General features: G+C 66.2%; 59 protein-coding genes (1 of these 59 only partly in view). 31 read left to right on the forward strand and 28 right to left on the reverse strand.

The annotated features are described in order from the left end of the window. The 7 genes from NRB20_RS34785 to NRB20_RS34815 form a co-directional block, all read left to right on the forward strand. Positions 1-1,129, forward strand: a 1,129-nt coding sequence (locus NRB20_RS34785) for an RHS repeat domain-containing protein (protein ID WP_194290116.1), incomplete at its 5' end; no start/stop codon positions are given. Positions 1,130-1,679: 550 nt separating this feature from the next. Then, positions 1,680-1,943, forward strand: coding sequence for a barstar family protein (locus NRB20_RS39710; protein ID WP_406603918.1), 264 nt, complete (start codon positions 1,680-1,682; stop codon positions 1,941-1,943). A 62-nt stretch (positions 1,944-2,005) separates the two neighbouring features. Further along, positions 2,006-2,332, forward strand: coding sequence for a DUF3558 family protein (locus NRB20_RS39715; protein ID WP_194290117.1), 327 nt, complete (start codon positions 2,006-2,008; stop codon positions 2,330-2,332). 289 nt (positions 2,333-2,621) lie between these two features. Next, positions 2,622-3,149, forward strand: coding sequence for a DUF3558 domain-containing protein (locus NRB20_RS34800; protein WP_153415679.1), 528 nt, complete (start codon positions 2,622-2,624; stop codon positions 3,147-3,149). Between the two features lie 31 nt (positions 3,150-3,180). Next, positions 3,181-3,585, forward strand: coding sequence for a hypothetical protein (locus NRB20_RS34805; protein ID WP_153415680.1), 405 nt, complete (start codon positions 3,181-3,183; stop codon positions 3,583-3,585). Positions 3,586-3,603: 18 nt separating this feature from the next. Beyond that, the gene (locus tag NRB20_RS34810; RefSeq protein WP_153415681.1) at positions 3,604-4,914 is read left to right on the forward strand and encodes a PPE domain-containing protein; all 1,311 of its coding nucleotides are present in this window, start codon (positions 3,604-3,606) and stop codon (positions 4,912-4,914) included. Then, positions 4,907-5,674 carry an ESX secretion-associated protein EspG gene (locus NRB20_RS34815; protein ID WP_153415682.1) on the forward strand — a complete coding sequence of 256 codons (768 nt, stop codon included), beginning with the start codon at positions 4,907-4,909 and terminating at the stop codon, positions 5,672-5,674. Before NRB20_RS34810 ends, NRB20_RS34815 begins: the two co-directional genes overlap by 8 nt. A gap of 95 nt (positions 5,675-5,769) precedes the next feature. Here NRB20_RS34815 and NRB20_RS34820 read toward each other — a convergent pair whose 3' ends face one another. Beyond that, positions 5,770-6,261 carry a hypothetical protein gene (locus NRB20_RS34820; protein WP_319945787.1) on the reverse strand — a complete coding sequence of 164 codons (492 nt, stop codon included), beginning with the start codon at positions 6,259-6,261 and terminating at the stop codon, positions 5,770-5,772. A 129-nt stretch (positions 6,262-6,390) separates the two neighbouring features. Between NRB20_RS34820 and NRB20_RS34825 the strand changes: the two genes are divergently transcribed. Beyond that, on the forward strand, positions 6,391-6,702 hold the full coding sequence (locus tag NRB20_RS34825) for a cupin domain-containing protein (RefSeq protein WP_153415683.1): 312 nt from the start codon (positions 6,391-6,393) through the stop codon (positions 6,700-6,702). Positions 6,703-7,299: 597 nt separating this feature from the next. Here NRB20_RS34825 and NRB20_RS34830 read toward each other — a convergent pair. Continuing rightward, positions 7,300-8,220 (reverse strand): TIGR03620 family F420-dependent LLM class oxidoreductase, encoded by a 921-nt coding sequence (locus tag NRB20_RS34830; RefSeq protein ID WP_153415684.1) that lies wholly within the window; start codon positions 8,218-8,220, stop codon positions 7,300-7,302. Between the two features lie 168 nt (positions 8,221-8,388). On the opposite strand from NRB20_RS34830, the gene NRB20_RS34835 reads away from it, so the two are divergent. After that, positions 8,389-9,300, forward strand: coding sequence for a LysR family transcriptional regulator (locus NRB20_RS34835; RefSeq protein ID WP_153415685.1), 912 nt, complete (start codon positions 8,389-8,391; stop codon positions 9,298-9,300). 53 nt (positions 9,301-9,353) lie between these two features. Here the strand turns inward: NRB20_RS34835 and NRB20_RS34840 are convergent, their stop codons facing one another. The 3 genes from NRB20_RS34840 to NRB20_RS34850 form a co-directional block, all read right to left on the reverse strand. Further along, a complete protein-coding gene (locus NRB20_RS34840; RefSeq protein ID WP_153415686.1) occupies positions 9,354-9,890 on the reverse strand; it encodes a PIN domain-containing protein in 537 nt (178 codons plus the stop codon). 6 nt (positions 9,891-9,896) lie between these two features. Continuing rightward, a complete protein-coding gene (locus tag NRB20_RS39455; protein ID WP_153415687.1) occupies positions 9,897-10,352 on the reverse strand; it encodes a helix-turn-helix domain-containing protein in 456 nt (151 codons plus the stop codon). A gap of 199 nt (positions 10,353-10,551) precedes the next feature. Continuing rightward, the gene (locus tag NRB20_RS34850; RefSeq protein ID WP_153415688.1) at positions 10,552-11,346 is read right to left on the reverse strand and encodes an LLM class F420-dependent oxidoreductase; all 795 of its coding nucleotides are present in this window, start codon (positions 11,344-11,346) and stop codon (positions 10,552-10,554) included. A gap of 206 nt (positions 11,347-11,552) precedes the next feature. Between NRB20_RS34850 and NRB20_RS34855 the strand changes: the two genes are divergently transcribed. After that, on the forward strand, positions 11,553-12,638 hold the full coding sequence (locus NRB20_RS34855) for an ABC transporter ATP-binding protein (RefSeq protein ID WP_153415689.1): 1,086 nt from the start codon (positions 11,553-11,555) through the stop codon (positions 12,636-12,638). A 33-nt stretch (positions 12,639-12,671) separates the two neighbouring features. Here NRB20_RS34855 and NRB20_RS34860 read toward each other — a convergent pair whose 3' ends face one another. After that, complete coding sequence (locus NRB20_RS34860; protein WP_153415690.1) at positions 12,672-13,169, reverse strand: winged helix-turn-helix transcriptional regulator; 498 nt, start codon at positions 13,167-13,169, stop codon at positions 12,672-12,674. Positions 13,170-13,292: 123 nt separating this feature from the next. Between NRB20_RS34860 and NRB20_RS34865 the strand changes: the two genes are divergently transcribed. After that, a complete protein-coding gene (locus NRB20_RS34865) occupies positions 13,293-14,462 on the forward strand; it encodes a thiolase family protein (protein ID WP_153415691.1) in 1,170 nt (389 codons plus the stop codon). A gap of 43 nt (positions 14,463-14,505) precedes the next feature. Here NRB20_RS34865 and NRB20_RS34870 read toward each other — a convergent pair whose 3' ends face one another. Then, positions 14,506-14,655: a hypothetical protein gene (locus NRB20_RS34870; RefSeq protein ID WP_153415692.1), complete on the reverse strand. Its 150-nt coding sequence runs from the start codon at positions 14,653-14,655 to the stop codon at positions 14,506-14,508. A gap of 2 nt (positions 14,656-14,657) precedes the next feature. After that, positions 14,658-14,819 (reverse strand): type II toxin-antitoxin system VapB family antitoxin, encoded by a 162-nt coding sequence (locus tag NRB20_RS39720; RefSeq protein ID WP_227834172.1) that lies wholly within the window; start codon positions 14,817-14,819, stop codon positions 14,658-14,660. Positions 14,820-14,891: 72 nt separating this feature from the next. Between NRB20_RS39720 and NRB20_RS34880 the strand changes: the two genes are divergently transcribed. Further along, the gene (locus NRB20_RS34880; protein ID WP_319945788.1) at positions 14,892-15,872 is read left to right on the forward strand and encodes an o-succinylbenzoate synthase; all 981 of its coding nucleotides are present in this window, start codon (positions 14,892-14,894) and stop codon (positions 15,870-15,872) included. 58 nt (positions 15,873-15,930) lie between these two features. On the opposite strand, the gene NRB20_RS34885 is transcribed toward NRB20_RS34880, so the two are convergent. The 3 genes from NRB20_RS34885 to NRB20_RS34895 all read right to left on the reverse strand — a co-directional run bounded on the left by NRB20_RS34885 (position 15,931) and on the right by NRB20_RS34895 (position 18,087). Next, a complete protein-coding gene (locus tag NRB20_RS34885) occupies positions 15,931-16,248 on the reverse strand; it encodes a hypothetical protein (RefSeq protein ID WP_153415693.1) in 318 nt (105 codons plus the stop codon). Positions 16,249-16,470: 222 nt separating this feature from the next. After that, on the reverse strand, positions 16,471-16,983 hold the full coding sequence (locus NRB20_RS34890; protein ID WP_319945789.1) for a TIGR04338 family metallohydrolase: 513 nt from the start codon (positions 16,981-16,983) through the stop codon (positions 16,471-16,473). Positions 16,984-17,256: 273 nt separating this feature from the next. Further along, complete coding sequence (locus tag NRB20_RS34895; RefSeq protein WP_153415695.1) at positions 17,257-18,087, reverse strand: DUF2786 domain-containing protein; 831 nt, start codon at positions 18,085-18,087, stop codon at positions 17,257-17,259. Positions 18,088-18,252: 165 nt separating this feature from the next. On the opposite strand from NRB20_RS34895, the gene NRB20_RS34900 reads away from it, so the two are divergent. The 6 genes from NRB20_RS34900 (at position 18,253) to NRB20_RS34925 (ending at position 25,426) form a co-directional block, all read left to right on the forward strand. Further along, positions 18,253-19,554: an ABC transporter substrate-binding protein gene (locus tag NRB20_RS34900; protein ID WP_153415696.1), complete on the forward strand. Its 1,302-nt coding sequence runs from the start codon at positions 18,253-18,255 to the stop codon at positions 19,552-19,554. A gap of 197 nt (positions 19,555-19,751) precedes the next feature. After that, the gene (locus NRB20_RS34905; protein ID WP_319945804.1) at positions 19,752-20,699 is read left to right on the forward strand and encodes a carbohydrate ABC transporter permease; all 948 of its coding nucleotides are present in this window, start codon (positions 19,752-19,754) and stop codon (positions 20,697-20,699) included. Between the two features lie 65 nt (positions 20,700-20,764). Further along, entirely contained in the window at positions 20,765-21,604 is an 840-nt protein-coding gene (locus NRB20_RS34910) for a carbohydrate ABC transporter permease (RefSeq protein WP_194290120.1), read from the forward strand. 294 nt (positions 21,605-21,898) lie between these two features. Continuing rightward, positions 21,899-24,151, forward strand: coding sequence for a transglycosylase domain-containing protein (locus NRB20_RS34915; RefSeq protein WP_406603917.1), 2,253 nt, complete (start codon positions 21,899-21,901; stop codon positions 24,149-24,151). 378 nt (positions 24,152-24,529) lie between these two features. Continuing rightward, entirely contained in the window at positions 24,530-24,991 is a 462-nt protein-coding gene (locus NRB20_RS34920; RefSeq protein ID WP_319945790.1) for a GyrI-like domain-containing protein, read from the forward strand. Between the two features lie 9 nt (positions 24,992-25,000). Further along, a complete protein-coding gene (locus tag NRB20_RS34925; RefSeq protein WP_153415698.1) occupies positions 25,001-25,426 on the forward strand; it encodes a GyrI-like domain-containing protein in 426 nt (141 codons plus the stop codon). 147 nt (positions 25,427-25,573) lie between these two features. Here the strand turns inward: NRB20_RS34925 and NRB20_RS34930 are convergent, their stop codons facing one another. The 6 genes from NRB20_RS34930 to NRB20_RS34955 all read right to left on the reverse strand — a co-directional run bounded on the left by NRB20_RS34930 (position 25,574) and on the right by NRB20_RS34955 (position 31,827). Continuing rightward, entirely contained in the window at positions 25,574-26,242 is a 669-nt protein-coding gene (locus tag NRB20_RS34930) for a Crp/Fnr family transcriptional regulator (protein ID WP_153415699.1), read from the reverse strand. Continuing rightward, the gene (locus NRB20_RS39465; protein WP_153415700.1) at positions 26,239-27,873 is read right to left on the reverse strand and encodes an adenylate/guanylate cyclase domain-containing protein; all 1,635 of its coding nucleotides are present in this window, start codon (positions 27,871-27,873) and stop codon (positions 26,239-26,241) included. Before NRB20_RS39465 ends, NRB20_RS34930 begins: the two co-directional genes overlap by 4 nt. Before the next feature lie 55 nt (positions 27,874-27,928). Continuing rightward, complete coding sequence (locus NRB20_RS34940; RefSeq protein WP_153415701.1) at positions 27,929-29,458, reverse strand: serine/threonine-protein kinase; 1,530 nt, start codon at positions 29,456-29,458, stop codon at positions 27,929-27,931. A 194-nt stretch (positions 29,459-29,652) separates the two neighbouring features. After that, entirely contained in the window at positions 29,653-29,949 is a 297-nt protein-coding gene (locus NRB20_RS34945) for a hypothetical protein (RefSeq protein WP_153415702.1), read from the reverse strand. A 196-nt stretch (positions 29,950-30,145) separates the two neighbouring features. Next, a complete protein-coding gene (locus tag NRB20_RS34950; protein ID WP_153415703.1) occupies positions 30,146-31,261 on the reverse strand; it encodes an inositol-3-phosphate synthase in 1,116 nt (371 codons plus the stop codon). Beyond that, positions 31,258-31,827 carry a PadR family transcriptional regulator gene (locus NRB20_RS34955; RefSeq protein WP_153415704.1) on the reverse strand — a complete coding sequence of 190 codons (570 nt, stop codon included), beginning with the start codon at positions 31,825-31,827 and terminating at the stop codon, positions 31,258-31,260. The genes NRB20_RS34950 and NRB20_RS34955 overlap by 4 nt, the downstream gene beginning before the upstream one ends. 173 nt (positions 31,828-32,000) lie before the next feature. Between NRB20_RS34955 and NRB20_RS34960 the strand changes: the two genes are divergently transcribed. From NRB20_RS34960 to NRB20_RS34970, 3 genes are all read left to right on the forward strand, one after another. After that, positions 32,001-32,411 (forward strand): DUF5318 domain-containing protein, encoded by a 411-nt coding sequence (locus NRB20_RS34960; protein WP_319945791.1) that lies wholly within the window; start codon positions 32,001-32,003, stop codon positions 32,409-32,411. Positions 32,412-32,898: 487 nt separating this feature from the next. Then, complete coding sequence (locus NRB20_RS34965; protein ID WP_153415752.1) at positions 32,899-35,256, forward strand: transglycosylase domain-containing protein; 2,358 nt, start codon at positions 32,899-32,901, stop codon at positions 35,254-35,256. A 93-nt stretch (positions 35,257-35,349) separates the two neighbouring features. Then, complete coding sequence (locus tag NRB20_RS34970) at positions 35,350-37,005, forward strand: glycosyltransferase family 87 protein (RefSeq protein WP_153415705.1); 1,656 nt, start codon at positions 35,350-35,352, stop codon at positions 37,003-37,005. A gap of 15 nt (positions 37,006-37,020) precedes the next feature. Here NRB20_RS34970 and NRB20_RS34975 read toward each other — a convergent pair whose 3' ends face one another. After that, positions 37,021-38,481, reverse strand: coding sequence for a glycosyltransferase family 87 protein (locus NRB20_RS34975; protein WP_153415706.1), 1,461 nt, complete (start codon positions 38,479-38,481; stop codon positions 37,021-37,023). 171 nt (positions 38,482-38,652) lie between these two features. On the opposite strand from NRB20_RS34975, the gene rpsF reads away from it, so the two are divergent. The 5 genes from rpsF to NRB20_RS35000 all read left to right on the forward strand — a co-directional run bounded on the left by rpsF (position 38,653) and on the right by NRB20_RS35000 (position 44,279). After that, complete coding sequence (gene rpsF, locus NRB20_RS34980; protein ID WP_319945792.1) at positions 38,653-38,943, forward strand: 30S ribosomal protein S6; 291 nt, start codon at positions 38,653-38,655, stop codon at positions 38,941-38,943. A gap of 117 nt (positions 38,944-39,060) precedes the next feature. Continuing rightward, positions 39,061-39,621: a single-stranded DNA-binding protein gene (locus NRB20_RS34985; protein WP_153415707.1), complete on the forward strand. Its 561-nt coding sequence runs from the start codon at positions 39,061-39,063 to the stop codon at positions 39,619-39,621. Between the two features lie 58 nt (positions 39,622-39,679). Beyond that, positions 39,680-39,949 carry a 30S ribosomal protein S18 gene (gene rpsR / locus NRB20_RS34990; RefSeq protein WP_153415708.1) on the forward strand — a complete coding sequence of 90 codons (270 nt, stop codon included), beginning with the start codon at positions 39,680-39,682 and terminating at the stop codon, positions 39,947-39,949. Positions 39,950-39,968: 19 nt separating this feature from the next. Next, the gene (gene rplI, locus NRB20_RS34995; RefSeq protein ID WP_153415709.1) at positions 39,969-40,424 is read left to right on the forward strand and encodes a 50S ribosomal protein L9; all 456 of its coding nucleotides are present in this window, start codon (positions 39,969-39,971) and stop codon (positions 40,422-40,424) included. Positions 40,425-41,186: 762 nt separating this feature from the next. Then, entirely contained in the window at positions 41,187-44,279 is a 3,093-nt protein-coding gene (locus NRB20_RS35000; protein WP_319945793.1) for a replicative DNA helicase, read from the forward strand. Here the strand turns inward: NRB20_RS35000 and NRB20_RS35005 are convergent. Beyond that, positions 44,224-44,850 (reverse strand): TetR/AcrR family transcriptional regulator, encoded by a 627-nt coding sequence (locus tag NRB20_RS35005; protein ID WP_153415710.1) that lies wholly within the window; start codon positions 44,848-44,850, stop codon positions 44,224-44,226. The two genes, NRB20_RS35000 and NRB20_RS35005, sit on opposite strands and share 56 nt — an antisense overlap. A 99-nt stretch (positions 44,851-44,949) precedes the next feature. Here NRB20_RS35005 and NRB20_RS35010 point away from each other — a divergent pair, with 99 nt between their 5' ends. Further along, positions 44,950-45,915, forward strand: coding sequence for an NADP-dependent oxidoreductase (locus NRB20_RS35010; RefSeq protein WP_227834173.1), 966 nt, complete (start codon positions 44,950-44,952; stop codon positions 45,913-45,915). Positions 45,916-45,927: 12 nt separating this feature from the next. On the opposite strand, the gene NRB20_RS35015 is transcribed toward NRB20_RS35010, so the two are convergent. Beyond that, on the reverse strand, positions 45,928-46,530 hold the full coding sequence (locus tag NRB20_RS35015; RefSeq protein ID WP_153415711.1) for a TetR/AcrR family transcriptional regulator: 603 nt from the start codon (positions 46,528-46,530) through the stop codon (positions 45,928-45,930). Between the two features lie 52 nt (positions 46,531-46,582). Here NRB20_RS35015 and NRB20_RS35020 point away from each other — a divergent pair, with 52 nt between their 5' ends. Then, positions 46,583-47,476, forward strand: coding sequence for an SDR family oxidoreductase (locus NRB20_RS35020; protein ID WP_319945794.1), 894 nt, complete (start codon positions 46,583-46,585; stop codon positions 47,474-47,476). A gap of 49 nt (positions 47,477-47,525) precedes the next feature. Here the strand turns inward: NRB20_RS35020 and NRB20_RS35025 are convergent, their stop codons facing one another. The 5 genes from NRB20_RS35025 to NRB20_RS35045 all read right to left on the reverse strand — a co-directional run bounded on the left by NRB20_RS35025 (position 47,526) and on the right by NRB20_RS35045 (position 50,272). Next, on the reverse strand, positions 47,526-48,110 hold the full coding sequence (locus tag NRB20_RS35025) for a helix-turn-helix domain-containing protein (RefSeq protein ID WP_153415713.1): 585 nt from the start codon (positions 48,108-48,110) through the stop codon (positions 47,526-47,528). Beyond that, positions 48,107-48,739, reverse strand: coding sequence for a citrate/2-methylcitrate synthase (locus NRB20_RS35030; RefSeq protein WP_153415714.1), 633 nt, complete (start codon positions 48,737-48,739; stop codon positions 48,107-48,109). The genes NRB20_RS35025 and NRB20_RS35030 overlap by 4 nt, the downstream gene beginning before the upstream one ends. A 168-nt stretch (positions 48,740-48,907) precedes the next feature. Further along, positions 48,908-49,207, reverse strand: a complete 300-nt coding sequence (locus NRB20_RS35035; protein ID WP_319945795.1) for a DUF1330 domain-containing protein — start codon at positions 49,205-49,207, stop codon at positions 48,908-48,910. Positions 49,208-49,332: 125 nt separating this feature from the next. Then, complete coding sequence (locus NRB20_RS35040; RefSeq protein WP_153415715.1) at positions 49,333-49,887, reverse strand: NUDIX domain-containing protein; 555 nt, start codon at positions 49,885-49,887, stop codon at positions 49,333-49,335. A 97-nt stretch (positions 49,888-49,984) separates the two neighbouring features. Further along, the gene (locus NRB20_RS35045; protein WP_153415716.1) at positions 49,985-50,272 is read right to left on the reverse strand and encodes an ANTAR domain-containing protein; all 288 of its coding nucleotides are present in this window, start codon (positions 50,270-50,272) and stop codon (positions 49,985-49,987) included. A 424-nt stretch (positions 50,273-50,696) separates the two neighbouring features. Here NRB20_RS35045 and NRB20_RS35050 point away from each other — a divergent pair, with 424 nt between their 5' ends. Both NRB20_RS35050 and NRB20_RS35055 read left to right on the forward strand, forming a co-directional pair. Further along, entirely contained in the window at positions 50,697-51,353 is a 657-nt protein-coding gene (locus NRB20_RS35050; protein ID WP_319945796.1) for a class I SAM-dependent methyltransferase, read from the forward strand. A 186-nt stretch (positions 51,354-51,539) separates the two neighbouring features. Then, on the forward strand, positions 51,540-53,075 hold the full coding sequence (locus NRB20_RS35055; RefSeq protein WP_153415717.1) for a phytoene desaturase family protein: 1,536 nt from the start codon (positions 51,540-51,542) through the stop codon (positions 53,073-53,075). Between the two features lie 142 nt (positions 53,076-53,217). Here the strand turns inward: NRB20_RS35055 and NRB20_RS35060 are convergent, their stop codons facing one another. From NRB20_RS35060 to NRB20_RS35070, 3 genes are all read right to left on the reverse strand, one after another. Next, positions 53,218-53,994 carry a class I SAM-dependent methyltransferase gene (locus NRB20_RS35060; RefSeq protein ID WP_153415718.1) on the reverse strand — a complete coding sequence of 259 codons (777 nt, stop codon included), beginning with the start codon at positions 53,992-53,994 and terminating at the stop codon, positions 53,218-53,220. A gap of 45 nt (positions 53,995-54,039) precedes the next feature. Continuing rightward, positions 54,040-54,564, reverse strand: coding sequence for a hypothetical protein (locus NRB20_RS35065; RefSeq protein ID WP_153415719.1), 525 nt, complete (start codon positions 54,562-54,564; stop codon positions 54,040-54,042). Between the two features lie 381 nt (positions 54,565-54,945). Further along, positions 54,946-55,572, reverse strand: a complete 627-nt coding sequence (locus NRB20_RS35070) for a GDSL-type esterase/lipase family protein (RefSeq protein WP_319945797.1) — start codon at positions 55,570-55,572, stop codon at positions 54,946-54,948. Between the two features lie 135 nt (positions 55,573-55,707). Here NRB20_RS35070 and NRB20_RS35075 point away from each other — a divergent pair, with 135 nt between their 5' ends. Continuing rightward, positions 55,708-56,433 carry the 5' portion of a 2OG-Fe(II) oxygenase gene (locus NRB20_RS35075; protein WP_153415721.1) on the forward strand. It continues 51 nt past the right edge of the window, so only the first 726 of its 777 coding nucleotides appear in the window; its start codon is at positions 55,708-55,710; its stop codon lies off the right edge, out of view.

Consider the following 56,433-nt stretch of genomic DNA (forward strand, 5'->3'; position numbering starts at 1 on the left):
CCCCACCCCCACAACCCCCCTCAACACCGACCGAGCCCCCGACTCCACCACCCCCATCACCGACCCCACCCACCTCCCCGAAGGCCGCCGCGAATACCACAACAACCTCCTAACCCGAAACGGCCGCACCCGCTACCACTACGACCAAGCCGGCCGCCTAATCCGCAAAGAAATCACCCGCCTCTCCCGAAAACCCGACATCTGGCACTACCGATACAACGCCTTCGACCAACTAACCGACATCCAAACCCCCGACCACCAATGGTGGCACTACACCTACGACGCCCTGGGCCGCCGCACCACCAAACAACACCTCACCCCAGACGGCCACGTCATCGAACGCATCGACTTCACCTGGGATGAGAACCATCTCGTCGAACAAACCGCAAGTACGGCGAATACTCGTTGGGCGTACCACCCCGGTACCTACACTCCCCTAACTCAAACCACCTATCAACTAGACCATCGAGAATTTCTCGCGATCATCAGCGATCTCGTCGGCACTCCAACAGAGCTCTTCGAACCTGAATCCGGGCGGTCGATAGCGGCCACGAAACGCAGCCTGTGGGGTAAGTCAAATTGGAATGGCGCGGCCAGCACCCCACTCCAATTTCCCGGCCAGATCTACGACACCGAATCGGGTCTTCACTACAACCACCAACGGTACTACGACCCCGGTTCCGCACGATTTTTAACCCAAGACCCACTTGGGCTTGAACCATCACCTAATCAAATAGCATATCCACACAATCCGATAAATTGGATTGACCCTTTAGGATTAGCCTGTAAGCAATTCAATACCAACGGCAAAAATCTCTCGGATCCAAACCCGGTCCCTAAAGCGATAAAAGAGCAATACGAGAAAATAAGATCCGGGCAGGGTACGCCGCGAGTGGAGCCCGGAACCGGTCATCAGAAAGTATTTCAGGGGCGGGAGCTACCCAACGGAAAGCGTGCACAGTGGCAGGGCTCCTTGGAGTGGGACGTACCCGGAACCGATCACAGAATCCTCGAGCGCCCCGATGGACACTTAGGGTACGTGATAAATCACGATTACAGCTCGCCATTCTTGTTTCCGGGGCCATGGTACCCTGAAGGCGGGAAAATACCGAAACGCCTCGGCGGGTAATCACCAGGTCATACTTATCGAGAGGGGAATCGTGGGATTGAGCAATGCCCATTTCGCGGTCTACATGGAGAATACCGAGACCCTTGCTTGTTACGCCGAGCACTGCACCGGATTCTTTACACAGAAGTATCTACCGGATGGCAGATTTCATTTTACACTCATACGCACATATCCTCAAAGCAGCGAGTCTTGGCAATTAATTTCCAAGCAGAGCGGATCATCGACCATCGGCAACTGCGATCTATGGATCCTGGACAGCAATCAAAATAAGATTGGCAGCTACTTCATAGCCGATCTGCAAACCGGATCTAAGAAGGTCGATTCAGCGGGTGACATGGAACTGACTCTGTCCGGCTGGATGTGGAGTCCGCCCAACCCTGCTGCGGAGTCGGTATGGAGAAGCCGATACGAAGGTCCTCCGAAAGACCTCGGCGAATGGAAAGACCTATCCGAACTTTTGAAAGAAGCGTGGCTGGAAGTAGCAAGGATCCAGAATTCTCCCCAGGTAAACGTAGAAACGAAACAAGATGCGTCGCCGCATACACAATACATGATCGATGCAAATTCGATCGGCTCCAGCGTGGACTTCTTTTGCGCGTTAGGCGAATCTATAAACGGCCCCGGCGGATACTTCGGCGACAACCTGGATTCACTTTCAGACTGTTTATGCGGCGGTTTCGGTGCCAGCGTACCATTCACAATCAATGTTCGGCACGGAAAGAAGCTCACCGACCGGCTACCACCGCAGTTCTTATCCGATCTGATCGAAGTTATGTCCCACGCGAAAGTAACACTGAACCTCGAATACAAATAGAAAATCCAGGCGCATACTCTAGCCGCGATCAGCGGCCCAGCAGTAAGGACACGAATCCCGCAGTGGTCCAGTGGACTGGATGGCGTGGATGTTCCTGGCGAACCGATAACTACTTCACCGGAGTGCTCAGCTCGTCACACACGATGAACGAGGTTCGAAGTAATTCCTACCTGACGAACTTTCAGGATGCAGACATCCCAGGCCGTCAGGCGATCACCGATGTGGAGAAGAGAAGCGGCACCACAGACAACTGTGGAGTATCCTTCGCCACCTCGAAGGGCACTATCGAGATAATCGTGCGACAGGCAATCGGTGCACAGTCGGCTGGCAACTACTGCACCGTCGCAGTACAGGCTGCGACATCGCTGAACGATTCGATACCCGCGTAAGTCGGGTTCGTATTCGAGCCTCCCGATCGTGAACACCGAAACCGCAACCAGGACAATGGTATTCGAAGCAGATGCCGATGTGAGACGCTACCGAGCTCCACGAGGCGATCTGGATGCGGAACCCCACAGCGCCGGGCACCATGCGCAACGACCGACGGTCAACGGCCACTTTGGGCACGTTCCATCCGGTTCGGTCCGGTCTGGACAGATTCTGTCCGGTTCCCCCCACTCTGGAACACTCCACGGTTGATACAGTGAGCGCAACTCATCTCGATGAACGGGGGTCCGCATGCGTTCGCTGGCATTGGCAGTCGGCGTTGGTGTGTGTGCATTGCAGCTGGCAGTGACCGGATGCGGCACGACACAGACCGATGCAACATCAGCCAGCCCGACCAAGCTGAGCGATGCTCAGCTATGGGACCCGTGCACCGTATCGGACGATGCCATCTCAGCTATCGGGCTGCGGCCAGGCAGCAAGGACACGAATCCTGCCGTCGTCCAATGGAGCGGCTGGCGTGGATGTGGCTGGCGAACCGATAACTACTTCCTCACGATATTGAATTCGAATCACACAATGACCGAGGTCCGAAAGAATAGCTATCTCACCAATTTTCAGGATGTAAGCATTCCTGGACGGCAAGCGATCACCGATGCAGAGAAGAGCAGCACCTCAGATAACTGCATTGTAACTTTACCCACCTCGAAGGGGACCGTCGAAATAATAATTCGACAGGCAGTCGGCGCACCGTCTGCCGGGAATTATTGCAGCATAGCGATATCGGCCACGAAGTCGTTGAACAGCTTGATTCCGCAGTAGGCAATACTAGTCGATGGACGGAGGTGCCGAAGTGAGCGACACCACTGACATGAAAAGCACATTTGCAACCTTGGCCTCGGGAGCAGAGCAGGGGAAACTCCTAATCGAAGATGGCGTAGCAAAGAAGTGCGCTGCCCGATGCAACGCTTATATCGAAGATCTTCAGGAACTTATCCTGAAGACCCGCAACACAGTGCACGTGAATTCGTTTGGCGATCTTGATTCCGCTCAAAAATTCGCCAATAAGATCAATTCCTTGGGGCAAGACACCACAGGAGGGGCTGGCTCATACGCCGCCGCCCTCACCGAACACATCGCCGCCTTGCAAAGCATGGCAGACATGTTCACAAAGGCAGGTCAAGCCTTCACCAATTCGGACGAGGCAACCAAGGACAAGATCCGCCAAGCTATGAACAGTATCGACAGTAGTAAGTAGCGAGACCAAGGGGGAACTATGGGCTTCAGTTTCAGCGACTTCATGAGCGACCTGACGAGTCAGTTCAGCACCAGCGTCGGCCCGACGCAGAGCGCGAAGAATGCTGGGACCGCAGGCAAGAATGCCAGGGATGCGGCGAGCACGAAGAACACAACTTTGTCGCAGAATTTCCATGGTGACTACACGCCGGAAGTCGTGTCGACCGCGATGGAGAACTTCGAAGGGATGTCTCACGATCGGATCATTCAGTACCGGAATTCAGTAGTCCCGACTGATATGAACTCCAGTGTGGCAGCGTGGGAAACGCTCGCAGACATCACCAACAAGAAGGCCGAGTCCTTCCGCACCGACATCGAGAAGCTCATCAATAATGGCTGGTCAGGGGCGTCAGCCGAGAGCGCGAAGACCAGCGTACGCAAGTACGCCGATGACGTCCACAGTCTCCAGAACGCCGCAAACATGGTGGCCAACAAGCTTTCCGACGCCAGCGCCACCCTCACACAGGTGAAGGCGCAGATCCCTGATAAGGCCAAGCGTAAGTCCACTTCGATTGCGGGCATTGTGACCGATGTCGTCGCTGGTCCCGTTGGAATAGCTACTCTCGGCGGCCAGCTAATGGCCGATCATGGTCGGGCCAGTAACACGCAGGCAGAAGCCCGGGCCGTGATGCAGCAGGTCTACGCTAAATATCTGCCTGAAGCAGATAAAGGCGTTCCCAAAATGCCCGGAGTAACCACGGCCGACAACTCAGGCGGCGCATCGGGACCCTCGAATCCGGCCAGTACGGCGCAAAGTTACAGCCCCACATACAACTCCAACGCGTCGAGTTACGGCCCCTCGTCGAGTTCGGGCGCTTCGACCAGCAGTGGGACCAGTACGAATCCCAGCAGCTACAACAGCGGGTCGACTGCGTACTCGTCGAGTCTCAATCTGCCCGATGCGACGACGGGGAACTCGTCCGGCGCAACCTCGATGAATTCGCTGAACAACACCAGTACCGCGGGATACAGCCCGTCGGGTAGCGGTACGGCGGGGACCACCGGTGGTGGCGGTTTCAATTCCAGCGCGACCGGCGGCGGTTTGGGGTCCAGTATTCCGGGGACCAATTCGGGGACGAATTCGGCTGCCACCGCCGCGAATGCGGCCAATGCGGCGAAATCGACCAATGGGCTCAACAGTATGATGCCGCACGGTCAATCGAAGAAAGAGGGCGACGACGCCGAACACAAGTCGGCGGACTATTTGCGCGGAATTCAGGAAGAATTGCTCGGGCCCGAACAGAAATTCCTGCCGGGCGGCGTGATCGGCGGAGAATACGGCGATGAGTGAGGCGTGGCTGCTCTCGCAGCTCGAATTCCATCTGGTGTGGCAGGCGATCGATCGGGATCGGATGCCGTTTCCGATCGAATTCCGGAACGATGCCGAGGTGCTGCTCGATTTCGAGCGTGAATGTGCCGCTGCGCGAACGAAACTCGTCGCGCTGCTGAAGGACGAGCCGGATCTGCACCGGGCGCTGCAGGCGCTCGCGCGGCCGAAGGTGCGGGTGGAGATGTTCGGTATCCGGCGCGACGGACGCGATCGGATGGTGCGGATGCACACCGGTATCGATGACGGTGTCGGTGCGGTGTTGGTCCAAGAGCCCGGTGCCGCAACGGATCTCGATGCCGCCGGGGATATCCGGGTGTACCTGCACACCCCGGCCGAGGCGCTCAGACGCATGGTCTCGCTGCTGCCTGCCGTCCGGCCGGGCACCGCGCACGGCGTCTCGATCAACCGCCTCGACATGGTCGCGCCGGAAACCTGGAGCGCCGCGGACGCTCGCAGCCCTCGCGAACAGGTCAACCGCTTCCTGCGCCGCCCCTACCGCACCTATCTGGAAATCAAGGTCGACCAGGGCCCCGCGCTCGACGGCTGGCAGCAGACCGGCCGCCACCTGCACGTGGTCGACTTCGAGGAGGAGGGCCGCTATCTGCTGTCCCTCGGCAACCGCATTGAGGCCAAACCCCTCACCGCGGCCGAACTCCTCGCCCGCATCCAGCGCGCCATCGACCGCACTCTCGATCAGGAACGCACGTCGGCCTGGAGCTGACCGCACCCCGGGCTCGGCCGCAGCCCAGGTTTCCGGCTCGAACCCGCCCTGGGAGGCAGACGAAATCGCCAGCTGCACTGCAGATTACATCGCGACTACGGAGTATCGGCGGCTGTGAATCGCGCGAGAATACGTGAGGTCCGCGCGGTCTGATACGACGTATTCCCCAGCGCCGCCATCCCCGCCAACACGACCAACAACAAGGTCCAGCCCCACGGCCACTCCATGGCCTCCACGAATTCCCAGGTCTCCTTGATCGCGATGCAGGTCGCGCCACCAGCGACCAGCAGCCAGCCGAGCGCGGTGTTGGAGAACGTCAGGATCCGCTGCACATCCTCCGCCGACAATGATTGCAGCACAGCACTTTTCACTCGCTCACGTTCCTGCCGGTATTTCCAGTAGGCGACCGGCGGCAGCAACCACCACCACGGTGAGATCCGCTGCGGCGGCACCACCCCCTCGGGCAACTCCCGCCGCTCACTCGCCCCTTGATCCCGCAACTCCATCGCCGCCTGATACAACGGCCCCGCCACCAACAACCAGGCCCCGAACGCCCCCAACGCCGCGATCACCGGATTATGCGTCACGCTCTCGCCTCCATTCGGGGAGTTCCGACCTGCGTAGCGTACGTGCCACCGGCACACCCCCGCCCTCGGCCGCTGGGGCCGCGGAACGAGCCCACCCATCCGTTCCCCGATTGATGCCATGATCGGGACATGCGTTTCCTCGATGCCAGTGCATTCACCGCCGACCGCCCCTGGGGCGCACTCGACATCACCGAGATCGACACCGCCACGATCCGCCTGCACTGGACCGACCAGCCCTACATCTGGCACGTCAACGACGGCCCTGAGGTCTTCGTCGTCCTGGACGGCGCGGTAGACATGCACTACCGCGACAACGGCGAGGAACACATCGAACACCTGATCCCGGGCCGAATCTGCTACGCCGAGCCCGGCGACGAACACGTCGCCAACCCAGCGCCAGAGGCCCGAATCCTCGTAGTCGAACGCAAGGGAAGCGTCTGAGCGCGGGTCGGCGCAGTCGGCCCCTTCGATCGCGTCGCCTCGAAAGGGCGCAGACGTCGAGACACCCCATTCCTCTTCCAGAGCACGCAGTTCGTCGAACGCCTGGCTCTGCCGTTCAAGTTGCGCCCGCCGGAACGCGAGTACATCCTTGCTGTACAGGCGGGTGCGCGATCCGACCTCGTGCGCTGGAATCCGTTCTCGGCGAATGATTTTCATCAGTGAGGGTCGCGATATACCCGACATTCCCGCAGTAACCGTGGTGGTGATCTCGTTCGGGACGCTGCCTGGCGTCACTGTGCGGCCTCGGCCGAGGAGATCGATCATCTCGAGAACGAGGGCACTCAACTCGGGCGGTACGGTCAGGCCGCGTTCGACCGCCAACGCCCCGGAGCGCCACACCCCCCTCCGGCCTTCGACTCCCGGCATCCCTCGCCGATCAGGCAGCGTCGGCGTCAGCCAAGGCCAGTCGAAGCCGACCACCACCGGCTCAACGCCGACCACCACCGCTCAACACTGACCGCCACCGCTCAACGCCGCTCAACGCCGCTCAACGCCGCTCAACGCCGCTCAACGCCGCTCAACGCCGCTCAACGCCGCTCAACGCCGCTCAACGCCGCTCAACGCCGGGGCGATGTTGACGTAACCGTCTATGCCGGAGGCGAATTCGGTGCCGATCGGCTGTAGGAGGGTGACGTGGTCGGCTCCGGCGGCGAGGTGTTCGCGGATCTTTCCGGCGATCGAATCCGGGGTGCCGTGTGCGACGAGTGCGTCGACGACGTGGTCGTCCGGTGTGGCGTCTTCCGTTGTCTCATAACCGAATTCGGCTATCGTGGTGCGGAAGGGCGGGCGGGCGGACCAGGTCGCGAAGACCTGGCGGGCGGTGTCGCGGGCGCGGTCGAGATCGTCATCGATCACGGCGGACAGGCCCACCACGAGGAGTTTGTCGGGGCCGAGGGTTTTTCTGGCCCGGGCGGTGTGCTCGGGTGGGAGTCCGGCGGGGAGTGCGCCGTCGGAGATCTCCCCGGCCAGCGCGAGCATGTTCGGGCCGTTGGCAGCGAGGATCCGGGGGTAGCTGGAATCCGGTGCGGGAGGCGATGTTTCGGCGTCCATTCCGGTGATGTAGTCGCGCATGGTGGCCAGTGGGCTGCCGAACGGGCGGCCCACGCTCTCGGCCTGTTGCGGGTAGCCGACGCCGAGGCCGAGCACGAAACGGTCCGGATACGCCTGAGCGAGGTAGGCCGCCGCGCCGTGTGCGGTCTGCGGTGGGCGTGCCCAGATATTGGCGACGCAGGTGCCCACCGTGAGACGTTCGGTGGCGGCGAGCAGCACCGACAGGTGCGCGAAGGCGTCCTTGCCGATCACCTCGTTGGTCCACAGGGCGCGGTAACCGGCCTGTTCGAGGCGGCGGCCCGCATCGCGTTGCGCGGTCGCCGACGGCGTACTGGTGAAGCTGACGGGCAGGCTCACGCCGACCGGTCCCAGCATTCGGCGTGCGGCGTTCACGAGATCGATCGTCATGGGCGTTCCTCCAGGTGAAATCGCTGTGCGTGGATGTGTCCACTGTGCTGTCGGAGGCGGCACGCGAGCCAATGAATCTTCCGCATCAGGTATTGCGATTCACGTATCACCACAGGTCGTCGACACTGGTGCGACAACAGTCCGGATCGGCGAGGCTAGTCTGGTCGCATGACCGACACACCGCCCGCAGTGGATCTCGATCTGCTGCTGGTGCATTCCTTCACGCTCGTCGCCGAGCACGGGCATTTCGGTCGCGCCGCCGAGGCCCTGCACGTCACGCAACCCTCGCTGAGCCGGCAGATCAACCGGCTGGAGAAGCAACTCGGTGCGCGGTTGCTGGATCGCGGACCGCGCGGCACCCGGCTCACCGAGGCGGGTGCGGTGTTCCTTCCGCAGGCAAAAGCGTTGCTGCGCAATGCCGCCCGAGCCGTCGCGCAGACCCGCGCCGCGGCCAGCCCCGGTCATGTCACGATCGGCTACACCGGCGATCTGATCATCACCCCCGTCGTCCGTGAGATGCGCCGCCGCCATCCCGACGCCGAGATACGCGCGCAGCACATACAACTCACCGACGTCCCCGCCGCGCTGCTCGATCACCGGGTGGACGCGCTGGTCACCCGACTACCCTTCGTCACCACGGACCTACACGTCACCATCCTCTACGCCGAGCCGCGCGTCGTGCTCATGCCCATCGATCATCGCTTGGCGCACAAGGACTTTCTTACCCTCGACGACATCGCCGACGAACCCGTCCCGCGCCTGCGGCACTCCGATCCGGCCTGGAGCGCCTACTGGAACATCGACCCGCGCCCCGACGGCCGCCCCGCACCGGAGGGCCCCATCATCGAGGCCCTCGAAGACAAACTCGAGGTGATCGCCGCCGGAGAAGCGGTCGCCATCACCGCGGGCGGTCAATTCCCCACCCTGCGCCCCGACGTCATCGCCATCCCGCTGCACGGCGTCGACCCGGCCCACGTCGTCCTGGCCACCCGCCGCGACACCCACAACCGCCTGGTCACCGCCTTCGCGAAATACGCACTCGAACAACTCGCGCCTGCGACCCCACCGACCGAGCGCTGAACCCCGATTACACCAATATCGTTGCAGCCGAACGTAATCGGATCTGCCACGATTCACGCCGAGCCCAAAACCTCTCGCACATCGATAGATTGCAGATGCACACGGACACGTTCCGCGAACCCCGGCGTTCCCGAGTCGCGAAGGGCACCGGGAAGAGCCTTACCGCTCCGACGAACCCAGTACGCCATCTGTTCCTCCGTCACCTGCCGTACCAAGCGAGGGTTGGAGTCATCGATCAGTTGGAAGAACTCATCGGGGCTGTAGACCTCGTAACTCAGCTCATCGGCGTCGGCAAAATCGAAGTCGGCCGAATTCGCGGTCAGGACCATGTCGATGGTCCCGTGCACCGCGGCGCAATGTACGTGGGCATCGAAAACATCTCGGTAAGATAGGCTTTCGTCGATCGTGTAGCCGGTGATCACGCTGTCGTCGCCGAAGATCCGGATCAGTCGGCGGCGTATGCCACCGACCTGTTCCTCATTCAAGAGCGGATTGTTCTTCCGCAGCCAGTAGAGCGTCTCGGTCAGGATGTCCTCGGTCAGGTAGACCTGGAACATTCCACCGCAGGCCGACCGGATTCCGTCGCTCACGGCGTGTCAGTCGACGACACCCCATTCTTCTTCCAAGGCACGCAATTCGTCGAATGCCTTCCCCTGTTCTTCGAGTCGGGCTCGCCGGAAGGCGAGTACGTCCCTGCTGTGCAGGCGCGTGTGCGATCCGACCTTGTAGGCTGGAATCCGTTCCTGGCGAATCAGTTTCATCAAGGACGGGCGCGAGATGCCCAGCATGGCCGCGGCGACCGTGGTCGTGACCTCATCGGGGATGGTGCCGAGTGTCACCGTGCGGCCACGGCCGACCAGGTCGATCAGTCGGAGAACGAGTGCGCTCAACTCGGGTGGCAGGGTCAGGCTCTGCTGCGAACCTGCGCCGACGGTGACAGCGACATTCGGGGAGTGGTGATCGACGAGGAAGGAGCCGACCGTGCGGGCTTGTTCGGCCTGTCGCGGAGTGACGGCCACGGTGGCGCGATCCTCGCTCTGCTGCGTCGCCACAGTCGCCTCCTTTCGGGCTGCTTCTGTCGAGTATCGGCTGGTAGCAGTACCGAAGTCTACGCAAGTTTCACTTATAAGTGCAACTAAATTCGATTGCAGATGAAATGCAGTCGCGAATCGAGTGGGTGGACAGGGCTCGTGGCCGGATCCGCGATGTGGGCGGATCCGGCCCGGAGATTGTTCGAATACTGTTGCGGGACTACGCGATTCCCGCGACGGACTCGGGGTTGAACTCGTCGCGCCAGCGGATGGCTTCCTCGAGGACGCTCAGGTCGTAGTCGGGGCCGCCGGTTCCGACGGTGAACAGGGTGGCGCCGGCGGCGACCAGGGTGGGGGCGGCGTCGGCGCCGGGCCAGTTCACCGAGCGTTCGATGGCGGCCGGATCGGAGCCGACCTCGGCGCAGTGGTCGGCGAGGATCTTCGACTTGCGTTCCAGCACATCGAGTTCGGCGAAGGTGTGCCAGATGTCGGCGTACTCGGCGACCAGGCGCAGAGTCTTCTTCTCGCCACCACCGCCGATCAGGATCGGGATGTCGCGCAGGGGCTGCGGGTTCAGCTTGCCCAGGCGGGCGGTCAGGCGTTCCATGTACTCCTTCAGCAGCGCCAAACGTGAACCGGCGGTACCGAATTCGTAGCCGTACTCGTCGTAGTCCTTCTCGAACCAACCCGCGCCGATGCCCAGGATCAGGCGGCCGCCGGAGATGTGGTCGACGGTGCGGGCCATATCGGCGAGCAGATCCGGATTGCGGTAGCCGCCGCCGGTGACCAGCGCCCCGAGCTGCACGCGTTCGGTCTGCTCGGCGATCGCGCCCAACATGGTCCAGCACTCGTAATGGGCGCCGTCGGGGTCACCGTAGAGCGGGTAGAAGTGATCCCAGTTGAACACCACGTCCACCCCGGCGTCCTCGGCGCGGCGCACGGCATCGCGGATGAGGTTGTACTCGGGTGCGTGCTGCGGCTGTAGCTGGACTCCGATGCGAACCGGTCGGGTCATGGATGCTCTCCTCGGTAAGAGTACGAGATTGTCAGCACTGCTGATGCCCTCCCGACGCTACTGCGAAGGAGCCGGGGATGGCCGGGTGAGCGCCTTCGCTGTGAGCGAACCCCGACGTGGTGGGCACTCGCCCAGTAGGATTCGGGCAGTACCACCCTCTACTCGGATCGTCCGGCACGTTCCTGCCGGTGAAGGGATGTTTTCTCATGGCTACGGTCACTTTCGACCGCGCGACCCGGGTGTATCCGGGCGCCGCCACACCCGCCGTCGACGCGCTGAATCTGGAGATCGCGGACGGGGAATTCCTGGTCCTCGTCGGCCCGTCCGGCTGCGGTAAATCGACCTCGCTGCGGATGCTCGCCGGACTCGAGGACGTCGACGGCGGACGCATCCTGATCGGCGAGAAGGATGTCACCAACGCCGAACCCAAGCAGCGCGATATCGCGATGGTGTTCCAGAACTACGCGCTGTACCCGCACATGACCGTCGCGGAGAACATGGGATTCGCGTTGAAGATGGCCAAGGTCGCCAAGGCGGAGAAGGACAAGCGGGTGCTCGAGGCCGCGAAACTTCTCGACCTGGAACAGTTCCTGGACCGCAAGCCCAAGGCGTTGTCCGGCGGCCAGCGCCAGCGCGTCGCGATGGGGCGGGCGATCGTGCGGCAGCCGCAGGTGTTCCTGATGGACGAGCCGCTCTCGAACCTGGACGCCAAACTGCGCGTGCAGACCCGCACCCAGATCGCGCAGTTGCAGCGGCGCCTGGGCACCACCACGGTGTACGTGACGCACGACCAGGTCGAGGCGATGACGATGGGCGACCGCGTCGCGGTGCTCAAGGACGGGCTGTTACAGCAGTGCGCGACGCCGCGCGATCTGTACCGTGACCCGGCGAATCTGTTCGTCGCCGGATTCATGGGTTCGCCCGCGATGAACCTGTTCACGCTGCCGCTCACCGACGGTGGCGTGCAGTTGGGCGGGCACGCGCTGCCGGTGCCGCGCACGGTGACCGACGCGGTGGACGGTGAGGTGGTGGTCGGGATCCGGCCCGAGCACTTCGAGTTCACCGAGGCGGGCAAGGGGATCGCGGTGGAGGTGGACGTGGTCGAGGAGCTCGGCTCGGACGCCTACGTCTACGGGCGCGCGCAGGACGAAAGCGATTCCGGCGCAGGGGAATCGGTCGTCGCGCGGGTCGACTGGCGCAAGCCGCCCACCAAGGGCGACAAGCTCTCGCTCACCACCGATCCCGAGCACATCTACTTCTTCGCGCCCGCGGATGGTAAGCGGCTCAACTGATTTCGAGTATTTTTCGCAGCGGCCGGGCCCGCGTCAGTCGCGGGTCCGGTTGCGGCGCCACGCCTTGTTGAGGCGGATGCGCAGATTGTCCAGGGGGACTTCGTTTCCGGCCGCGCTGCGGATCTGCACGCGGACCGGTTCGCTCGTATCGTTCTCGACCCGCTCCAGCGGCGGGGTGCCGCCCTGTAGGTACTGATCGCCCCACTGCCACAGGGCCAGCACGACCGGGATCGCGTCGCGGCCCATCTCGGTGAGTACGTATTCGTTGCGGGTGCGTTTGCCCTCCTCGCGGTAGGGCTGTTTGCGCAGCAGGCCCGCGTCGGTGAGTTTGCGCAGGGCCGCGGCCGCGGCGGCGTCGGTGATGCCGACGCGTTCGGCGAATCCGTCGAATCGTGTTGTGCCGTAGAGAGATTCGCGCAGGATCAGGATCGCCGAGCGGGTACCGATGAGGTCCAGCGCCTTGACGATCGAACATCCCTCCGGTTTCCAGGAACGGAGATCACGTAGCGGTCCTTCGAGCACAGCGGGCATGACGCACATCATACAACTCTGACTTGTGGAGAGTATGGCCAGCTCCTACTCTGACTATAGTAAGACTTAGTTGGACCGCAGTGTCGCGGCACGTCTGTCGCGGCAGGCCGGAAGGACAGAGCCATGAGAGACGCAGTGATCGTCGAGGCCGTACGCACCCCGATCGGCAAGGGGAAGGCGACCGGCGCGTTGCACGGGGTGCATCCGGTGGACCTGCTCGCGCACAGCCTGCGCGAGGTGGTCGGGCGCAGCGGCATCGATCCGGTGCTGATCGACGACGTCATCGGCGGGGTGGTCACCCAGGTCGGCGAGCAGTCCGTCAACATCACCCGGCGGGCCGCGCTGGCCGCCGGATATCCCGAATCGGTGCCCGCCACGACCGTGGACCGGCAGTGCGGGAGCAGCCAGCAGGCCATCCACTTCGCCGCGCAGGGCGTGATCTCCGGCGCGTACGACGTGGTGGTGGCGGCCGGGCTGGAATCGATGAGCCGGGTGCCGATGGGGGCGAGCGTGGTCGGGGCCACCGATATCGGCGGGGTCGCGTTCAACGAGCGTTATCCGGAAGGGCTTGTGCCGCAGGGGATCAGCGCGGAGTTGATCGCGTCACGATGGCAGATCGGGCGGACGGCGATGGACGAGTTCTCGCTCGCCAGTCACGAGAAGGCCGCCGCGGCAACCAAGAACGGGTCCTTCGCCTCGGAACTCGTTCCGCTGGAAGGATTGTCGGCCGATGAGGGGATTCGACTCGGCAGCACGGTCGAGACGCTCGGCGCGCTGCGTCCGGCGTTCCACAGCCCCGACCACGCCGCCCGATTCCCGGAGATCGGCTGGAACATCACCGCCGCCAACGCAAGTCAGATCAACGACGGCAGCGCCGCGGTACTCATCATGACCAGTGAGAAGGCCGCCCAACTCGGCCTGACCCCGCTGGCCCGTCTGCACAGCTTCGCCGTCGCGGGCGACGATCCGCTGCTGATGCTCACGGCCGTCATCCCGGCGACGCGGAAGGTATTGCAGCGCAGCGGCTTACAGCTCTCCGACATCGACCTGTTCGAAGTCAACGAAGCCTTCGCCGCAGTGGTCCTGGCCTGGGCCGCCGACACCGGCGCGGACCTGGGCCGCGTCAACGTCAACGGCGGCGCGATCGCCCTCGGCCACCCCCTCGGCGCGTCCGGAGCCCGCCTGGCCACGACCCTCGTCCACGCCCTCCGCGAACGCGGAGCCCGCTTCGGCCTGCAAACCATGTGCGAGGCAGGCGGCCTGGCCAACGCCATGATCCTGGAAGCACTCTGAGTAAATAACGCTCCCGGCCTGGACATACCGGGCCGGGAGCGATCTACTCGGCCTGATCCTGAGCTTCACCGACATGGTCCTCGATGATCAGGTTCGCCCGATCCAGATCGTCGTCACCGAGATCGAGCTCGGCAAACAGCTCACGGACTTCTTCATACGACGGCCAATCGTGGTGGCCGAAGTCATCCGCCATTGTTACCCTTTCCCCGTCATCTCACCGAAGCGAGCGACGGCGCGCTGGCCGATCTCGCGCAATGCGGCGTTGACGGTGTCGGATGATGTTGTGGTGCCGAGGATTTCGGCTGCGGCGGCCAGTGCCTGTTCGTCGATGTCGATGATGGTTTCAACCATCGCCATCGCATGATCTTCGCAGGATTAGGCTGTGCCGGGTGAACCTGAGCAGCGGGGCGGATCGAAGGGCAGTGGACTGTGGGTGAGTTGATCGATCCGGAGGCCGCGTATGTGTATGCGATTCCGATGCGGAATCGGTTTCGGGGGATCACGGTGCGGGAGGGGATGGTGTTCGAGGGGGCGTTGGGGTGGGGGGAGTTCTGTGCGTTTCCCGAGTACGGGGATCGGGAAGCGGCGGGGTGGTTGGCGACTGCTGTCGAGCAGGTGACGGTGGGGTGGCCGGAGCCGGTGCGGGATCGGATCGCGGTAAATTGCACAGTGCCGGCGGTGGATTCGGAGCGGGCGTATGCGTTGGTGGCGAAGTCCGGGTGTCGGACGGCGAAGGTGAAGGTGGCCGATCATCCCGGGTCGCTGGGTGAGGATCTGGAGCGGGTGGCGGCCGTGCGGGACGCGCTCGGGCCGGAAGGAGCGATCCGGGTCGATGCCAACGCGCTGTGGGACGTCGACACCGCGGTCGATCACCTCACGCGAATCGACAGGGCCGCAGGCGGTTTGGAGTACGCCGAGCAGCCGTGCCGGACCATCGAGGAGTTGGCGGAGGTGCGGCGGCGGGTGGACGTCCGGATCGCCGCGGACGAATCCATCCGCCGGGCCGAGGATCCGCTGCGCGTCGCGGTGGCGGGGGCCGCGGATATCGCCGTGCTGAAATGCACCCCGCTGGGCGGGGTTCGGCGCGCGATGCGGGTGGCCGCGGCGGCGGGACTGCGGTGCGTGGTCTCCTCTGCACTGGAGACCAGCGTCGGCCTGGCCGCGCAACTGGCCCTCGCTGGCGCCCTGCCCGACCTCGAATTCGCCTGCGGCCTGGGCACAGTGACCCTCTTCGACGGTGACACGGTCACCGATTCACTGCGCCCGGTCGACGGATATCTGCCCGTCCCGCGCACCCCGCCGACCCCGGATCCCGAACTGCTGCAACGCTTCCGGCATCCGGACCCCGAACGCGCCCGCTGGTGGCGCGAGCGGCTGGCCCGGGTGCAGCGGCTGCTCCCCGTCGACTGAGCCGTAATCCGGACGCGCCGCTCGATCTCAGGTGAAAACACCCGTGGCCGTGGGCAACCTACGCCTGGATGACCTCGATCTTCGACAGCGCGTTCAGCGAATCGCAGCTGGCCCAGGACTGGTTCTGCCCGTACTGCGCCGGACCGTACTTCCAGTAGACGAACGGCACCGGCCACGCGATGCAGGTGAGCTTCACCTGATGCCAGGTCGGCAGCTCACAGTTGGACATCCCGCCGGTGTTGAACACGTTGTACAGATGACAGTTGGCCTGCCACACCGGTACATCGGCCTGTGCCGTGCCACCACCGACCAGGGCAGTGGCCGCGGCCGCGGTGGCAACGACGGCACCGGCAGCGAATCGCCTCACAGAAAACATTCCGAACCTCCCGAATAGGTGATACCCGACACATCGTTCAGAGGTAGCCGCAATGTTACTGATCGTCGAACATCACGGTTCAACACCGACCCGAATTCGATCATCAATAATGGTCACACCGATTTCGCCACACGCTCCCGACAACGAATCGAAGCGATCCGATCAGTTGCGAGCAATGTCTTCCGGAACGTTTCGCCGCTTTCGTATTCCGCAGGAAGACCTTCAGCCGAACCGCACCCCGCAGTCCAGCAGCGTGGTGCGCAGCAGTAGCGCGGCCTCGGGGCCGATGACGCCGTCGACCAGTTCGAGATACCGCGAGCAGAACTCCGGCCCGTGCGCCGCGACCTCGGCCTCCGGCTCACCGAGATGATGCGCGATCTCGTGCAGGATTACGAATTCCCGTAGCGCCCAATCACTTCCGGCATTGTGCAGCGGAATCGCCAGCACCGCGCCCGCCGCCTCGTAATGCGCGGCCCCCGCACCCGCCCGGGCCCGCACCCGCACCGGCTCCCCCGACCGAACCCATTGCGCGCGCACCCAATTCAGCCCAAGCACTCGATCCACATAGCTCTGCACCGACTCGACCGACGCGAACCGCCGCTCCACCGGCAACGTCAGCTGCGATCCGTACAACTCCACGGTCCGCCCGCCACCCGCATCGGCCCGATCGAACATCCGCCGCACCAGCCCCTCGGCGTCGTACACCCGCCCCCGCTGCCCATCCCGCACACTCACCGCGACACCTCCGCGCCCACCCACCACATCCGCGCGCCAGGCAACGCATCGCCACACAGCGAATCCGGCGGCCGGACCGCCGTATCCGGAGCCCGCCCCGTCACGAATTCCTCGCAGGCATCGCCATCACGCGACAGCGCCGGGATCCGGGCCGCCGACCGCGCACCGCGCCTTCGCTCGGCCGACAACAGCCGACGCCGCGACCACGCCCATCCACGGCGAGATCCGCGACGAACATCGGCACATGTGGGCCGCGCCCCACTACTCGACGGCTCACGAGTCGAGTTGTCCACGGGCCGCACCGAGTTCGGGGGAGGAACCCAGGCGGGCGGCCCGGCCCGCGCGGTCACCGGCTCGGCGGGCTCCCGGGGAATAGCCGGCGGAAGCCTGAGGGCCTCGCCAGGTGCCGCGGGCTTCGGAGTTCCGGGTGTAGTAGCTGGTCAGTTCGAGTTCCTTGTCGCGCAGGGCGATCGCGGTGCCGGGGGTCGCGGCGGCATCGGCCTGTATCTCGGCTTCCACGTCGGCCTTCACCGCGGCCAGGCGGCGACCGACGCGGGCGGCGAAGGCCATCTGGAAATTCAGGCGGGCGGTCACGGCGGCGACGGGGGCGCGGACCTGGCGCTGCACCTTGCGGCCATAGCGTTTCTCGATGACGATCTTCTCCACCGTCGCCGAGCGGTACTGCCCGGACTTGATGTACGAATCCGACGCCCGCACCATCTGCACCAGCAGGCTCGCGTACAGCGCCTCGCACGCGGCGATATCGGAATCGAACCCGTACGCGTACACCTGCGTCGAAGTCCGAGCGACATCGCAGCGCACATCGTTCGCGGCGGCGATCGCGACGAACAACTGCACATACGTGCGCAATCCGCGTTTACCCGCCTCGCCGATCGCGATGACCCGCTGCACCGGCGTCGACCGGCGCTCGCGGCCCGTCACGTGCGCACGCGCCACCGCCAGATCGATCGACGAACGCGTCGCCAGGCGCTGTGCGGCGGCGAGGAAGGCTTCGGCCTCGTGCTCGTTGTCGGTGGACTCCGCCTGACGCAGCAGTCCGCCGATACGTGTGAGCAACTTGTCCTGAGTCGGCTGAGTCGGCATCGCAGCCCAGAATATCCAGAACCGACCGACACGACCGGCCGCCGACGATGTATCTTGCCTTGTGCAACAGGCTGAGTGTGCCGGCGCTCACGGTTACGCGTCGCTACCGCTCGGCTCCCCGTGCACGCCAAGGCGGCTGTGACTCGTCTCGACCCTGGAGTATCGATGGCATTGAACAAGGTGAGGTCACGACGCTCGTCCCGGACCTCCCGCGCCGCACTGGCCGCCGCCTCGGCGGCGCTGCTCACCGCGACCCTCGCGACCGGATGTTCGAGCAGCACCGGCACCAACCCGGCCACACAGGACCTCGACGGTCGCGGCCCGATCACCTTCGTCGAAGGTAAGGACACCTCCGAGACCGGTGCGGTGAAACAGCTCATCGACCGCTGGAACGCCGCGCACCCGACCGAGAAGGTCACCTTCAAGGAGCAGTCCAACGACGCCTCCCAGCAGCACGACGACATGGCCCAACACCTGCAGGCCAAACAGTCGGACTACGACGTGATGGCGCTGGACGTCACCTGGACCGCGGAATTCGCGGCCAAGGGCTGGTTGCAGCCGCTGAAGGACACCTTCGCGCTGGACACCTCCACGCTGCTGTCCCCGACCGTCGCCAGCGCCACCTACAAGGGCAACCTGTACGCCGCGCCGCTGAACACCAACGGTGGCCTGCTGTACTACCGCAAGGACCTGGTGCCCAACGCGCCCAAGACCTGGACCGAGATGCTCGGTGACTGCGCCGTCGCCAAACAGCACAATCTCGGTTGCTACGCAGGGCAATTCGCGCCCTACGAGGGTCTGACCGTGAACACCGCCGAGGTGATCAACGCGTACGGCGGCACCTTCGTCGGCCCGGACGGCAAGACCCCGACCATCGACTCCCCGCAGGCCCGCGCCGGTCTGCAGGTGCTCACCGACGCCTACCAGAAGGGCGACATCCCCAAGGAGGCCATCTCCTTCGAGGAGCCCGAGAGCCAGAATGCCTTCGCCCAGGGCAAACTGCTGTTCCTGCGCACCTGGCCGAACTTCTACGGTGTGGCACAGGCGGATTCGTCCGCGGTGAAGGGTGAGGTCGGCGTCGCCGCACTGCCCGGCAAGGACGGCATCGGCGCGTCCACGCTCGGTGGTTACAACGCCGGTATCAGCGCGTACTCCAAGCACAAGGCCACCGCGCTGGACTTCCTGCGCTTCCTGATCAGCGAGGACGCCCAGCACATCGTCGCCGAGGGCGCGTACCCGCCGGTGCGGGCCTCGCTGTACGACGATCCGGCGCTGATCGCGAAGTTCCCGTACCTGCCGACGCTGAAGGATTCCATCGCCAGCGCCGTGCCGCGGCCGGTGACCCCGTTCTATCCGGCGGTGTCCAAGGCCATCCAGGACAACGCCTATGCTGCGATCACCGGCAAGAAGACGGTCGACGCCGCGATCACCGGTATGCAGAAGGGTATCGAGGCCGCCGGTTCCTGACCGCGAAAGCGCCTGTGCCGAGCCGAGTCCCGTAGGAGAGAAGTAACGTGTCGGATCCTTCGGGAACGTCGGAGTACCCGCCTGTGGATGAGCCGGTCGACGAGGTCGTGGACGGACCGGTCGACGAGATCGTCGGCGATGCGGCGGGCGGTGTCGCGACCGTGGTCACCGCCCGGCCCCCGCGCCGGAAGTCCTCGATCGCCCGCGCCCTGCCCGACACCGGGCGCGCCTGGATATTCGTGGCCCCGGTGCTGGTGGCCCTGGCCGTGGTCATCGGGTATCCGGTGGTGCGGGCGGTGAGCATGTCCTTCCAGAAGGACTCCGGGCTCGATCCCGCGACGGGCATGTTCGTCAACGGCGGCAGCGCCGGATTCAGCAACTACACGCACTGGCTGTTGCAGCAGTGCGCATTGCCCGCGGGCGGGACCGAAGCCTGCCCGACCGGCAACCTCGGCTCGCAGTTCTGGGCCGCGATCCTGGTGACCCTGCTGTTCACCGTCATCACCGTGACGCTCGAGGCGGTCATCGGGCTCGGGATGGCGACGGTGATGGGCAAGACCTTCAAGGGACGGGCACTGCTGCGGGCGGCGGTGCTGATCCCCTGGGCCATCCCGACCGCGGTCACCGCGCGGCTGTGGGAATTCATGTTCCAGTACGACGGCGTGGTGAATCGTGTTCTCGGAACACACATTCTGTGGCAGACCGACCCGCTGTGGTCACGGTTCGCGGTGATCATCGCCGACGTGTGGAAGACGACGCCGTTCATGGCGTTGCTGATTCTCGCCGGGCTGCAAGTGATTCCGGCCGACGTGTACGAGGCGGCGCGAGTGGATGGGGCGTCGGCGTGGCAGCGGTTCACGCACATCACGCTGCCGCTGCTCAAACCCGCTCTGCTGGTGGCGATCCTGTTCCGCACCATGGACGCGCTGCGGCTCTACGATCTGCCCGCGATCATGACGCAGGGCAACGCCAACACCCGGACGCTGTCGATCCTGGTGGTCGATCAGGTGCGGCAGGGGGCCAACAGCGCCTCGGCACTGTCGGTGATCACCTTCCTGCTGATCTTCGCGGTCGCGTTCGTGCTGGTGAAGGTGTTGGGCGCGAACGCGGTCGCGACACAGGAAGAACAGCGGAGGGCGCACTGATGAGCGACACCGGATTCGCCGATGCCGTCGCCGTGCCGGAAACCTCCGGCACGGTTCGGGCACGGATGCCGTTGAGCCGCCGATTGCGTTCCGCGAGTACGTATATCGGCGCGCTGATCATTCTGGTGTGGGGGCTGGGGCCGTTCTACTGGATGGCCGTCACCGCGTTCCGCGATCCGGCGTACACGTTCGACAACACGCCGTGGCCGTCGCATCTGACGACGCAGAACTTCAAGAACGCCTTCGACACCAGTCGCGGCAACAACTTCGGGCGGGCGCTGACCAACAGCGTCGTCATCGGCGCGGCCACCACGGTGATCGCGCTGCTGATCGGCATGATGGCCGCATACGCGTTGGCGCGCATCACTTTCCGGGGTAAGACGCTGGTCGCCGGGCTGGTGCTGAGCGCGTCGATGTTCCCGGTGGTGGTGCTGGTGACGCCGCTGTTCCAGCTGTTCACCGATATCGGCTGGCTCGGCCACTACCAGGCGATGATCATCCCGAACATCTCCTTCGTCCTGCCGATGACGGTGTACGTGCTGGCGTCGTTCTTCGCCGAATTGCCCTGGGAGCTCGAAGAAGCCGCGCGCATCGACGGCGCGTCCCGCCTCCAGGCGTTCCGCCTCGTGATGCTCCCCCTGGCGGCCCCCGCCGTCTTCACCACCGCCATCCTGGCCTTCATCGCCGCCGTCAACGAATACCTGCTGTCCAGCCTGCTGTCCTCGGACGCCACCGAACCGGTCACCGTCGCCATCGCCCGCTTCTCCGGCAACGACCCCCTGGTCCAGCCCTACACGGCGATCATGGCCGCGGGCATCATCGTCACCGTCCCGCTGGTGATCATGGTCCTGCTCTTCCAGCGCCGCATCATCTCCGGCCTGACCGCGGGTGGCGTCAAGAGCTAGGACGCGCGTTCGGCGGAATCGGATACGTTCTCGGGCTACCCCGGGGTCGGTGAAGTGAACGCCGGTTCGGCGTCGATCAGAGTTCCACGTCCGCCGTCGCGACGCCGTTGACGGTCGGGCTGTCGCACGACCGCCTCGGCCGCTGTGGATCGGGATTCCGCACACGCAGTGAAGCACGCACGGTGTCGCGCGGGCTGTCGGTGTCGGGGATCGGGGCGCGGGTCTTAGGCTGGTAGGCGAATTCTGTCGTGCGGTTGTTCGATCACCTTGTTCTGGTAGGCCGAGGAGTTGATCGTGGGATCGATCCGTGTGTGGGGGCGGGGTCGGGGGCGCAGGGCCGCGCCCTATGCGTCGTTGGCAGGGTGGAACGAACTGCCGGGGCGGGTTCGGCGGCAGCATGCGGCACCGCAGCGCAGGAGCAGGCCGGAGGGGAACGAGCCCGCGCACGAGCGGCCGCGGCGGACTCGGGGGCAGCGGATCAGGCGGTTGTTGCTGGCGTTGTTCGTGATCTTCTTCGTGATTCCGGTGTTGCTGTTGGGGTTGGCGTACTGGAGTGCGCAGGTGCCCGCGCCGGATGCGGTGCAGTCCAATCAGATCGCGACGATCACGGCCGACGACGGGAACACCGTTTTGGCGAGAATCGTTCCGCCGGAAGGGAATCGGACTCCCGTGCCATTGGCGCAGGTGCCGGTCGCGGTGCGGGACGCGGTGCTCTCGGCGGAGGATCGGAACTTCTACACCAATCCCGGCTACTCGACCTCGGCGTTCGTGCGCGCGGCGCGGGACAACCTGCTCGGGCGCGACGACGCGGGCGGCGGGTCGACGATCACCCAGCAGTACGTGAAGAACGCGTTCCTGAGCTCGGAGCGCACCCTCACGCGCAAGGTGCGGGAGCTGATCATCTCGGCGAAGATGGCGCGGCAGTGGAGCAAGGACGACATCCTCGCGGCCTATCTGAACACCATCTACTACGGTCGCGGGGCGTACGGGATCGCGGCGGCGGCGCGCGCCTACTTCAACGAACCGGTGCCGGAACTGACCGTGGCGCAGGGCGCGGTGCTGGCCTCGGTGATCCGCACTCCCGCACTGCTGGATCCGGAAACGCATCTGCCGCAGCTGACCGAACGCTGGAACTACGTCCTCGACGGCATGGTCGGCATGGGCAAGTTGAGCGCGAAAGACCGTGCGGCGACGCAGTTTCCGCAGATCGCGCCGATCAGCGCGTTCACCGACGAGGCCGCGCACAATGCCAACGGGCTGATCCGCACCCAGGTGCTGGCCGAACTGCGCAATGCCGGAATCAGCCAGCAGGAGATCGACACCGGGGCGTTGCGCATCACCACCACCATCGATCCGCGTGCCCAGCAGGCGGCGTTGCGCGCGGTGCACGACACACTGGCCACGCAACCGGACCAGCTGCGCAGCGCGGTGGTGTCGGTCGACCCGCGTTCGGGTGCGGTGCGCGCCTACTACGGCGGGGACGACGGCGTCGGCTTCGACTTCGCGCAGGCGCCGTTGCAGACCGGGTCCTCGTTCAAGACGTTCGCGGTGCTGGCGGCGTTGCAGCAGGGGATCACGCTGTCGTATCCGATCAACAGCGCGCCAGTGACGGTGAACGGCGTCGCGGTGACCAATGTCGAAGGGGAATCCTGCGGAACCTGTTCGCTGGCCGAGGCTTTCAAACGGTCGCTGAACACGAGTTTCTACCGGCTCGCCGAGACGATCGGGCCGCAGGCCATCGCGGATGCCGCACATCAGGCCGGGATTCCGGAGCAGATTCCGGGCATCGCGGGACGCACCCTCAGCGAGAACGGCGGGCCGCCCGCGCTGGCGATCGTGCTGGGCGCGTATTCGGTGCGGCCGCTGGACATGGCGGTGGCGTATGCGACGGTCGCGGATTCGGGGATGTATCACACGCCGTTCATCGTGCAGCGCGTCGTGCGGGGGGACGGGCAGGTACTGCTGGACCGCGGGGTGCCCGGTAAGGATCAACTGCCCGCGCAGCAACGTTTCTCGGCGCAGGTCACCAACACCACGATCTCCGCGATGCTGCCGATCGCGGCGTATTCCAACGGTCACGCGCTGTCCGGCCGCCCGGCCGCCGCCAAGACCGGCACCACCCAGCTCGGCGACACCGGAGCCAACAAGGACGCCTGGATGGTCGGATTCACCCCGTCGCTGTCGACGGCGGTATGGGTCGGCACCGCCCGACCCCAGGCCATCCGCACCTCCGGCGGCGCGCCCATCTACGGCGCGGGCCTGCCCTCGGACATCTGGAAGCGAACCATGGACGGCGCGCTGAGCGGTACCCCGGCCGAACGTTTCCCGACCACCGCACCCAGCGAGACCGAGGGCCCGTTCATCGCCACGCCGCCGTCCACCCAGCAGTCGCACGGCCCGTTCGACATCCTCGCGCCGCCGACCACCACCGCGCCACGCCGCCGCACCCCGGTGCCCGCACCCGCTCCGGCCCCGGTCCCCGCACCGCCCGCACCGCCCCGGCAGGTCGAGATCTTCCCCGGTCTGAGCGTCCCGGTCCCCCGCTGAACACGGATGTCGCGGCACCGGAAACGTTGCCGCGACCGACTCCGTCTCACTGATCGCGACCAGGTCGAGATCATCTTCCACCGCCATGTCACAGCCCCCGACTAAGCTCGGGGAACGGAGTACGCGACGGCAACACCGCCGTCGACCGGCCCGATGTGGGTCGATCAGCCGACACGCATAGGATCACCTGAAGCAGGGACAGAACAACCCCAGGTCACCCGATTTCCCGCCCACCCCACGACACTCCGACACCCGGCAGGGGCCCGCCCGGGCCCGAGCGAGTGGAGCTTGCCGGAGCGGGAACGGAAGACCGGGTTGACAGGGCCCCACCCGCCGCAGCGGAGCGGAGGCCGGAGATACGAGATAGGGGCGACACCGGTGGATTTCAATATCGTCGAGCGCCACGAGACGCTGGTCGCGGGCACCGTCCTGCGCAGCCCGGCGCTGGCGGTCGAAGGCCCGCGCCGGCTGAAGGTGGAGGAGGCCTGGCGGCACAACCTCAAACGCGAGCTGCCGGGCCCCCCGGCGAGCGCGTACGTCGACCACGCGCCGGAGATCGGTTCGTATCTGACGCACATCGTCGGCTACCGCTGCGCGAGCCTCGACGAACTGTTACCCGGTGATGTGCTGGCACGCGTGCCGGGCGGCCGGTTCGCCCGATTCATCCGCAGCGGCGACAACCTGGGCGACACCATCGTCTCGGTGTGGCGGGCGGTGTGGGATCTGGAGACCGCGGGTGCGCTGGTGCGCGCCTACACCGGCGATTTCGAGCACTATCCGGACCAGCGCACGGTCGAGGTCTTCGTTGCGCTGGCCGACGACGACACGGGCGAGAAGTAGGGCGCGGACATGGATTTCGAGATAGTCACCCTGGGTGAGAGCCTCGTCGGCGGGCTCACCGTTCCGCTGGTCGGTCGCGAGGTGGCCGCCCGCGATCTGGACCTGGTCAATTTCACCTGGGACAGATACCTGTCCCGGGAGAAGGACGCCCAGCGCGTGGCCGCCTACGTCGGGCAGAACGATCACGCCGTCGCGGTCCTGGGCTACGAACTCACCGCCCTGGACGAACTCGACACCGGCGACGTCCTGACCCGCATCCCGGCCGGGCGCTACGCCAAATTCGTGGTCTCCGACAAACCGTACGACCTGCTGCGCACCGCCTGGGCCAAGGTCGCCAAGGCCGAGGCCGCGGGCACCATCACCCGCTCCCACAGCGCGGAGATCGAGCGTTACACGGGGCCTGCCTCGGTGGAGGTCTTCGTCTCCCTGGACTGAATCGATCCGGGGTCGGCCGAGCCGAATATTCGGCTCGGAGTCCGGTTCACAGCGCGGTGACATCTGATCCAGAGGAATGCGAACGACCCGAGCGCTGGGGTTCAGGTCCTGCCCGAAATACAGCCTCGGCGAACGAGATACACAGTCTCAGTGGTATGTGTTCGCGGCGGCTACCAGGGCGCGGCGGTTGGTGACGACGATGCGGCCGCGGCGTAGTTCGAGGATGCTGCGGTCCTCCAGTTCGCGCAGAATCTTGTTCGCGGTGACGCGGGTGGTGCCTGCCATCGAGGCTAGATCGTCCTGGGTGAGGCGGATTTCGGCGATGGGGGCGGGGCCGCCGTAGATGCGGGCGAGGTTGACCAGGCGGCGGACGACGCGGGCCTCGACGGGCAGGTAGAGGGCCTCCAGCACCATGCCCGACAGGCGGCGGACCTGTTCGACGAGGGTGTCGGTGAGCATGCGTTCGATATCGGGATAGGTCGTGCGCAACGCGGTCAGCTGGGCGCGGCTGATGCTCAGGGTTTCCGCGTTCTCGGCGGCCTCGACGGTGGCGGTGCGTTTGGCGTCGGGGCTCAGCAGGGCCAGTTCGCCGAAGGCGTCGCCGGGGCCGATGACGCTCAATGTCGCGGTGTAACCGAGCGGGGTGGCCACCCGGATCAGCAGCAGCCCGGATTTCACCAGGTGCAGGGTGTCGCCGGGATCGCCCTCGTGACACAGGATTTCGCGACGCTTGAACCTGCGGGGCGTGCACGAGGCGAGCAGCTGCCGCCGCTCACCGTCCGAAAGCCCACGCAGCAGCGCGAATTCGGTCGTCATCGCAGACCCTCCAACACGTAGCAGGTGACCGGCTCGCGCCGGCCCTTGACGCTGATCCCGCCCAGTTCCCGCACCGCCGCGCGCGGACCGAGCTGCGCGTACGTCGCGCCGCCGATCACCACCGTGCCGGGTTCGGCCACCCCCTCCAACCGGGCCGCGGTATTGGTGGTGTCACCGATCGCGGTGTAGTTGCGCATCTGCGCCGCACCGACATTGCCGACCAGCGCGGGCCCGGTGTTCACCCCGACCCGGAAGCGCGGCCAGTCCGGATGTCCCGCCGCGATCTGCCAGACCGCGTACTGCAACCCCAGCCCCGCCCGAGCCGCCCGCCACGCGTGATCCGGTTGCGCGTTGGGCGCGTTGAACACCGCCATCACCGCATCCCCGACGAACTGCACCACCGTGCCACCCTCCGCCAGGATGACCGGCACGATCGCGCCGTAATAGGTGTTCAGCATCTGCACCACCGCCGCCGGATCGGTGCGCTCGGCGAACGGCGTGAACCCCGCCAGATCCGCCATCAACACACTCACCTCCGCGATCCGCCCGCCGAGATCGGCCTGCGCGGGATCGGCGAGCAGTTCGGTCGCCACCGCCGGGGACATGTAGGAGCGGAACAGCTCGTCCAACTGCCCGTACAGCCGCGCGTTCTGCGCGAGCACCGCCAATTGCCGTTCGGTGAGCCCGAATCGACGCGACAGCCGCACCCCGACCGGTCCCAGCGGCTCCTGCGCGGACACCCCGCTCGCGGCCCGCTCCCGCAGAATGCCGACCATCTCGGTCAGCGCCCGCTCGTAATCACGCTCCAGCGAGGCCATCGTCTGTTGCAGCGTGACGCTGTCGAACAATCCGAGAGCCGAACCCTCCCTGCGGAATTGCAGATGCGTACTGACCGCGATCAGCGCGAACGCCACCACCATCAGCACATGCCATTCCCACCACGAGGTCCGCCAGCTGCGCCCGAATCCGACCGCGAGCAGCGCCTCGATCAACAGGACGAAGGTGGTGCAGATGGTGAGCAGCAGCAGCGCGCGACGTTGCACGAACCGCCACGCGTACCTGATCGCCGCACCCAGATAGCACAGCGCGCCCACCGCCGCGATGCCGACCAGCGGGCCGGAAGACTCTGTGGCGCTGGGTGTTCCGTTCAGCGGAGGCAGCCGGGTCAGCGAGATCGCCGACCACACCACGAAACTCAGCGCCGGTAGCGTCGAGAGCAGCCAGGTCTGCCGGTGCAGCCGCGCGACGGTCTCCGGCCCGTACTCGAACGCCGAGGCCAGCGCGGCGATCCCGCCGAGCGTCAATCCGATCGGCACCGCGTACACGAATCCGGCGTTCGGCGAATCCAGGATCACCCCGGGCGTCGCGACCGCGTGCAGCGCGAGGAAACCCGCGGAGAACTGGAACGTCAACGAGACCAGCATCAACCGCAGATCGCGCCGGGCCCGCGCGGCCCGGAACAGGACGATGCCCAACCCCGTCGCCAGCACCGCCGCGGCCAGCACCAGCCAGAAGTGCTGCACATGATGTTCGTAGTGGGCGTCCAGCATCGGCTGGGCGATGAGCAACCACAGCCCCAGCGCGGGCAACGACAGGGCCGTCAGCCACGTGAGCGCTCGCACTTTGAACACCCGTCGAACCTACTCATCGATCCCGCGCACGGCATCCCGCCGAGCGATCCCGCGCCTATCTGCCCAGCGGAAGCTGCTGCCACTGTTCGATCAGCTGATCGATGGTGTGGTGCTGCCAGCTCATCACGATCACGAACCGGGAGTAGGCCGAGTCGGGGAAGAACGTCCACACCGGCGGATGGGTGGTGTCGTGGCTGTAGTCGCTGCCGGTGCAGGTGACGACCAGCGGCGGCCGGGCCTGTTCGGCGTGGGGCAGCGACTGCGGACGCGGATCGCAGGCGTTGAACAACTTCGCGACCAGCCCGTTCAGTCCGAGCCTGGCATGGGCCGACCCGGCACGATCCATGATGTCGATGACCAGCGGACTCCCGTCGTCCACCTGGACCACACACGAGATGCGGGCGTAGTCGTGATCGGCGGGCTCCTCGGTGGAACCCGGATCGTTCTGCCGGCACAGCGCCCCGCGCCAGCCGGTATTGGCGTTCATCCCGCCGATGAGCCCCGGAAACGCCTGTGCCGCAGGGGCATGCCGGGTGTCCCAGCCCGACGACGCACCCGCCGGAACGACCGTGGACGCCGCGGAATCACGCGCGCCGCCGAACACGTCGGTGCCCAGGATCAGGTAGCCGAGCACCGCGAGCATCACCACCGCGGCGCCGGCCACCGGCAGCGCCCAGCGCGGCAGCTTCCGGTCCCGTCGCGAATCACGTTGCGGCTTCGGCTTTTCCACCGGTTTCGACAGCGCCGTGGTATCGCTGATCCCGGCCCGCACCCGCGCCACCTCGGCGACGAACTCACCGCAGGTGTCGAAACGATCCGCCGGATCCTTGGCCAGCGCTTTGGCGAAAACCGGGTCCAGCGTGGCCAATTCGGGCATCAGCTCACCCGGCAGCAGCGGCGGGGTGTAGACGTGCGCGTGCATCAGCGCGATCGAATTGGTCACCGGGAACGGCGGCCGCCCGGTCAGCAGCACGAACAGGCTGCACGCCAGGGAGTACTGATCGGACCGGTGATCGACCGGATCACCCGAAACCTGTTCCGGCGACACGTAAGCCGCGGTACCTGTCACCGAACCGGTCCTGGTCAGACCGGTGGTGACCTCGCGCAGCCGGGCGATACCGAAATCGGTGAGCAGCGCGCGTTCGCGGCGACCGGGTTCGGGGGCGGCGATCAGGAAGTTCGAGGGTTTCACGTCCCGGTGCAGCACACCGGCCCGATGCGCGTAGTCGAGCGCGTCGGCGATCTGCGCACCGATCCGCAACGCACGTTCCACTTCGACGTCGGCGAGTTTCCCGGCATCGGTCCCGTGCACGAATTGCATTGCGATCCAGTGGATGTCATCGGTGACACCACGATCGAAGATGGTCACGATATTGGGATGGTCCAGGGCGGCAGTGAAATCCGCCTCCCGCTCGAACCGCTGCCGGGCCTCGGGATCGGCCTTCGCCGGATCGAGCAGTTTCAGGGCCACAGCCCTGGGCAGCCGGGGATCCTGCGCCAGATAGACGATGCCCCAGCCGCCGGAACCGAGTTTGCGGTCGATGATGTAACCGGCGAACGAATCGCCGGAGTCGAGCTCGATCACCGTTACCCTCCGGTCGCGGTACCGCGCAAATATCGCGGTGATGGTTCTTTCCGACACCCACACTACGCATGCCCCGCTCGATCGGCGCGGGCGCACAAAAGGCTGGGGCGGTGGGGTTTACGACTGCCCGGGGTGGTGCCCGGCGCGGTGGCCGGGGCACTCGCCGTCCGAGCGGTACTCGTGGTGCTCGAGGTTCAGCGGCCGCGGAACCAGTCGAAGTCGAAGCCGCGGTGGTGGTTGCGGTAGTCGTCCCAGTCGCGGTGGTGGCTGCCGTGCCACACGTTGCGGTCGCAGAAGTTGTAGTAGTGCCAGTTGAAGTTGTTGCCCCAACCGCAGTAGCCCTCACCCCACCAGGTGTGCATCGAGTGACCGACCGAGGCGTGCGCCGGTTCGGCGGCAACCGGTGTGGCAGAGGCCATTCCGGCTCCCGCACCGGCCAGGGCGGCGGCGGTGGCGGCGACGGCGGCGATGCGGCGGATCTTGCTGATCATGTTGTGCTCCAAGGTGTTTCGCTCTGGTTGGCAAGGTGATCACTATCTTGCCGACCCGCGAGCGAAAGTACTGCCAGCGTGACGACGCTCGGTGTGTAAACCTCGATACACAACGCGGAAACGCGAATCGCGGAAAAAGCGATGCGCCCCCGGGAATCCCGGGGGCGCATCGATTCACCACATCCGACTACGCGGTTCAGGCGTTGATGATGAACGCCTCGAGCTCGGCGCGGGCCACGTCGTCGGCCAGCTGCTTCGGCGGGGACTTCATCAGGTAGGCCGAGGCCGGGATGACCGGTCCGCCGATGCCGCGGTCCTTGGCGATCTTGGCCGCGCGCACCGCGTCGATGATGATGCCCGCCGAGTTCGGCGAATCCCACACCTCGAGCTTGTACTCCAGGTTCAGCGGCACGTCACCGAAGGCGCGGCCCTCCAGGCGCACGTACGCCCACTTGCGGTCGTCCAGCCAGCCGACGTGGTCCGACGGGCCGATGTGCACGTCGTTCGCGCCCAGTTCCTTCTTCAGGTTACTGGTCACGGCCTGGGTCTTGGAGATCTTCTTGGACTCCAGGCGCTCGCGCTCGAGCATGTTCTTGAAGTCCATGTTGCCGCCGACGTTGAGCTGCATGGTGCGGTCCAGCTGCACGCCGCGGTCCTCGAACAGCTTGGCCATGACGCGGTGCGTGATGGTCGCGCCGACCTGGGACTTGATGTCGTCACCGACGATCGGGACGCCGGCGTCGGCGAACTTCTTCGCCCAGACCGGGTCCGAGGCGATGAAGACCGGCAGCGCGTTCACGAATGCGACATTGGCGTCGATGGCACATTGCGCGTAGAACTTGTCGGCCTCTTCCGAACCGACCGGCAGGTAGGAGACCAGGACGTCGACGTTCGCGTCCTTCAGCGCCTGCACCATGTTCACCGGCTCGGCCTCGGACAGCTCGATGGTCTCGGCGTAGTACTTGCCGATGCCGTCGAGGGTCGGGCCGCGCTGCACGGTGATCCCGGTGGGCGGCACGTCGGAGATCTTGATGGTGTTGTTCTCGCTGGCGAAGATCGCGTCGGACAGGTCGAAGCCGACCTTCTTGGCGTCCACGTCGAACGCGGCGACGAACTTCACATCGCGCACGTGGTACGGGCCGAACTTGACGTGCATCAGGCCGGGCACGGTCGCGGTCTCGTCCGCGTCCTGGTAGTACTGCACGCCCTGGACCAGCGAAGAGGCGCAGTTACCCACACCCACGATGGCCACGCGAATCTCGGACCCGGCGCTCGCACCGGTGGCCTGTGCAGCCGTGTTGACATCACTCATGGCCGGTATTTCCCTCTTTCTGTGGTGCCGCTTTCATCGATCGCGCCTTCCGTCGATTGCTCCGCGGCGATCAATTCGTTGAGCCAGCGCACTTCGCGCTCGCTTGATTCGAGGCCGAGCTGGTGCAGCTGCCGGGTGTAGCGATCCAGGGTCCCGCTGGCCCGCTTGATCGCCTCCCGCAGCCCCTCCCGGCGCTCCTCGACCTGCCGGCGCCGGCCCTCCAGGATCCGCATCCGCGCCTCGGCGGGGGTGCGGCCGAAGAAGGCCAGGTGAACGCCGAATCCGTCGTCGGTGTAGTTCTGCGGCCCGGTGTCGGCGAGCAGCTCGCTGAACCGCTCCCGGCCGGGTTCGGTCAGCTGATAAACCCGCCGTGCCCGCCGAGTCACCGCGCCGGCCGGGGACTCCTCGGCGATCAACCCGTCGGCCTGCATGCGGCGCAGGGTCGGGTAGAGCGAGCCGTAGGAGAACGCCCGGAACGGCCCGAGCAACCCGGTCAGGCGTTTGCGCAGCTCGTAGCCGTGCATGGGCGCTTCCAGGAGCAGCCCGAGAATCGCGAGTTCGAGCATCGGGCCTCACCTCCTGCCGAGTCGTATGCGAACCGCACCTGTGGATGCAATGACCAACTATATCGCGCCGATATAGTAGCCGACACGTCGGTGCGACACATCGAGTTGCGCCGGACGGATCGAGGGCGCGGACCCGGCGGCGTGTGTCGGTGTGCACCGCTACTCTGGTGAGCGTGCGAATTCAGCGGCAGGTAGTGGACTATGCGCTTCGGCGTCGGTCGCTGCTGGCCGATGTCTATGCGGGTCGCGTCGCCGTCAGCGAGGTCTGCGATGCGAATCCTTATCTGTTGCGCGCGGCGAAGTTCCACGGACGAGGCAGTGAGGTCACCTGCCCCATCTGCCGGAAAGAGCAGCTCACTCTCGTATCGTGGGTCTACGGCGATGGACTCGGCCCGGTCGCGGGCTCGGCCCGCACGCCCGAGGAGCTGATCCGGCTGGCGGAGACCCGCGAGGAGTTCTCGGTGCACGTGGTCGAGGTGTGCCGTAGCTGTAGCTGGAACCACCTGGTGCAGTCCTATGTGCTGGGGCACGTACCGACGCCCACGCGTCGGCGCACCGGCACCCGTCGGACCGCCGCCGAGTGATGTGTATCGCGCTTGCGGGCCGCCCCGGCAGGCCCGCGGCGGTTGTTGTGATCGGCCGCCACCCGGACCGTTTCGAGTTATGGAGATCCGAGCTGTGACTTCGCCCTACGACGATGGACCGTCCGGCGGCCGCGCCAACCGCGGTCCGCAATCCGGCCCCGGCGGATATCCCCCGCCGCGTCCGGGGGGCCCGCCGCAGGGCGGACGGCCGATGCCGCCGGCGCGTCCGGGCGGACAGGCGCCCGGCCCGCGCCGCAGCGGCCCGCCCTCGGGCGATATGCGTGCGCCGCAGGGCGATACACGCGCACCGCAGAGCCAGCCGCCCCGCGGTCCGGGCGGACAGGCCCCGCGCGGCCCCGGCGGCCAGCCACCGCGACGGCCCGGCCCCGCGGCCCGGCCCGGCCCGCCCAGCGGCGCGACGCAGAAGATCGCCAACCCGGCCTCCGGAGCCACCCGGAAGATTCCGCCCGGCACCCTCGGCGAGGCCATGTCGAGTCGAAATCAACGCTCCGGCACGGGAACTCGCCCGCGGCCCGGTGACAACACCCGGCCGCGCACCGGCGCCAACCGCGCGGTCGGCGGCGGCACCCCGCCGTCCGGTCCGCCCCCGCGCCGCAACGGCTCGGGTTCCGGCGGCGGCAAAGGTCCCAAGGGCCGCAAGCAGAAATCCCCCTGGAGGATCGTGCGTCGCGTCCTGTACGTGCTGGTGGCGCTGGCCGTCGTGGTGCCCAGCGCGGTCTTCCTGATCGCGTACTCGACTGTCTCGGTACCCAAACCCGGCGACCTCAAAACCGCTCAGGTCGCCACCATCCTCGCCGACGACGGCACCACGACCATCGGCAAAATCGTTCCGCCGCAAGGTAACCGCACCGACGTCACGATCGATCAGATCCCGCCGCACGTGCGCAACGCGGTGATCGCCGCGGAGGACCGGTCCTTCTACACCAACCCCGGCTTCTCCATCTCCGGCTTCGCCCGCGCTGTGCGCGACAACCTGATGGGCAAGTCCACCGCCGGTGGTGGTTCCACGATCACCCAGCAGTACGTCAAGAACGCCATGGTCGGCAACCAGCACTCGCTGACCCGAAAGCTGCACGAGCTGGTCATCTCCGCGAAGATGGCGCGGCAGTGGAGCAAGGACGACATCCTCACCGCGTACCTGAACACCATCCCGTTCGGCCGCGGCACCTTCGGTATCAACGCCGCCGCACAGGCGTACTTCGGCAAGAAGGTGCAGAACCTGACCGTCGAAGAGGGCGCGATGCTGGCCGCCACCATCAACCAGCCCTACGGTCTGGACCCGGAGAACAACCGCGCGGGCGCGGTCCAGCGCTGGAACTACGTACTCGACGGCATGGTCTCGATGGGCAATCTGCCCAAGGCGCAGCGCGAGCCGATGAAGTACCCGAACGTGCTGTCCTCCAGCGCGAGCTCGGGCAACAAGAACGATCCCGATTCCGGTCCCAACGGTCTGATCAAGCGTCAGGTGGTCAGCGAACTGTCCGAGGCCGGGATCAGCGACAGCCAGATCAACACCGAGGGCCTGCAGATCACCACCACCATCAACGCCAAGGCCCAGCAGGCCGCGGTCGATTCGGTGACCAAGAACATGAAGGGTGAACGTCCCGAGGACCGCACGGCCGTGGTGTCGGTCGATCCGAAGGACGGCGCGGTCAAGGCGTACTACGGCGGTTCCAACGGCCAGGGCTACGACTTCGCCAACGCCGGTCTGATGACCGGTTCGACGTTCAAGGTCTTCGGTCTGGCGGAGAACCTCGAGATGGGTAAACCGCTGTCCACCATGTACTCCAGTGCCGATCTGGACGTGCACGGCATCAAGATCACCAACGCCGAGGGTGAGACCTGTGGGGTCTGCACCATCGCCGAGGCGCTGAAGCGATCGCTGAACACCAGCTTCTACCGCATGGAGCTGGACATGGGCGGCAACGGCCCGGAGAAGATCGCCGAGATGGCGCACAAGCTCGGTATCCCGGACACCATTCCGGGCGTCGGCAAGACCCTCACCGAGCCGGACGGGTCGGGCCCCAACGACGGCATCATCCTGGGCCAGTACCAGGTTCGCGCCCTCGACATGGCCTCCGCGTACGGCACTCTCGGCGCCGAGGGCATCTACCACAAACCGCACTTCGTGCAGAAGGTCGTCACCGCCGACGGTCAGGTGCTGCTGGATCGCGGACAGTCCGCCGGTGAGCGCAAGGTGTCCAAGGCCGTGGCGGACAACGTGGTCGCGGCGATGGCGCCGATCGCGCACTCCTCGTTCAAGCACGATCTGGCGGGCGGGCGCGTCTCGGCGGCCAAGACCGGTACCGTCCAGCTCGGTGACACCGGCCAGAACCGCGACGCCTGGATGATCGGCCTGACGCCCTCGCTCTCGACCGCCGTCTGGGTCGGTACCGAGAAGGGTGTCGCGCTGAAGAACGCCAACGGCGGCATCATGTACGGCTCGACCCTGCCGTCGGACATCTGGAAGGACACCATGGACGGCGCGCTCGACGGCACGCCGAAGGAGACCTTCCCGAAGCCCGCCGAGATCGGTGGCCAGGCCGGTGTGCCGTCGTACTCCGCGCCGTACACCCCGCCGTCCTCGACGACCGAACAGTTCGTCCCGCCGGTGGAGATCACCCCGTCGCAGGTGGAGATCCTGCCGGGCGTCACCATCCCGATTCCGGGATTCCACCAGAACCAGAGTCGCCCGCAGCAACAACAGCAACAGCAGCCGAACGACGCCGGACCGATGTCGGGTCAGCCCGTCGCACCGGACGGAACCTGGCCGAGCACACCGGCTCCCGGGGAGAGCACCAACAGCAACGGCGGCGGCAACTAGAGCCGACGGCGACCGGGACAGTCGACACGCCAACCGGTAGCGTCGGTTGGCGTGTTCGAGGAGCGAGTGGCGAAGGCGGGGAACCGGGGCGAGATGCGGGAATCTCCAGACACATACCCGGCCGCCGACGCCGAGCCCCGCTCGGCGACCTGGCGTGATCGTCCCAGCCGTACCGATCCGCTGACCGCACAGCTGTCCACCGCGATCGGCGGCCCGGTCGGCGATCACGCCCTGATCGGCCGGGCCCGATTCTGGACGCCGGTGCGGGTGATGCTGGCCTTCGCGGTGGTCATGCTGGCCCTGAGCTGGGGCGGTAAGGCCGCGTGCATCCAGCAGACCACCACCGACGACGGCCGGTTGACCCTGGACTGGAACAACGGCCGCCAGTACGTCGCGATGTGCTACTCCGACACCGTGCCGCTGTACGGCGCGGAACGTCTGGACGAGGGCGCGTTCCCGTACAAGAAGAGCTGGACCGAATACGGTTCGGACGGGAAACCGCACACCCGGTACATGGAATATCCCGTGCTTTCCGGTCTCTACCAGTACATTTCGATGGAACTGGCCAATGTGTGGGAGTCGCTGCCGCTGCCCGGGGGGCTGCCGGTGGTGGTGTATTTCGATGTCGCGGTGATCGGTCTGGCGATGGCCTGGCTGGTGACGGTCTGGGCGTCGACGCAGTTGGCGGGGCGACGGATCTGGGATGCCGCGCTGGTGGCGATCTCACCGCTGGTGCTGGTGCACGCGTTCACCAATTTCGACGCGCTGGCAACGGCTTTCGCCGCGACCGGCATGCTCGCCTGGGCCCGCCGACGTTCGGTACTGGCGGGCGTCCTGCTCGGCCTGGGCGGCGCGGCGAAGCTGTATCCGCTGCTGCTGCTCGGTCCGATCGTGGTGCTGTGTCTGCGCACCGCCGACCGTCAGCGCATCCCCGGAATGCGAGAGTTGTTGCGCCGCAGCGGAACCGGTTTCGGTGACGCGGTGCGCGAATATCTCGCGGGCGCCCGGCACAGTCCGCTGCGCGCCGCGGGGGTCGCGGTCGGGGCCGCGGCGGTGAGCTGGATCGTGGTGAATCTGCCGATCGCCGTGCCGTTCACGAACGGCTGGTGGGAGTTCTTCCGGCTGAACACGCAGCGCCAGGCCGATCCGGATTCGATCTACAACGTGATCACCTCGTTCACCGGTTGGACGGGTTTCGACGGCACCCTCGCCCCCGAGCAGACGCCCTCGGCGCTGAACACGGTCTCGCTGCTGCTGTTCGTGCTGGCCTGTGCCGCAATCGCTTACATCGCGCTGACCGCGTCGCGGCGGCCACGGCTGGCGCAGTTGATCTTCCTGGTGGTCGCGGCGTTCCTGCTGACCAACAAGGTGTGGAGTCCGCAGTACTCGCTGTGGCTGGTGCCGCTGGCCGTGCTGGCCCTGCCGAATCGCCGAATCCTGTTGACCTGGATGACGATCGACGCGCTGGTCTGGTTCCCGCGGATGTATTACTACCTGGGCACCGACCGCAAGGGGGTGCCCGAGCAGTGGTTCACCGGCACCGTCTTCCTGCGCGATCTGGCCGTGATCGCGTTGTGCGCCTTGATCGTTCGGCAGATCTACCGGCCGTCCGAGGATCTGGTGCGGCTCGAGGGTGTGGACGATCCGGTCGGCGGAATCCTGGATCGCGCGCCGGATCCGCTGCTGCCGTGGTTGCCCGCGTTCCTGCGGCCGCAGGTGTCGCACGTCAGCGCGCAGCCGGTACGGTAACTCGCGCAGAGGGTTTCAGGACGACGCCGGGATGAGTTCGTCATCGGAGTATCTCGACCGGGCGGGCTCGGCACGCCGCTGCCCGCGCACCGGCAGATACACGAACGCGAAGAACAGGTACACCAGCAGCAGCGCCCGGCCCCACACGCCGAACAGCACGAGATGTTTCTCGAAGTCCGCACTCGATCCCGCGCCCAGGGCATGGAAGTAGCGGAAGATGCCGATCCCGAGCGACGCGTCGGCCAGCAGATACGCCACCACCACCGACCACGGGATCTCCAGCAGCACCAGGAACGGGATCAGCCACAGCGTGTACTGCGGCGAATGCACCTTGTGCAGCAACAGGAATCCGCACAGCATCGCGCCGCTCACCCCGACCCACGGGAACATCCCGCCGACCCGATAACGCCGCCAGCCCAACCACATCGCCAGCCCGAACGCGCACACCACCAGCATCGGCGAGGCCGTCGCCACGACGTCCTGATAGGACCGTTCACCGCCGGGCGTATCCCCGAACAGCGGCCGCAGGCCCCAGAACCAGATCGAATTACTGGTGATATCGGCCTGCCGCAACTCCTGGAAGGTGATCGACGCCCGCCAGCCCTGATATCCGATCAGCGCGAACGGCAGGTTGATCAGCACCGCAGTCGCGACCGCCGTGGCGGCGACCATGACCGCGCCGCGCACGTCGTACCTGCGCGTATGCCGGGTCGGCGCATCGTCCTCGTCCGGCACGCCGCCGTCCGGATCGACCGCGCGCCACAGCGCGCTGCGGTGGCGTAGCGCGTCCAGACCGTCGCTCCCGCCGACCAGCACGTGAATCATCAAGGGCAGCACGAAGATTCCCGGATACAGCTTCAGACAGAAACCGACACCCAGCAGGATCGCCGCGAGCACACCCCGGGTGCGCACCGAATATCGGGTCAGCGTGGTGACCACGTACACCGCGCCGACCGACGTGCACACCACCGGCAGCTCCCAGTTGTGGAACGCGTACAGCACCAGCGGCGGTCCGGCCGCCCACAGCAGCGCCGCCATTCCCGACAACCGCCCCAGCATCCACGCGGTGAGCAGCGCGAACGGGGCCAGCAACAGCGCCGAGTGCAGCAGGAACGTCGCGTCGGTGTGCGCGCCGATCGCGCCGAGCCACATCAGCAGCCCACTGAGCACCGGATACTCCACCGCGCCGCCGGTCAGCGCGCCGTGCGTGGTGATGCCGCCGGTGAGGTACGGGAAGACGTGCTCGTTGATATCGCGCCCGAGCCACAGGAACTGGATGTCCGAGTAGCAGACCCGGCCGTCCTTGATGTGGTCGAAGGCCGCGCTGCGGCCGTTCGATTCGAAGGGCGCTCCCGCGCAGCGGGCCTTGTTCAGATATGCGAACAGCAGCGTCACCCCGCACAGCAGCAACGCCGTCATCGCGGCGATCCGGCCCGGCCGCGCGGGGTTCGCCCGCGCGCGGAGACGGTTCGACATGGCACCCACGATAGGGGGGTGTACCCATATTTCGCGCGGACTGTTCGGCGCGAAGATCGATTTCGCGACCGAATACCCGCTCATGTAGCCTTGTCGGGTTGCTGACGCAACGACCCTCCTGCCACGGAACGTCCGTGGCCGCACCTAGACCACAGGAGGTGATGGGTTCCCGTGCGTCATTACGAAGTGATGGTCATCCTCGATCCGAGCCTGGACGAGCGAACCGTCGGTCCGAATCTGGACACCATGCTGAACGTCGTCAAGACCGAAGGCGGCAAGGTCGACAAGGTCGACATCTGGGGCCGCCGGCGGCTGGCCTACGAGATCTCGAAGCAGAGCGAAGGCATCTACGCGGTCGTCGATCTGACCGCCGAGCCCGCCACCGTGAGCGAGCTCGACCGCCAGCTGGGGCTGAACGAGTCGGTGCTGCGCACCAAGGTGCTGCGCGCCGACAAGAAGTAGTCCCCTCCCCCGCGGTTTCACTCGCGCCGGTGCCTGTCACCGGATTGTCGGTGCCTGTCTCTAGGCTCTGACACAACAACGCGAGTACCGCGACTGCACCGGAGAGCAGGAGGAACCATGGCAGGCGACACGGTCATCACCGTCATCGGCAATTTGACGGCGGACCCCGAGCTTCGATTCACCCCCGCGGGCGCCGCGGTGGCGAATTTCACCGTCGCGTCCACACCCCGCGTGTTCGATCGCAATTCGAACGAGTGGAAGGACGGCGAGGCGCTGTTCCTGCGCTGCAACATCTGGCGCGAGGCCGCGGAGAACGTGGCCGAATCGCTGACCAGGGGTTCGCGCGTGATCGTGAGCGGCCGGCTCAAGCAGCGGTCCTTCGAAACCCGCGAGGGTGAGAAGCGCACGGTCGTGGAGCTCGAGGTCGACGAGATCGGTCCCTCGCTGCGGTACGCCACCGCGAAGGTCAACCGGACCACGCGCGGCGGTGGTGGCGGCGGTGGCGGTGGCTACTCCAATTCCAATGCCAATTCCGGTGGTGGTGGGGGCTTCGGCGGCTCCAACGGTGGCGGTGGCCGCGGCGGCTCGAATGCCGGTGGCGGCGACGACCCGTGGGGTAGCGCCCCCGCAGCCGGCTCCTTCGGGGGCGGCGCAATGGACGACGAACCGCCGTTCTGAGAACGGCTTTCATACGGGGTCACGGATGTGACTCCCAGGCAAGACGGAGAACGAGACCATGGCCAAAGCACCGGCACGCGAAAAGGTGCTGAAGAAGAAGGCCTGCGCCTTCTGCAAGGAAACCAAGGCTGCTGCCAAGGACGGCAAGAAGTTTGCGGCCATCGACTACAAGGACACGACGCTGCTGCGCAAGTACGTGAGCGACCGCGGCAAGATCCGCGCCCGCCGCGTCACCGGCAACTGCGTGCAGCACCAGCGCGATATCGCCATTGCGGTGAAGAACTCGCGCGAAGTGGCGCTGCTGCCGTACGTGTCCACGGCTCGCTGAGAACGGGAGGCACAACACCATGAAGCTGATCCTCACTGCTGATGTGGACAACCTCGGTGCTCCCGGCGACACCGTGGAGGTCAAGGACGGTTACGGCCGTAACTTCCTGCTCCCCCGCGGCCTGGCGATCGTCGCCACCCGGGGCGCGGAGAAGCAGGTCGCGGGCATCCGTCGGGCGCAGGACGCCCGCAAGGTGCGCGATCTGGACCACGCCAACGAGTTGAAGCAGGCCATCGAGGGCCTGGAGTCGGTCTCGCTGTCGGTGAAGACCGCGGGTACCGGCAAGCTGTTCGGTTCGGTCACCACCGCCGATGTCGCGAGCGCGATCAAGTCGGCCGGTGGCCCGGTGCTGGACAAGCGCAGCATCGAGTTGCCCAAGGCGCACATCAAGAGCACCGGTAAGCACGGTGTCGTGGTGCATCTGCACCCGGATGTGGCCGCCAAGTTCACCCTGCTGGTCGACGCCGCGGAGTGATCTCGCGCACGAGCGCATGACGTTCGGAGGCCGCCCTCGTACCCGGTGTACGGGGGTGGTCTTCGGGCGTGTTTCTGCGTGTCCGCGTACTTGTTAACCGGTCATTAGCCGTATTTGTTCGGCGAGTTTCGGCCGGTCATGGATCTTCCGGTGATCGATCTTCGGTCCCACCTCGGGGTATTCGGGACAAGATGGGGATAACCGAACGGACCGACCGATCGTATTGTGACCCGCGCCATATCGCGTGTGGGCTTCGTTAACCTGACACGCCCGGCTGTTCATCTTGGACGACACGCCGCCGCTTTATTAATCCACATGTGCGTAACTGCGAGAACGGCTCTTCACCTTGCGGTTGTAGCGAACCCGTATCGTTTATCCCCAAGTAATCCACATGGGGTGCACAACAGCAGGTGAACTATCCCCAGTTTGTCCACAGCGGTGTGCACAGTGCGGTTTGGTACTCCCCAGCTCGGTCCCATAGGTTCGATCCGACGTCGTGATCCGGTGTCCGGACCCGCACGATTCCCTCGGCCGTACAGCATGCACCATCGGTTTGCTCCGAGCCGCCCCGCAGTGTCCCGCGATTCGTCGTGGTGCGCCGTGCGGGTCGATACGCCACGCTGTCGGCGAGCGGAAGTTGTCGGTGCCCGGGGGTAGAACGGGAGATCGATGGGTGCTGTGGCCGGGGCGAGTTCGTGGTCGTTCCGCAGTGCGCAAAGTTGACGATGCACGCGAGGGCGTGCGAGAGGACGGTCGAGTCTCGTGGCAGTCGTCGACGATCGCGGCACCCCGGAGTACTCGGAGAATCCGGGCGAGGATTTCGGTCGGCAGCCCCCGAACGACATGGCCGCGGAGCAGTCCGTACTGGGCGGCATGATGCTGAGCAAGGACGCCATCGCCGACGTCGTGGAGGTCATCCGCCCCGGCGATTTCTACCGTCCGGCCCATCAGGCCGTCTACGACGCCATCCTGGATCTGTACGGCCGCGGCGAACCGGCCGACCCGGTCACGGTGTCCGCGGCCCTGGACCGCCGCGGTGAACTCAAACGCATCGGCGGCCCCCCGTACCTGGTCACCCTGACCCAGACCGTCCCCACCGCCGCCAACGCCTCCTTCTACGCGGAAATCGTCGCGGAGAAGGCGATCCTGCGGCGTCTGGTCGAGGCGGGCACCCGCATCGTCCAGTTCGGCTACGCCGGCGCCGACGGCCAGGACGTCGCGGAGGTCGTCGACCGCGCCCAGGCCGAAATCTACGAGGTCACCGAACGCCGCTCCACCGAGGACTTCCTACCCCTGGAAGAACTCCTGCAACCCACGATGGACGAAATCGACTCCATCGCCAGCCGCGGCGGCATGTCCCTCGGCGTCCCCACCGGCTTCACCGAACTCGACGAGGTAACCAACGGCCTCCACCCCGGCCAGATGATCATCGTCGCCGCCCGCCCCGGTGTCGGCAAGGCCCTGGCCCTGGACACCCCCCTCCCCACTCCCTCCGGCTGGACAACCATGGGCGAGGTAGCGGTAGGCGACCATCTCCTCGACGCCCAGGGCCACCCCACCCGAGTCACCGCCGCCACCGAAATCCTGACCACCCGTCCCTGCTACGAGGTCGAATTCTCCGACGGCACAGTCATCGTCGCCGACGAAGAGCATCAATGGCCGACCTCGGCCACGCCCAGCGAGCAGACCGCACACATCCTCACCACCGGTGTCATCTCGCATACCTTCCGGGACGAAACCGGGCGGCTCACCCACTGGGTTCCGGCGACCGGACGAGGCGCGCCGCGACAGATCGTCGACGTCCGCAAGATCGACCCGGTGCCGGTGCGATGCGTCGAGGTCGACAACACGGACCATCTGTATCTGGCGGGCCGCTCCATGATTCCGACGCACAATTCCACGCTCGGTTTGGATTTCATGCGGAGTTGTTCGGTGAAGCACGGTTTGGCGAGTGTTATTTTTTCGCTGGAAATGAGTAAGACCGAGATTGTTATGCGTCTGTTGTCGGCGGAGGCTCGGATCAAGTTGGGGGATATGCGGTCGGGGCGGATGAGTGATGATGATTGGACGAAGCTGGCGCGGCGGATGAGTGAGATCAGTGAGGCGCCGTTGTTCGTGGATGATTCGCCGAACCTGACGATGATGGAGATTCGCGCGAAGGCGCGGCGGCTGAAACAGCGTCATGATCTACGGCTGGTCGTGGTCGACTACCTCCAGCTGATGACCTCGGGTAAGAAGGTCGAATCACGTCAGCAGGAAGTCTCGGAATTCTCCCGAAGCCTGAAACTGCTGGCGAAGGAACTCGAAGTCCCGGTCGTCGCGATCTCCCAGCTGAACCGTGGTCCCGAACAGCGCACGGATAAACGTCCGATGGTCTCCGACCTTCGTGAGTCGGGTTGTATGCCCGCTTCGACCCGAATTCTGCGGGCGGACAACGGAGGTGAGACCACTCTCGGCGAGCTTTTGAGCAGCGGCGAACAGCCCTTGGTCTGGTCCCTCGACGAACGCATGCGAATGGTTGCCCGGCCGATGGTGAAGGTGTTTCCCAGCGGCCGCAAGGAGGTCTTCCGGCTACGGCTGTCCTCCGGCCGCGAGGTCGAGGCCACCGGTAACCACCCCTTCCTGACCGTGGATGGCTGGGTCCCACTGGAGAAACTCACCACCGGCGACCGGTTGGCCACACCACGCACAGTTCCCGAACCTGTGCACACCGAGCGGCTGCCCGACGACGAGGTAATCCTGCTGGCACACATGATCGGTGACGGATCGTGCGTCAAACGGCAGCCGATTCGTTACGCCAGTGTGGACGAGGAGAATCTCGCGGTAGTCACCAGTGCCGCACAGCATTTCGGCATCACTGCGGTGCGGGATGAATACGCTGCGGCGCGAGTCACTTCCTTGCGTCTTCCGGCACCGTATCGGCTGGCCCGCGGCAAGCGGAACCCGATCGCATCCTGGCTCGACGAACTGGGTCTGTTCGGTCTGCGAAGCTACGAGAAGTTCGTTCCCCAGCGGATTTTCGCGCTGCCGAACGATCAGATCGCGCTGTTCCTGCGGCATCTGTGGGCGACCGACGGGTCCGTACGGTGGGACGAGAAGGGACATCAGGCCCGTATCTATTACGCGTCGACCAGCCGCAGACTTGTCGACGATGTCGCGCAACTTCTCCTGCGTGCGGGCGTGCACGCCCGCATCCGGCGGATCACGAAGTCCGGATATCGCGATTGCTGGCATCTGACGATCGATGGTGCGGACAACCAGATGATCTTCGCGCGCGACATCGGCGTGCACGGCGCGCGAGGTGTTTCCGCGCAACAGGTTCTCCAGGAAATCGAACCGTTGGCACGCAACACGAACGTGGATACGGTCCCGAAGGAAGTGTGGTGCAAGGTCCGGAACCTCCTGGCCACCAAGCACATCACCCACCGTGAGTTCTCCACGGCCATCGGCTCTCACTTCTGTGGCTCGGCCATGTGGAAACACTCCCCGAGCCGCTCCCGTCTGGCCCGCGTCGCCGCCGTCCTCGACGACGCCGAGATCGAAATGCTCGCTACCAATGACGTTTTCTGGGACCGCATCGTCGAAGTCACCAGTCTGGGCGAGCAGGACGTGTACGACGGAACCGTTCCCGGCACGAACAACTTTGTGGCACAAGGTATTTCGGCTCACAATAGTTTGGAACAGGATGCGGATATGGTTATTCTTCTGCATCGGCCCGATGCGTTCGAGCGGGATGATCCTCGGGGTGGGGAGGCGGATCTTATTCTGGGTAAGCATCGTAATGGGCCTACGGCGACCATTACTGTGGCGCATCAGTTGCATTTGAGTCGGTTCGTGGATATGGCTCGGGGGTAGTCGGGGGGATTCGGGGGCGGAGGCCGTCTACGAGGAGGTCGAGTAGGCGGGCGGTTTGGTCTTTGCGGCCGTTGGTGACGGTGAAGGTGCCGATGATGGCCGCGGCTATGTCCTCGGCGGTGATGTCGGGGCGCAGATCGCCTGTGGCGCTGCCGGTTTCGAGGATTCTGGCGATGGCCGCGAGGAGTTCGTCGCGGGTTTCGGTGTGGGGGATCTCGCCCGCGTCGATCATGGTGCGCAAGGTGTCGATCATGCCGTGTTTGGTGGAGAGCCAGGTGCCGAACAGGTCCATCCACGCGCGTAGCGCCTCGATCGGGGGGACCTGGCGCAAGAGTGTGTCGGCGCCCTGGGTGAGGCGTTGCACCTGGTCGCGGTAGACGGCGTCGACCAGGGATTCCCGGGTGGGGAAATGGCGGTAGAGGGTGGCGATGCCGACGCCGGCTTCGCGCGCGACGGCTCGCATGGACGGTTCGGTGTCCGATGCGGCGAACGTCCGGGTGGCCGCCGCCAGCAGGGCGTCCCGGTTGCGGGCGGCGTCGGATCGCAGCTCGGCCGACTCGGCATTCGCCAAAACGGATCACGCTCCACTTCGTGTTACGCTGAATCTGGTAAACGGAACATGATCCACTTTATCGGATCATGTGCAGATACGTGATCGCCAGGAGATCCGATGACCGATCAGACGACCGCCACGATGCGCGCGGTGCGATTCCACGAGTACGGCGAGGCCGACACGGTGCTGCGGTGCGAGACCGTGCCGGTACCCGAGCCCGGACCGGGGCGGATCCGGGTGGCCGTGCACGCATGCGGACTCGCACCGGCCGATTGGGCGCTGTGCGGCGGCCTGTTCGCGGGCGCACTGCCCCGGGGGATCGGGATAGACGTGTCCGGCACGGTCGATGCCGTCGGCGCGGAGGTGACCGGGGTCGAAATCGGTGACCTGGTGGTCGGGAACGCGGACTGGCGCGAGGCATCGTCCGCCGGAGCCGCGGATTACGCGATCATGGACCGCTGGACGCCGGTTCCCGCGGGCCTGGACCCGGTGCGGGCGGCGGCGTTGCCGATGGCGGTCGACACGGCCAACCTGCATCTCACGCTGCTCGGCATCGACCCGGACAAGACGATTCTGATCCACGGCGCGGGCAGCACGATCGGATACGCGGCCACGCAGATCGCACTCGTGCGCGGCATGCGGGTGATCGCGACGGCCGGACCGACGCACGCTCAGGGGCTGCGCGGCCTGGGCGCTGAAGTCACCTCCTACGGCGACGGAATGGTCGAACGCGTCCGCGACATCGCCGACGGGACAGTCGATCTGGTGTTGGACACCTCGCCGGTCGGTGGCGCGCTGCCGGATCTGATTCGGATCGCGGGCGATCCGACGCACGTGCTGACCTGCGGTGGCTCACTGCCCGAAGCCGCGGAACTCGGGGCGCGGGACAGTTTCCGCGAGCCTCGGCTCGAGCGCGTCGATGTGCTGCCCGAGTTCGCCCAACTCGCTGCGGCCGGTCGATTCGGCATCCCGATCGCCGGTACGTTCCCGCTCGCGGAGTTCGGGAAGGCGCTCGAGATCAGTCGGGGCGGTAGTGCACGGGGCAAACTGCTGCTGATCCCCGAGGAGAACGGCAACAACTGAGGGCCGACTGGGTCAGTCCGTGCTCGGCGCTGTTGCCTGCCGGGCGATCATGGCTACCAGGGTCGCGACGAGTTCCTCGGCGGTGACCTGCCATTTTTCCTTGGTCAGGTGGCCGGTGAGTTCCATGGCGGTGATGCCGTGAACACTCGCGAGCAGGAGGGCGGCGAAGTGGGGGGCGCGGTCGGGGCCGACCAGATCCGTTATGAGAGTGAAGAATTCGGCTTCGGCCCGTTCGCCCGCCAGGGTTGCGTCGGCGACCACGGTCGGGTCGCCGACGGGGTATTCGAACATCAGGCGGTAGAGGTGCGGCTGGTCGCGGCCGATCGCCATCAACTCGGCCAGGGCTCGGCGCAGCATGTCGGGCGCGGGTAGCGCGGTCTGCGCGCGGACGGATCGCACCCGGTTCCCGAGGCGTTCGAGGGCTTCGGTGGCGACGGTGGTGAGCAGGCTGTCCTTGTCGGGGAAGTGGCGGTAGGGGGCGCCTCGGCTGACGCCCGCGCGCGCGGCGACCTCACGCAGGGTGACCGCGTCGGGGCCGCCGCTGTCCAGGAGTTCGGCGGCCGCGTCGAGGAGGGAACGGCGGGTGGCGGCGGCGGATTCCAGGCGGCTGACCATGGGATCCACATTACAGTTGACAGTGTCATCTGAAAAACCTACGGTCATTCAGGTGACAACGTCATCTGAAATTACGCCGAGTGCGCGAGAGTACGTCGTGGTGACCGGGGCCTCGACCGGGATCGGTGCGGCGACCGCGCGGGAGCTGGCGCGTCGGGGATTCCACGTCCTCGCCGGCGTGCGTCGCGACCGGGACGCCGACGCATTGCGCGCCGAACGCATCGAACCGGTCATCCTCGATGTCACCGAACCGGACCATATCGCGCGGCTGGCCACCCGCTTCGACGAGAACTCGCAGGCCGGGCCGCTGCGAGCGGTGGTGAACAATGCCGCCATCCAGCTCAACGCTCCCGTGGAGGCCCTGCCGCTGCCGCAGTGGCGACGGCAGTTCGAGGTCAACTTCTTCGGCCAGATCGCCGTCACCCAGGCCCTGCTGCCCGCGCTACTGCGCAGCTCCGGCCGGGTGATCAACATGAGTTCGATCGGCGGGCGGGTCGCCATGCCCACCTACGGCCCTTATGCCGGAACGAAATTCGCGCTCGAAGCGGTCAGCGACGCACTGCGTCGGGAGGTGTCGCGGTTGGGTGTGCGGGTCGTCGTCATCGAGCCCGGCGCGGTCCGCACGCAGATGTCGGAGCGCGTGGTCACCACCGCGAGAGAACTCGCCGCCGAGATGTCGCCGGAGCACCGCGACCGCTACGGCAGCCTGATTCACGCCACCAACGCCCATTCCGCGGCGCACACCGGAGGCGGGAAGTCCGCCGAGTACGCGGCCCGGATCATCGCCGACGCCATCACCACCCGCAAACCCCGCACCCGCTACACCATCGGCCGCGACGCCGCCCTGATCACTCGCATGCTGCGCGTGATGCCGGACCGAATGGTCGACCGCATCCTCGCTTCCAGTCTGCGGCCGTATTTCCCTACGGCAGTGGCGATTTCGTGATCCTCCGCAGACCCGGCCGGCCGGATACCTCGGCCGGGTGCGGCGGCGTTCAGCTCGGGCGGTAGCGGGCTCGGATGTGGAAGCGCTCGCCCTGCGGCCCGAGGATGCTGAGGAACTCGACGGGTTCGGGTTCCGCGTTGCCGAACCAATGCGGGAGGTGGGTGTCGAATTCGGCGACCTCGCCGGTGGACAGAATCAGATCCTGGTCACCGAGAACGACGCGGAGACGGCCGTTGAGGACGTAGAGCCAGTGGTAGCCCTCGTGCGATCGCGGATCGGGTTCGCGGTCGTAGCTTTCGGCGGGCAGGATCTGCTTGAACGCTTGCAGCCCACCGGGTTTGCGGGTGAGCGGGACGACGGTCATGCCGTGGCGGGTGAACGGCCTCGGATAGACCCGGGGATCGCCGGTTGCGGGTGCGCCGACGAGTTCGTCGAGCGGCACCCGATAGGCGCGGGCCAGCGGTAACAACAGTTCCAGGCCGGGCCTGCGCTGCCCCGATTCGAGCCGCGACAACGTACTGACCGGAATCCCGGTCCGCTCGGACAACGTCGTCAACGTGAACCCGCCCCGCCGCCGCAACTCCCGCAGCCGCGGCCCCACCGCGGCCAGCACGGTGTCGAACTCCTCGGTCATGGATTCACTGTCCCGCGATGGCCGGACGGGGTGATGGCCCGGGGTCGGATGAGGGTGTGCGAGGCGTATTCCTCCACGGCGTGCGCCAGCCAACCCGCGGTGGCGAAGAGGGTTTCGCCCGCGCCGGGGAGCAGGGTGCGGCCGACGGCCTGCGGTTCACGCTGGAAACGCAGCGGATCGCTGATCGCGAGCGCGGTGACCGCGACCTGGAGGCGGTCCAGCGGGAGCAGTCCGGCGGGCAGTCCGGTCTGTACCGTGCGGGCCGCCGCGACGGCGTCGGCCGGGCAGTGCCACGGGCCGCCGGGCGCGAATTCGCCACGCCAGAGCCACTCGGCGACCTCCTCGAAGCTGTGCTCGGCGGCCAGTTCCAGCGCGTCGCGGCCGCGATAGTACGGCCGGTCGCGGCCGAGGGTGGTGATCCGCGATTCGATCGCGATCTCGGTCGGTGCGGGTTTGCGCCGCGGGCGGCCGCGCCGGGCCAACTCCTCCACCTCGGCCGGATCGAACATGCTGCGCCGACGTTCCGGATCGTAGCGGCGGTGCAGCACGCCCCGGCTGACGTAGGAGTACAGCGTCGCGGGCTGCACCCCGAGTCGTTCCGCGGCCGATCGGGCATCGATCCAGTCCATGGAATCGACCATAATCACTGTTGATTCAGCACAATCGGTGGTTCATGGTCGATCCGGGATGATCGTTGCCATCGGTGCGGCACCGAGACCGCCGCACCTCGGGTGATCGCACGGCCCCTGCGGTCGTATCCCGACCGACGGACTCGGATCCGTTGCGCCGCAATCGAATCAATCGGTCGGCACGCCGGGGACGAACAGCAGTCGACGACGTAGTGCCGCTGCCGCCAGAGTTCGGGCCGGGGCATATTCGGGGGAGGCGTACCAGTCGTTCAGATGCTGCATGGAGGGGAATTCGGCTATTACGATTCGGGCCGCAGGTGGCGGATCACCCTCGGGGACTTGGGGTTCGGCTCCTCTGGCGAGATACTTGCCACCGTAGGCGACGATCGACTTCGAGGCGATCTCCCGATAGCGGGCGGCTATCTCCTCGTCCAGGACCTCGACCTCGGAAATTACGTAGGCTGTCACGAATTCTCCTGTTCCAGTGGGTGTTCCGCACAGTTCGGATGCCGTGTCCGCCCACCTCACATCGAGCGGCAGCGGGTCCCGCCTGCTTCGAAGGTCAAGGCGGGCATCGGCTTCCGTATTCCGGACTACGCGCCCCCGCCGGACGCCTCACCGGCGCGTTCGTGCAGCAGCAGGAACGAGTAGGCGGCGAGGGTCTGGGCGTCGGTGATCTCGCCGGTGCGGATCATGGTTTCGATGGTGTCGCGGGCGAACCAGGACATGCTCATGTCCTGTTCCTCGGGTTCGCGTTCGGGGTCGCCGTGGGTGAGGTCGGTGGCGAGGTAGACGCGGCCGCGTTGGGCGAGGGTGGCGGGGGCGGCGTCCAGGAGGCCCAGGTAGGTGAGGCGGGCGGCGCGCAGGCCGGTTTCCTCGCGGAGTTCGCGGTGAGCCAGGTCGACGGGGTCGGCGGCGGCGCGGTCGGGGAGAGTGCCCGCGGGGAATTCCCAGCGGCGCTGTCCCAGTGGATATCTGAACTGTTCCACCAGGAGCAGGCGGTCGTCCTCCCGCGGCACGATCATGGCGAAATCGGGGCGGGTGACCACGCCGTAGATGCCGGTGGATCCATCGGGGCGACGGATGTCGTCCTCCCGGACCTCCAGCCACGGATTGGTGTACACGGTGCGCGAACCGAGCGTCTCCATGCGGAAATTCTGCCCGAGGATCGCGCATGCCGCCGCGAGGGACGATCGTGGGCGGCCGACGAGCCGGGCCGATCGCTCCGGACCAGTCGCGACCCGATCAGGCCGGGGCGGGGACGTCGGCCGGGCGGGCGAGCAGATGGCCCCAGGCGCTGCGGGCTGCGGCGGCGGAGCCGTCGACGGCATCGACCGGCGGCTCCGCCCCGGCTAGCTCGACCAGGGCGCGGGCCAGGCTCAGCGCCGGAACGCGGTGCTGACGTGCGGTTTCCAGGATTTCGGCGAACGCATCGGCAGGGCTGTACCGGCGCAGGGCGACCAGCACACCCTCGGCGGTGTCGAGCATGCGGGCATCGTTGCGGTGGAAGGTTTCGATCGCGGGTTGCGTCATGCTGCTCAGTCTCCTGCGGCGTCGTTGCCGGTCGATGATGTGTATGTGACGAACGGTGCGCAGGGTGCCACCGGTTGTGAGCACAGAGGTGTGCCACCGCGAAATACGAAGGGGCCACCCACTCGACAGGGTTTCGACAACGCACGAGATGTTCCGGGTACGGACGGCCACCCGGGAGCCCACACGTGCCGCGGGTGACCCGGTCGACCCCGGTGCGTACGGAAACGACCGAGATCAGAAGCCTGTATTCATGCAGGAGCCTCACCCTACGAGGTGCTGACAATGCCATATTGAGGCCGGTCGCGCCGGAAGTCAAGCAAGATCATTTCCCGTGTCCGGGAGTTCGAGAGCCGTTGTGCATCAGTCGGTTTCGGCCCGGTGCGGGCGGGGCGGAGGTGTCGGTGCCCGTCGTTAGGCTGCGCGCGTGGACGAATCGAAGCTCGTGGAACATCCGGACATACCCACCACCAGGACGGGCTACGACGACGTGGCCGAGCTGTACGCGGACATGTTCGCCGACGCGCTGGCCGCACAGCCGTTCGACCGCGCCATACTGGGCGCGTTCGCGGATCGGGTACGGGCCGCCGGGGCCGGGCCGGTGCTCGATGTCGGCTGCGGTCCCGGGCGGATCACCACGTATCTGGACTCGCTGGGGCTGGACGTGTCGGGGATCGATCTGTCGCCGGAGATGATCCGGCTGGCCCGCGCCGACCGTCCGGATCTGCGCTACGAGATCGGCACAATGGAACAGTTGCCGCTCGATGATGCCGCGGTCGCCGGTCTGCTGAGCTGGTACAGCATCATCCACCTGCCGCCGGAACGGGTGCCCGGGGTGCTGGCCGAATTCGCGCGGGTGCTGCGGCCGGGCGGGCAGCTGGTGATGGGTTTCCAGGCCGCGGACGACGAATCGGTCGAGGTGCAGCCGTACGACCACCGGGTCACGACCTCCTACCGCTGGTCCGCCCGCGCGATGACGGAACTGCTACGCCCGCACAGATTTTCGGTGATCGCCCGGATGCACCGCGAACCCGATCCGGACGAACGCACCCCGCACTGGTACCTGATCGCAACCCGGGAATGACGCCGGGGCGAACCCCTGACGCATCGAAATCCAACCGGGCACTCACTCGGGAGACCGCCATCCGCATGGCGGCCGCGGCTACGACGACCGCAACGCGACCGGTCCGGGACTCTTCACAACAGCGGCCGCCCGAAACGACTCACTCGAGCAGCGGCGATCGCCACCGAATTCGTGATATCCAGGGCTATGCGAACCTCGTACGACGTGGTGATCGTCGGCGGCGGCCACAACGGGCTGGTCGCCGCGGCGTATCTGGCCCGGGCCGGACGTTCGGTGCTGCTGCTCGAACGCGGCCCGCACACCGGCGGCGCGGCGGTCTCCGAGCGAGTCTTCCCGGAATTCGACGCGCGGCTGTCCCGCTATTCGTATCTGGTGAGTCTGCTGCCGCGGCGGATCGTCGAGGATCTGGGGCTGCGGTTCGCCACTCGGCGGCGGCGGATCTCGTCGTACACACCGGTCGGGTCGGCGGGTCTGCTGGTGGATACGGGGGATTCGGCTCGGACGCGGGAGAGTTTCCGCCGGCTCACCGGTTCGGATGCCGATTTCCGGGCGTGGGAGCGGTTCTACGGCATGACCGGACGGTTGGCGGAGCGGGTGTTTCCGACGCTCACCGAACCGCTGCCCACGCGGGACGAATTACGAAGTGTCATAGCTGATTCCGAGACTTGGGAGGCAATCTTCGAGCGGCCGCTCGGTGAGACGATCGAGCGCGACTTCGCCGACGACACGGTGCGCGGGGTCGTGCTGACCGACGCGTTGATCGGGACGTTCACCCATGCGCACGATCCGTCGCTGCGACAGAACCGCTGCTTCCTCTATCACGTGATCGGCGGCGGGACCGGGGACTGGGACGTGCCGATCGGCGGGATGGGCGCGCTGACCGATGCGCTCGCCACGGCCGCGCGGGCCGCCGGGGCGGAGATCCTCGTGGACAGCGCGGTGCAGGCGATCGAAACCGACGGCCGCACAGCGGAAGTCCGGTTCGCAGGTGGCACGGTCGGCGCGCGACATGTGCTGGTGAACGCCGCGCCGCACGAAATGGCAAGGCTGCTCGGCGATTCCGCGCCGCCGAAGCCCGAGGGCGCGCAGCTCAAGGTGAACATGCTGCTGAATCGGCTGCCCCGACTGCGCGATGATGTCGATCCGCGGGCGGCGTTCGCGGGGACATTCCATATCGCAGAGTCGTATTCGCAGTTGGAGCGCGCTTATCGGGATGCCGAGGCCGGGAGCGCACCGGCCCTGCCGCCGTCGGAGATCTACTGCCACACCCTCACCGATCCCTCGATCCTGGGACCCGAGCTGACCGCGCGCGGTATGCACACCTTGACGTTGTTCGGGTTGCACACTCCGGCAAGGCTTTTCGCCGAGGATCACGATCGCGTGAAACGGGATGTTCTCGATGCGACGTTGGCTGCGCTGGATTCCGTTCTGGCCGAACCGATTCGGGACTGTCTGGCCACCGACTCCGCGGGCCGGAGCTGCCTCGAGGCCCGAAGCCCACTGGATCTCGAACAAGAGGTCGGTCTGCCCGGCGGACACATCTTCCACGGCGATCTGAGCTTCCCCTACCGCACCGACGACGATCCCGATCCCGCCGCCCGCTGGGGTGTGCGGACCGAGCATCGCAACGTCTTCCGCTGCGGCGCGGGCACGGTTCGAGGCGGCGGGGTCAGCGGTATCGGCGGACACAACGCGGCCCTGGCGGTACTCGAAAGCCGTTGAGCTGCAATCTGATTCCGAGTCGATTCGCAGCGCATGGCAGCACCGGTCACCCCGATCGCCGGCGCACCCCGCACCGCCAACGTCGCGATCGCCGGAGCACACGGGAATCTCGACGCGCATCGCCCCGGGCTCATCACGAATCTCAACGCAAGACGGAACGAATCACCAAGGTACGCAACGGCAGATCGAACTCACCCGCACCGAGCCCGGGGACGCCGCGCAGGTAGGTGGCGATCTTCTCCAGCAACGCGGCCCGCTCCCCCGCCGAGATCACCAACGTGTGCGAGTGCGTGCCGATCGTCGCGGTGAGGCTCTCGACGGTCCGGCGCTGCGTATGCGGGAAATCGGCCCGCACGAACTCCTCGAACAGCGGATGCGTCACGATCCCGCTGGAGGTGCGGGTCTGGAAGGAGACCGTCGAACGCGAGAGCCGATCCAGCTCGGCCACCCATTCGACCTCGACATCGTGCATGTTCCAGAACGCGGCGAACACCCCACCGGGCCGCAGCACCCGGGCGATCTCCGGAAACGCGCGTTCCTGATCGAACCAGTGCAGCGCCTGCCCGACGACGACCGCATCCACCGAATCATCGTGCAGCGGAATGGCTTCCGCCGTCCCCGACAACGCCGTCACCTCCCGACACCCCCGCCGGAACTCCGCGAGCATCGCCGCGTCCGGCTCCACTGCGGTGACCCGGGCCCCGGCCGCGAGCAACCCCGCGGTCAGTTTGCCGGTACCGGCGGCCAGATCGAGCACCTCGGGTTCGCGCGCACCGAGCGGTTCCAGCGCCCACCGGATGCCCGCGAGCGGATAGTCCGGGCGATGCTCCGCGTAGGCGATCGCCTCGGGCCCGAACGACGCCGCCCGCCGCGCCCGCAGCTCGGTATCGTCCGCACTCCATTCATCAGCAGTGGTCATCCCGATCCTTCCGGCTCGTCCCCGCGACCATCCCGGCAAGCCATGCTAGTGCTCGGCGGGATGCTCATCGCGGGGCGCGGCGGGCCGGTCCAGCACCGACATCCGCACCCGCCACATCCGCGGCGGCTCACCCCGCCCACTGCGCGCCCACGCCGCCGCCATCGACAACCGGATCAACCGGCGCGCGGCATAGAACAGCAGCGCGGCCAGCGGCAGTTCGCCGAGCCCGGCGCTCAGCAGGGAGATCGGCAGTTCGGGCGTGTTCCAGTCCAGCACGATGTCGAACCAGGCGTCGCAGCACAGCAGCGTCGCGGTGATGATCGCCCACGGAATCAGGATCGGCCGCCGCAACCACGCCCACAGCGCGGTCATCCCGATCGCCGCGACCAGGAAACAGTCGAACCCGACCCACGCGACGTCCCAGTGTGCGACCTCGCGATGTTCGGGCAGACTCGTCGCCAGATAGATGATCCACACCAGCAGGAACACGAAACTCCCGGTGATCACCGCCAGGAACAACCGCCGCAGATGCACCGCCGCGGGATGGTTGGGAGTCAATGTGAGCGACATGATCTACCTCCCGGCTGGACGAGCGATTCCTGCGGCCGATCAGAGTGCGAACCGATTATCCAGGTCAACCCGGACCCGGACCGCAATAATTCCGGTGCGCCGCCGAGCGCGGGTACGCCCGGGCCAGACCGCACCGCAAGACGACCGCAGGTTCCACCCAACCCCGCATCCGGCAGTCCGCGTATGCGGGGGCCACACGCACGCCGCCCACGCGCGAATCGAACCGTCGACTACCGGCGATCACCCACCGAACCGCACACGCCCTTCCGATCAGCGCCACAACTCCAGCGCCATAGCCGGGCTCCCTACCAGCGCGGGCCGAATATGCCAGTGCGCGACCGGCATCCATGCGCGAGCCTTGACCTCGAGCGGCCGACCAGCTCAGCGCACGACGGGCAGGGTCGACCCCGGTTCGGCCAGCCACAGCAGCCAGTACGGGACCATCAGGGCGGCGAACTCCTCGTAGCCCGCGGCGCTGGGGTGGTAGCCGTCGGCCTCGTTGACCGCGCGCATCCAGGTCTGGTTGTGCAGTAGCGGCTGGTGCACTCGGACGTACGGAACGTCTTGTGCGGCACAGATTTCCGAGTAGAAGGCGTCCAATTCGCCGATGCGCCTGTTGTGTTCGGCGTCGGCGTTGGGCGGTGGGGCGACGACGAGGGAGGTCCAGCCGCGTTCGGTCGCGCGGCGCAGGATCGCGGTCAGATTCGCCGCCGAGTCCGCGGCGGATACCCGCGGGCGGCCGTCGGCGAGCACCATGTCGTTGACGCCGAACGAGAACACCACGCGCGCATCGGATTCCGGGCTCAGGCGCGGTTCGCACTCGCGCTCCCAGCGGCTCGCGACATCCGCCGAGGTCTGCCCGCGCACACCGAGGTTGTACGAGGTGAGTGGCTGCCCGGCGCCGGCCGCGCGCATCGCGAGGCGACCCGTCCAGCCGAGGTACCGCTCATCCCCCACTCCTGCAACCAGTGAATCGCCGACGAAACAGATACGGACATCTCGAATCACCGAGTGATCGTTGCATGTGCGCGCGAACGACTTGCGGCAAAAGGCCGGAATCGGCGTCGCCGGACAGAGGGTCCGCCGGTGTCGGCTTGCGATACCCCATAAGATCGTGCTGGTTCGGTCCGGGAGGGAGCACGTATGCAATCCGAAACGCCGCTGCCGCGGTGGTTCACCGATCTACTGGCACATCGCCGCTGGGTCCGGCGCACCCGTCCCTTCGCGCACGTCTACGTGCGCGATGTGTTCGAGCCCCGGTTCTACGCCCGGCTGGCCGCCGAATACGAACAGGTACGCGCCGAACGCCCCCAGCTGTTCGGCAAGGTGGCGAACAACTACGGCGCGTCGGGGGTGAGCCTGAGCGAGTTGCGCGACGGTCCGCTGGAGGTTTTCGTCTCGCGCGCCTGGCACGATCTGATCGCCGGGGTGGTCGGTGTGACCGATGTCACCGGCGATGTGGAGGGTTCGGTCCACCATCATCCGCCGGACAGTCCACGCGGCTGGCCGCACAGCGATCTGGCCCCCGCCTGGTTCGGCAGCCGCGCGCCCGCCAAGGAGGCCATCGCCCTGCCCGATCCGGCCGTCGACCTGAAGAAGGGCACCCGCGCGGCCGGCGTCGAGGCGCGTGAGCTGGTCCGCGCGGTCGCGGTGCTGTTCTATTTCGGCAACCCCGACTGGCAGCCCGGCGACGGCGGCGAGACCGGGCTGTACTCCGCGATCGGCGGGCCGAACCCGGAACCCGCGATCTTCGTTCCGCCGCTGAACAATTCGATGATCGTCTTCGAATGCACGCCGCGGTCGTGGCATGCCTTCGCCGGTGGTAACACCGCCGTGCGCAACAGTGTGGTGATGTGGCTGCACCAGCCA

Origin of the sequence: Nocardia macrotermitis, assembly GCF_009604405.1 — a bacterium.
Taxonomy (GTDB): Bacteria; Actinomycetota; Actinomycetes; order Mycobacteriales; family Mycobacteriaceae; genus Nocardia; species Nocardia macrotermitis.

Coding starts and splice junctions, on each gene's coding strand:
- NRB20_RS39710 (WP_406603918.1), top strand. CDS start 1,680: ATGATCGATGCAAATTCGATCGGCTCCAGCGTGGACTTCTTTTGCGCG.
- NRB20_RS34850 (WP_153415688.1), bottom strand. CDS start 11,346: ATGACCCGACCGGTTCGCATCGGAGTCCAGCTACAGCCGCAGCACGCA.
- NRB20_RS35015 (WP_153415711.1), bottom strand. CDS start 46,530: ATGGTCAGCCGCCTGGAATCCGCCGCCGCCACCCGCCGTTCCCTCCTC.
- NRB20_RS34870 (WP_153415692.1), bottom strand. CDS start 14,655: ATGGCGGATGACTTCGGCCACCACGATTGGCCGTCGTATGAAGAAGTC.
- NRB20_RS34860 (WP_153415690.1), bottom strand. CDS start 13,169: ATGCCCGCTGTGCTCGAAGGACCGCTACGTGATCTCCGTTCCTGGAAA.
- rpsR (WP_153415708.1), top strand. CDS start 39,680: ATGGCCAAAGCACCGGCACGCGAAAAGGTGCTGAAGAAGAAGGCCTGC.
- NRB20_RS34800 (WP_153415679.1), top strand. CDS start 2,622: ATGCGTTCGCTGGCATTGGCAGTCGGCGTTGGTGTGTGTGCATTGCAG.
- NRB20_RS34810 (WP_153415681.1), top strand. CDS start 3,604: ATGGGCTTCAGTTTCAGCGACTTCATGAGCGACCTGACGAGTCAGTTC.
- NRB20_RS34885 (WP_153415693.1), bottom strand. CDS start 16,248: ATGTTTTCTGTGAGGCGATTCGCTGCCGGTGCCGTCGTTGCCACCGCG.
- NRB20_RS39720 (WP_227834172.1), bottom strand. CDS start 14,819: ATGGCGATGGTTGAAACCATCATCGACATCGACGAACAGGCACTGGCC.
- NRB20_RS34985 (WP_153415707.1), top strand. CDS start 39,061: ATGGCAGGCGACACGGTCATCACCGTCATCGGCAATTTGACGGCGGAC.
- NRB20_RS35065 (WP_153415719.1), bottom strand. CDS start 54,564: ATGTCGCTCACATTGACTCCCAACCATCCCGCGGCGGTGCATCTGCGG.
- NRB20_RS34900 (WP_153415696.1), top strand. CDS start 18,253: ATGGCATTGAACAAGGTGAGGTCACGACGCTCGTCCCGGACCTCCCGC.
- NRB20_RS34835 (WP_153415685.1), top strand. CDS start 8,389: ATGACCGACACACCGCCCGCAGTGGATCTCGATCTGCTGCTGGTGCAT.
- NRB20_RS34855 (WP_153415689.1), top strand. CDS start 11,553: ATGGCTACGGTCACTTTCGACCGCGCGACCCGGGTGTATCCGGGCGCC.
- NRB20_RS34975 (WP_153415706.1), bottom strand. CDS start 38,481: ATGTCGAACCGTCTCCGCGCGCGGGCGAACCCCGCGCGGCCGGGCCGG.
- NRB20_RS35055 (WP_153415717.1), top strand. CDS start 51,540: ATGCGAACCTCGTACGACGTGGTGATCGTCGGCGGCGGCCACAACGGG.
- NRB20_RS34955 (WP_153415704.1), bottom strand. CDS start 31,827: ATGCTCGAACTCGCGATTCTCGGGCTGCTCCTGGAAGCGCCCATGCAC.
- NRB20_RS35025 (WP_153415713.1), bottom strand. CDS start 48,110: ATGACCGAGGAGTTCGACACCGTGCTGGCCGCGGTGGGGCCGCGGCTG.
- NRB20_RS35060 (WP_153415718.1), bottom strand. CDS start 53,994: ATGACCACTGCTGATGAATGGAGTGCGGACGATACCGAGCTGCGGGCG.
- NRB20_RS34895 (WP_153415695.1), bottom strand. CDS start 18,087: ATGCCGACTCAGCCGACTCAGGACAAGTTGCTCACACGTATCGGCGGA.
- NRB20_RS34910 (WP_194290120.1), top strand. CDS start 20,765: ATGCCGTTGAGCCGCCGATTGCGTTCCGCGAGTACGTATATCGGCGCG.
- NRB20_RS34970 (WP_153415705.1), top strand. CDS start 35,350: ATGCGGGAATCTCCAGACACATACCCGGCCGCCGACGCCGAGCCCCGC.
- NRB20_RS35040 (WP_153415715.1), bottom strand. CDS start 49,887: ATGGAGACGCTCGGTTCGCGCACCGTGTACACCAATCCGTGGCTGGAG.
- NRB20_RS34825 (WP_153415683.1), top strand. CDS start 6,391: ATGCGTTTCCTCGATGCCAGTGCATTCACCGCCGACCGCCCCTGGGGC.
- NRB20_RS34945 (WP_153415702.1), bottom strand. CDS start 29,949: ATGATCAGCAAGATCCGCCGCATCGCCGCCGTCGCCGCCACCGCCGCC.
- NRB20_RS34925 (WP_153415698.1), top strand. CDS start 25,001: ATGGATTTCGAGATAGTCACCCTGGGTGAGAGCCTCGTCGGCGGGCTC.
- NRB20_RS34965 (WP_153415752.1), top strand. CDS start 32,899: ATGTCGAGTCGAAATCAACGCTCCGGCACGGGAACTCGCCCGCGGCCC.
- NRB20_RS35030 (WP_153415714.1), bottom strand. CDS start 48,739: ATGGACTGGATCGATGCCCGATCGGCCGCGGAACGACTCGGGGTGCAG.
- NRB20_RS34830 (WP_153415684.1), bottom strand. CDS start 8,220: ATGACGATCGATCTCGTGAACGCCGCACGCCGAATGCTGGGACCGGTC.
- NRB20_RS34865 (WP_153415691.1), top strand. CDS start 13,293: ATGAGAGACGCAGTGATCGTCGAGGCCGTACGCACCCCGATCGGCAAG.
- NRB20_RS34950 (WP_153415703.1), bottom strand. CDS start 31,261: ATGAGTGATGTCAACACGGCTGCACAGGCCACCGGTGCGAGCGCCGGG.
- NRB20_RS35045 (WP_153415716.1), bottom strand. CDS start 50,272: ATGACGCAACCCGCGATCGAAACCTTCCACCGCAACGATGCCCGCATG.
- NRB20_RS34815 (WP_153415682.1), top strand. CDS start 4,907: ATGAGTGAGGCGTGGCTGCTCTCGCAGCTCGAATTCCATCTGGTGTGG.
- NRB20_RS35010 (WP_227834173.1), top strand. CDS start 44,950: ATGACCGATCAGACGACCGCCACGATGCGCGCGGTGCGATTCCACGAG.
- rplI (WP_153415709.1), top strand. CDS start 39,969: ATGAAGCTGATCCTCACTGCTGATGTGGACAACCTCGGTGCTCCCGGC.
- NRB20_RS34930 (WP_153415699.1), bottom strand. CDS start 26,242: ATGACGACCGAATTCGCGCTGCTGCGTGGGCTTTCGGACGGTGAGCGG.